Source organism: Jannaschia seosinensis, assembly GCF_001408515.1.
GTDB lineage: Bacteria > Pseudomonadota > Alphaproteobacteria > Rhodobacterales > Rhodobacteraceae > Jannaschia > Jannaschia seosinensis.
In genome coordinates this window covers 1-52186 of the sequence record NZ_CYPR01000203.1, presented here as the reverse complement: position 1 = coordinate 52186, position 52186 = coordinate 1, and the positions used below count along the sequence as shown (strand labels likewise).

Annotated in this window: 54 protein-coding genes; 29 read left to right on the top strand and 25 right to left on the bottom strand. The window is 69.1% G+C overall.

Going from position 1 to position 52186, the window contains the following annotated elements; genetic code table 11:
- The 3 genes from JSE7799_RS15455 to JSE7799_RS15445 all read right to left on the bottom strand — a co-directional run.
- Nucleotides 1-551 (bottom strand): FAD-dependent oxidoreductase (locus tag JSE7799_RS15455; protein WP_186201976.1); only part of this gene is annotated, 551 nt, incomplete at its 3' end.
- A gap of 71 nt (nt 552-622) precedes the next feature.
- A complete protein-coding gene (locus tag JSE7799_RS15450; RefSeq protein WP_055664411.1) occupies nt 623-1543 on the bottom strand; it encodes a ribokinase in 921 nt (306 codons plus the stop codon).
- Between the two features lies 1 nt (nt 1544).
- On the bottom strand, nt 1545-1997 hold the full coding sequence (locus JSE7799_RS15445; RefSeq protein ID WP_055664410.1) for an RbsD/FucU family protein: 453 nt from the start codon (nt 1995-1997) through the stop codon (nt 1545-1547).
- Between the two features lie 143 nt (nt 1998-2140).
- On the opposite strand from JSE7799_RS15445, the gene JSE7799_RS15440 reads away from it, so the two are divergent.
- Nucleotides 2141-2518: a c-type cytochrome gene (locus JSE7799_RS15440; RefSeq protein ID WP_055664409.1), complete on the top strand. Its 378-nt coding sequence runs from the start codon at nt 2141-2143 to the stop codon at nt 2516-2518.
- On the opposite strand, the gene JSE7799_RS15435 is transcribed toward JSE7799_RS15440, so the two are convergent.
- Entirely contained in the window at nt 2515-3165 is a 651-nt protein-coding gene (locus JSE7799_RS15435) for an SGNH/GDSL hydrolase family protein (protein WP_055664408.1), read from the bottom strand. The genes JSE7799_RS15440 and JSE7799_RS15435 overlap by 4 nt on opposite strands.
- Nucleotides 3166-3293: 128 nt before the next feature.
- Between JSE7799_RS15435 and glyA the strand changes: the two genes are divergently transcribed.
- The gene (glyA, locus tag JSE7799_RS15430; protein ID WP_055664407.1) at nt 3294-4601 is read left to right on the top strand and encodes a serine hydroxymethyltransferase; all 1308 of its coding nucleotides are present in this window, start codon (nt 3294-3296) and stop codon (nt 4599-4601) included.
- A complete protein-coding gene (locus tag JSE7799_RS15425; RefSeq protein WP_055664406.1) occupies nt 4598-5620 on the top strand; it encodes an aldo/keto reductase in 1023 nt (340 codons plus the stop codon). The genes glyA and JSE7799_RS15425 overlap by 4 nt, the downstream gene beginning before the upstream one ends.
- Before the next feature lie 82 nt (nt 5621-5702).
- On the opposite strand, the gene JSE7799_RS15420 is transcribed toward JSE7799_RS15425, so the two are convergent.
- Nucleotides 5703-6239 (bottom strand): CBS domain-containing protein, encoded by a 537-nt coding sequence (locus tag JSE7799_RS15420; protein ID WP_055664405.1) that lies wholly within the window; start codon nt 6237-6239, stop codon nt 5703-5705.
- A gap of 245 nt (nt 6240-6484) precedes the next feature.
- Between JSE7799_RS15420 and JSE7799_RS15415 the strand changes: the two genes are divergently transcribed.
- Nucleotides 6485-6952: an NUDIX hydrolase gene (locus JSE7799_RS15415; RefSeq protein ID WP_055664404.1), complete on the top strand. Its 468-nt coding sequence runs from the start codon at nt 6485-6487 to the stop codon at nt 6950-6952.
- Nucleotides 6953-6955: 3 nt separating this feature from the next.
- Here JSE7799_RS15415 and JSE7799_RS21160 read toward each other — a convergent pair whose 3' ends face one another.
- The 3 genes from JSE7799_RS21160 to JSE7799_RS15405 form a co-directional block, all read right to left on the bottom strand.
- On the bottom strand, nt 6956-7099 hold the full coding sequence (locus JSE7799_RS21160) for a hypothetical protein (protein WP_186201975.1): 144 nt from the start codon (nt 7097-7099) through the stop codon (nt 6956-6958).
- A 101-nt stretch (nt 7100-7200) separates the two neighbouring features.
- Complete coding sequence (locus tag JSE7799_RS15410; protein ID WP_055664403.1) at nt 7201-7974, bottom strand: protein-disulfide reductase DsbD domain-containing protein; 774 nt, start codon at nt 7972-7974, stop codon at nt 7201-7203.
- A 37-nt stretch (nt 7975-8011) separates the two neighbouring features.
- A complete protein-coding gene (locus JSE7799_RS15405; RefSeq protein ID WP_055664402.1) occupies nt 8012-8965 on the bottom strand; it encodes an L-threonylcarbamoyladenylate synthase in 954 nt (317 codons plus the stop codon).
- 72 nt (nt 8966-9037) lie between these two features.
- Here JSE7799_RS15405 and JSE7799_RS15400 point away from each other — a divergent pair, with 72 nt between their 5' ends.
- From JSE7799_RS15400 to JSE7799_RS15385, 5 genes are all read left to right on the top strand, one after another.
- Complete coding sequence (locus JSE7799_RS15400; protein WP_055664401.1) at nt 9038-10708, top strand: acyl-CoA dehydrogenase family protein; 1671 nt, start codon at nt 9038-9040, stop codon at nt 10706-10708.
- 79 nt (nt 10709-10787) lie between these two features.
- A complete protein-coding gene (locus tag JSE7799_RS15395; protein ID WP_055664400.1) occupies nt 10788-11849 on the top strand; it encodes an MBL fold metallo-hydrolase in 1062 nt (353 codons plus the stop codon).
- Between the two features lie 55 nt (nt 11850-11904).
- Nucleotides 11905-12417 carry a hypothetical protein gene (locus JSE7799_RS15390; protein WP_055664399.1) on the top strand — a complete coding sequence of 171 codons (513 nt, stop codon included), beginning with the start codon at nt 11905-11907 and terminating at the stop codon, nt 12415-12417.
- A gap of 74 nt (nt 12418-12491) precedes the next feature.
- Nucleotides 12492-12635, top strand: a complete 144-nt coding sequence (locus JSE7799_RS20060; RefSeq protein ID WP_083480626.1) for an aa3-type cytochrome c oxidase subunit IV — start codon at nt 12492-12494, stop codon at nt 12633-12635.
- A gap of 4 nt (nt 12636-12639) precedes the next feature.
- Nucleotides 12640-13236 carry a hypothetical protein gene (locus JSE7799_RS15385; protein WP_055664398.1) on the top strand — a complete coding sequence of 199 codons (597 nt, stop codon included), beginning with the start codon at nt 12640-12642 and terminating at the stop codon, nt 13234-13236.
- Nucleotides 13237-13528: 292 nt separating this feature from the next.
- On the opposite strand, the gene rpsU is transcribed toward JSE7799_RS15385, so the two are convergent.
- Entirely contained in the window at nt 13529-13735 is a 207-nt protein-coding gene (gene rpsU / locus JSE7799_RS15380; RefSeq protein WP_055082236.1) for a 30S ribosomal protein S21, read from the bottom strand.
- A 108-nt stretch (nt 13736-13843) separates the two neighbouring features.
- Here rpsU and JSE7799_RS15375 point away from each other — a divergent pair, with 108 nt between their 5' ends.
- The 4 genes from JSE7799_RS15375 (at nt 13844) to JSE7799_RS15360 (ending at nt 17321) form a co-directional block, all read left to right on the top strand.
- Complete coding sequence (locus JSE7799_RS15375) at nt 13844-14539, top strand: COQ9 family protein (protein ID WP_055664397.1); 696 nt, start codon at nt 13844-13846, stop codon at nt 14537-14539.
- 62 nt (nt 14540-14601) lie between these two features.
- On the top strand, nt 14602-15588 hold the full coding sequence (locus tag JSE7799_RS15370) for an NAD(P)H-quinone oxidoreductase (RefSeq protein ID WP_055664396.1): 987 nt from the start codon (nt 14602-14604) through the stop codon (nt 15586-15588).
- Nucleotides 15589-15654: 66 nt separating this feature from the next.
- Nucleotides 15655-16791, top strand: coding sequence for an alpha-hydroxy acid oxidase (locus JSE7799_RS15365; RefSeq protein ID WP_055664395.1), 1137 nt, complete (start codon nt 15655-15657; stop codon nt 16789-16791).
- A complete protein-coding gene (locus JSE7799_RS15360; protein ID WP_055664394.1) occupies nt 16788-17321 on the top strand; it encodes a GNAT family N-acetyltransferase in 534 nt (177 codons plus the stop codon). The genes JSE7799_RS15365 and JSE7799_RS15360 overlap by 4 nt, the downstream gene beginning before the upstream one ends.
- 21 nt (nt 17322-17342) lie before the next feature.
- On the opposite strand, the gene glpK is transcribed toward JSE7799_RS15360, so the two are convergent.
- The gene (gene glpK, locus JSE7799_RS15355) at nt 17343-18815 is read right to left on the bottom strand and encodes a glycerol kinase GlpK (RefSeq protein ID WP_055664393.1); all 1473 of its coding nucleotides are present in this window, start codon (nt 18813-18815) and stop codon (nt 17343-17345) included.
- A gap of 107 nt (nt 18816-18922) precedes the next feature.
- Entirely contained in the window at nt 18923-19618 is a 696-nt protein-coding gene (locus JSE7799_RS15350; RefSeq protein ID WP_083480625.1) for an arylesterase, read from the bottom strand.
- On the opposite strand from JSE7799_RS15350, the gene JSE7799_RS15345 reads away from it, so the two are divergent.
- From JSE7799_RS15345 to JSE7799_RS15305, 9 genes are all read left to right on the top strand, one after another.
- Nucleotides 19617-20312 (top strand): ABC transporter ATP-binding protein, encoded by a 696-nt coding sequence (locus JSE7799_RS15345; protein WP_055664392.1) that lies wholly within the window; start codon nt 19617-19619, stop codon nt 20310-20312. The two genes, JSE7799_RS15350 and JSE7799_RS15345, sit on opposite strands and share 2 nt — an antisense overlap.
- Nucleotides 20309-22876 carry an ABC transporter permease gene (locus tag JSE7799_RS15340; protein ID WP_144431749.1) on the top strand — a complete coding sequence of 856 codons (2568 nt, stop codon included), beginning with the start codon at nt 20309-20311 and terminating at the stop codon, nt 22874-22876. The genes JSE7799_RS15345 and JSE7799_RS15340 overlap by 4 nt, the downstream gene beginning before the upstream one ends.
- A 247-nt stretch (nt 22877-23123) precedes the next feature.
- The gene (locus tag JSE7799_RS15335) at nt 23124-24065 is read left to right on the top strand and encodes an ABC transporter permease (RefSeq protein WP_055664391.1); all 942 of its coding nucleotides are present in this window, start codon (nt 23124-23126) and stop codon (nt 24063-24065) included.
- On the top strand, nt 24065-24898 hold the full coding sequence (locus JSE7799_RS15330) for an ABC transporter permease (protein ID WP_055664390.1): 834 nt from the start codon (nt 24065-24067) through the stop codon (nt 24896-24898). Before JSE7799_RS15335 ends, JSE7799_RS15330 begins: the two co-directional genes overlap by 1 nt.
- A 67-nt stretch (nt 24899-24965) precedes the next feature.
- A complete protein-coding gene (locus tag JSE7799_RS15325; protein WP_055664389.1) occupies nt 24966-26537 on the top strand; it encodes an ABC transporter ATP-binding protein in 1572 nt (523 codons plus the stop codon).
- Nucleotides 26515-27951, top strand: coding sequence for an aldehyde dehydrogenase family protein (locus JSE7799_RS15320; RefSeq protein WP_055664388.1), 1437 nt, complete (start codon nt 26515-26517; stop codon nt 27949-27951). The genes JSE7799_RS15325 and JSE7799_RS15320 overlap by 23 nt, the downstream gene beginning before the upstream one ends.
- A gap of 145 nt (nt 27952-28096) precedes the next feature.
- A complete protein-coding gene (locus JSE7799_RS15315) occupies nt 28097-28837 on the top strand; it encodes an SDR family oxidoreductase (protein WP_055664387.1) in 741 nt (246 codons plus the stop codon).
- A gap of 125 nt (nt 28838-28962) precedes the next feature.
- Complete coding sequence (locus tag JSE7799_RS15310) at nt 28963-29271, top strand: hypothetical protein (RefSeq protein ID WP_055664386.1); 309 nt, start codon at nt 28963-28965, stop codon at nt 29269-29271.
- A complete protein-coding gene (locus JSE7799_RS15305; RefSeq protein ID WP_055664385.1) occupies nt 29268-30245 on the top strand; it encodes a P1 family peptidase in 978 nt (325 codons plus the stop codon). The genes JSE7799_RS15310 and JSE7799_RS15305 overlap by 4 nt, the downstream gene beginning before the upstream one ends.
- On the opposite strand, the gene JSE7799_RS15300 is transcribed toward JSE7799_RS15305, so the two are convergent.
- Nucleotides 30242-30688 carry a nucleoside deaminase gene (locus tag JSE7799_RS15300; protein WP_055664384.1) on the bottom strand — a complete coding sequence of 149 codons (447 nt, stop codon included), beginning with the start codon at nt 30686-30688 and terminating at the stop codon, nt 30242-30244. The genes JSE7799_RS15305 and JSE7799_RS15300 overlap by 4 nt on opposite strands.
- A gap of 55 nt (nt 30689-30743) precedes the next feature.
- Between JSE7799_RS15300 and JSE7799_RS15295 the strand changes: the two genes are divergently transcribed.
- On the top strand, nt 30744-32288 hold the full coding sequence (locus tag JSE7799_RS15295; RefSeq protein WP_083480624.1) for a pseudouridine synthase: 1545 nt from the start codon (nt 30744-30746) through the stop codon (nt 32286-32288).
- 25 nt (nt 32289-32313) lie between these two features.
- Here JSE7799_RS15295 and JSE7799_RS15290 read toward each other — a convergent pair whose 3' ends face one another.
- Nucleotides 32314-32922: an inner membrane-spanning protein YciB gene (locus JSE7799_RS15290; RefSeq protein WP_055664383.1), complete on the bottom strand. Its 609-nt coding sequence runs from the start codon at nt 32920-32922 to the stop codon at nt 32314-32316.
- Between the two features lie 36 nt (nt 32923-32958).
- Complete coding sequence (locus JSE7799_RS15285; protein ID WP_055664382.1) at nt 32959-33852, bottom strand: EamA family transporter; 894 nt, start codon at nt 33850-33852, stop codon at nt 32959-32961.
- 111 nt (nt 33853-33963) lie between these two features.
- Between JSE7799_RS15285 and JSE7799_RS15280 the strand changes: the two genes are divergently transcribed.
- Entirely contained in the window at nt 33964-34461 is a 498-nt protein-coding gene (locus JSE7799_RS15280) for an MgtC/SapB family protein (protein ID WP_055664381.1), read from the top strand.
- Here the strand turns inward: JSE7799_RS15280 and JSE7799_RS15275 are convergent.
- Both JSE7799_RS15275 and ftsY read right to left on the bottom strand, forming a co-directional pair.
- Nucleotides 34446-34913, bottom strand: a complete 468-nt coding sequence (locus JSE7799_RS15275) for a hypothetical protein (protein WP_055664380.1) — start codon at nt 34911-34913, stop codon at nt 34446-34448. The genes JSE7799_RS15280 and JSE7799_RS15275 overlap by 16 nt on opposite strands.
- 40 nt (nt 34914-34953) lie before the next feature.
- A complete protein-coding gene (gene ftsY, locus JSE7799_RS15270) occupies nt 34954-36126 on the bottom strand; it encodes a signal recognition particle-docking protein FtsY (protein WP_055664379.1) in 1173 nt (390 codons plus the stop codon).
- 98 nt (nt 36127-36224) lie between these two features.
- Between ftsY and JSE7799_RS15265 the strand changes: the two genes are divergently transcribed.
- Entirely contained in the window at nt 36225-36749 is a 525-nt protein-coding gene (locus JSE7799_RS15265; protein WP_055664378.1) for a hypothetical protein, read from the top strand.
- Nucleotides 36750-36761: 12 nt separating this feature from the next.
- Here the strand turns inward: JSE7799_RS15265 and JSE7799_RS15260 are convergent, their stop codons facing one another.
- Complete coding sequence (locus tag JSE7799_RS15260; RefSeq protein ID WP_055664412.1) at nt 36762-38510, bottom strand: NAD(P)H-dependent oxidoreductase subunit E; 1749 nt, start codon at nt 38508-38510, stop codon at nt 36762-36764.
- A gap of 269 nt (nt 38511-38779) precedes the next feature.
- Here JSE7799_RS15260 and JSE7799_RS15255 point away from each other — a divergent pair, with 269 nt between their 5' ends.
- Nucleotides 38780-39181 carry a hypothetical protein gene (locus tag JSE7799_RS15255; protein ID WP_144431748.1) on the top strand — a complete coding sequence of 134 codons (402 nt, stop codon included), beginning with the start codon at nt 38780-38782 and terminating at the stop codon, nt 39179-39181.
- A 354-nt stretch (nt 39182-39535) separates the two neighbouring features.
- Nucleotides 39536-39877: a hypothetical protein gene (locus JSE7799_RS15250; RefSeq protein ID WP_055664376.1), complete on the top strand. Its 342-nt coding sequence runs from the start codon at nt 39536-39538 to the stop codon at nt 39875-39877.
- Nucleotides 39878-40045: 168 nt separating this feature from the next.
- On the opposite strand, the gene JSE7799_RS15245 is transcribed toward JSE7799_RS15250, so the two are convergent.
- Nucleotides 40046-40369 (bottom strand): 2Fe-2S iron-sulfur cluster-binding protein, encoded by a 324-nt coding sequence (locus JSE7799_RS15245; RefSeq protein ID WP_055664375.1) that lies wholly within the window; start codon nt 40367-40369, stop codon nt 40046-40048.
- Between the two features lie 130 nt (nt 40370-40499).
- Here JSE7799_RS15245 and JSE7799_RS15240 point away from each other — a divergent pair, with 130 nt between their 5' ends.
- On the top strand, nt 40500-41261 hold the full coding sequence (locus JSE7799_RS15240) for an acetyltransferase domain-containing protein (protein ID WP_055664374.1): 762 nt from the start codon (nt 40500-40502) through the stop codon (nt 41259-41261).
- 49 nt (nt 41262-41310) lie between these two features.
- Here the strand turns inward: JSE7799_RS15240 and JSE7799_RS15235 are convergent, their stop codons facing one another.
- From JSE7799_RS15235 to JSE7799_RS15205, 7 genes are all read right to left on the bottom strand, one after another.
- On the bottom strand, nt 41311-42699 hold the full coding sequence (locus tag JSE7799_RS15235; protein ID WP_083480627.1) for a Do family serine endopeptidase: 1389 nt from the start codon (nt 42697-42699) through the stop codon (nt 41311-41313).
- Nucleotides 42700-42966: 267 nt separating this feature from the next.
- A complete protein-coding gene (locus JSE7799_RS15230; RefSeq protein WP_055664372.1) occupies nt 42967-44217 on the bottom strand; it encodes a GAF domain-containing protein in 1251 nt (416 codons plus the stop codon).
- Between the two features lie 153 nt (nt 44218-44370).
- A complete protein-coding gene (gene hflC / locus JSE7799_RS15225; protein WP_083480623.1) occupies nt 44371-45450 on the bottom strand; it encodes a protease modulator HflC in 1080 nt (359 codons plus the stop codon).
- Nucleotides 45450-46625 (bottom strand): FtsH protease activity modulator HflK, encoded by a 1176-nt coding sequence (gene hflK / locus JSE7799_RS15220; protein ID WP_055664371.1) that lies wholly within the window; start codon nt 46623-46625, stop codon nt 45450-45452. Before hflK ends, hflC begins: the two co-directional genes overlap by 1 nt.
- 100 nt (nt 46626-46725) lie before the next feature.
- Nucleotides 46726-48084, bottom strand: coding sequence for a glutathione-disulfide reductase (gorA, locus tag JSE7799_RS15215; protein WP_055664370.1), 1359 nt, complete (start codon nt 48082-48084; stop codon nt 46726-46728).
- A 96-nt stretch (nt 48085-48180) separates the two neighbouring features.
- Nucleotides 48181-48969 (bottom strand): ribose-5-phosphate isomerase RpiA, encoded by a 789-nt coding sequence (rpiA, locus tag JSE7799_RS15210; RefSeq protein ID WP_055664369.1) that lies wholly within the window; start codon nt 48967-48969, stop codon nt 48181-48183.
- Nucleotides 48970-48997: 28 nt separating this feature from the next.
- Complete coding sequence (locus JSE7799_RS15205; protein WP_055664368.1) at nt 48998-49699, bottom strand: thiamine diphosphokinase; 702 nt, start codon at nt 49697-49699, stop codon at nt 48998-49000.
- 154 nt (nt 49700-49853) lie between these two features.
- On the opposite strand from JSE7799_RS15205, the gene JSE7799_RS15200 reads away from it, so the two are divergent.
- The gene (locus JSE7799_RS15200) at nt 49854-51650 is read left to right on the top strand and encodes a hypothetical protein (RefSeq protein WP_055664367.1); all 1797 of its coding nucleotides are present in this window, start codon (nt 49854-49856) and stop codon (nt 51648-51650) included.
- Nucleotides 51651-52186 lie beyond the last annotated feature (536 nt).

The window sequence follows — 52186 nt, the reverse complement described above, 5'->3', positions numbered from 1 at the left end:
ATCACCGTCACGCGCGGCTCCCGGCCCCGCGCGCGCAGGGCATGCGCCGCCGCAAGCGACAGCTCCACCCCCGCGATGCCGCCACCGATCACCGCGACCGCGCCGCTCGCGCCCTGCGACAAGAACGCGTCCCACCGCGCGGCGAAGGCGCCCAGCGGCTTGGCCGGCACGCCATGCTCCGCAAAGCCCGGCATGGACGGCATCTGCGACGTCACGCCCACATCCAGCGCCGCCACGTCGTACGGCACCTCACGCGCCCCGACCCGCAGCACCCGCGCCGCCGCGTCGATCCCCGTGACCGCCCCGTCGATCAGCCGCGCCCCCGCGAACCGCGCCAGCCGCACGAGGTCGATATCGAGATCGTCCCGCGTGTAATGCCCCGCCACATGCCCCGGCAGCATCCCGGAATACGCCGCCGTCGGCCCGGGATTTATCAGCGTCAGCCGTACCCCCGGCAGCGGATCCATACCCCAGCGCCGCAGAACCAATGCATGGGTATGCCCCCCGCCCACCAGCACGGCGTCGCGGGTGATCGGAATGTCGTGTCGCAAGACTTACCTCTTCGCGCTGTCTCTCCGGCCCGTCATAGGCCGCAGAGCCGCCAAAGTATAAGGCCGCCCGTTCACGCCCCCGCGAGGAGCGCGTCCACCTCGGCGCGCGTGGGCATCGACGCCGCCGCCCCCGGCCGCGTCACCGAGATCGCCGCCAGCGCACAGGCGAAACGCGCCGCCTCCACCGGGTCGCGCCCCTCGGCCAGGGCGCAGGCAAAGCCGCCGTTGAACGCGTCGCCCGCGCCCGTCGTCTCGACCACCGGACCCGCGTCGAACGCCGCCACATGCTCCGACCGATCGGCGGAGTGGTAGAGCACCCCCTGTGCGCCGAGGGTCAGAATCGCCGCCTTGGCCACACCGCGCGCCAGAAGCGCATTGCCCGCCGCCCACGCACCGTCGAGGTCGGTCACCGCGATTCCGGTCAGCGCCTCGGCCTCCGTCTCGTTGGGGGTGACGTAGTCGCACAGGGCCAACATCTCGTCCGACAGGTCCGCCGCGGGCGCGGGGTTGAGGATGGTCGCCGCGCCGCCCTCCCGCGCGATTTCCAGCGCGCGCATCGCCGGCGCCATCGGCTGCTCCAGTTGGGTCACGAAGACGGCCGCGCCGCCGATCACGTCGGCCCGAGCCTCCACATCCGCGACGCTGATCCCTCCGGCCGCGCCGGGCGAGACGATGATCGCGTTGTCGCCGCTGGCCGCGTCGAGGAAGATGAAGGCCGCGCCCGTCGCCTCCTCCACGCGGGCGACGGCTGGCGTCACACCGGCGTCGCGCCAGACCGCCATCGCCATGTCGCCGAACGTGTCGCGCCCGATCCGGCCGACGAAATGGACCTCGGCCCCGGCGCGCCCGGCCGCGACCGCCTGATTGCTGCCCTTGCCGCCGGGGCCGAGCGCGAAGCTGTCGCCCAGGATCGTCTCGCCCATCCGCGGCATCCGCCCCGCCCGAAAGGCGGTGTCGGCGACGAACACGCCCAAAATCGCCACATGCCCCATGTCAGTCCTCCTCGGGCGGGATCACGCCCTTGCGTAGCATCACGTTGCCATAAAGCCGCCGCTCGCCCGTCTGCACGATGGCGAAGGCCGCGCGGGCGAGGTCGTAGAAGGCGAAGCGGTCGACCTGCGGGATCACCCGTGCCTCGCCCGCATCCGCCATGACCCGCTGCGTCTCGGCGATCGGGTCGGGCAGCGCGTCGGGCGCGCCCACGACCTGCATCCGGGCGGCGAAATTGTCCACAAAGGTATCGAGCGGCATCAGCGACAGCACCGCCTCCGCCGCATCGGCCAGCCTCGGCGCGTCGATCCGAAGCGGCGCGCCCAAAACCGTGTCGCGCGCCATCGACAGGGCCGGAAAGTTCGCGTCCACGAGCACGAGCGTGTCCCCGTGCCCCATCGCCCGCAGCGCGTGCAGCATATCCGCGTCCAGCCGCGGATCGATCCCCTTGAGCATGGCGTCTCCTCCCATCCCGGACGCTAGGGCGCGCGGCGCGGCGCGGCAAGCCGGTGCCGATTGTCCCCGGAGTGCAGGAGAGGCATGGCGCATCGGGGGGCAACGGGTCTAGGCTGCGGCCGAGCAGAAAGACCGGAGACATCATGCGCCGCCTCGTCCCCCTCCTCCCCCTCGCCCTCGCCGCCTGTCAGGCCGCCGAGACCGAGCCGCGCGTCGATGTCGAGCGGGGCGCCGCGCTCTTCGCCGCCGATTGCGCGGCCTGCCACGGCGCGGACGGCACCGGCGGCGTCGGCCCCGACCTGACCGCCATCACGGCGCGCGCGGGCGGCGAATTTCCCACGATGCGCGTCATGGCGCAGATCGACGGCCTCGGACGTCACGGCGACCCGGATGCGGTGATGCCGGAATTCGGGGCGGCGGATATGGGGCCGACCGTGATCGTGGAGCAGGACGGCCTCGGCACCCCGGTGCCCGCCGACCTGCTGGCCCTGTCGGAGTTCCTCCGCGCGATCCAGGGCTAGGGCACGGGCAGGACGCCGCGCACCGCCTCGGCCAGAGCCATGCCAAGCGCGACCTGCGCGGCGGCGTCCATGTGCACGCCGTCCGCCGGATCCACCGCCGCCACCCGGCCCGCATCGAAGAAGGGCAGGCCCAGCCGCTCCGCCTCCTCGCGCAAGGCGGGCGCGATGGCGCGGGAACGGGCGGGGCCGCCTTGAAACATCTCGGCCAGCACGCCGGCCTCCTTCACCGGGACCGGGGCGATCAGCATCACGCCCGGCGCGCCGCCGTCCGGCCCGGCATTCGACGCCATCACCATCTGCGCGAGCTTTCCCACCGAGGCCGCGATGTCCCACCCGCGCAGACCGAACCGCGCCTTGCAATCGTTCGTGCCCAGCATGATCATCACGAGGTCCACGGGCCGCTGGCTCTCCAGCGCCACGGGCAGCGCGCGCACCCCGTTCTTGTGCGCGCCGTCGATTGGATCGTCATGGACGGTCGTGCGTCCCGGATGCCCCTCGACGATCACCTGATAACCCAGCGCCCGGCCCATCACCTCGGGCCAGCGCGCCTCCGGCGGGTGGCGGTCCACCGCGCCCAGTCGCGACAGCGGCATGGTCCCGTGGCTGTTGCTGTCACCGAAGACGAGGATGACGGGGGAAGTCGGCATGGCGAGGCTCCTGGCGGCTGCTGCGCGGACGGTAGCGGCGCCGCCCGGTCCTGTCACGCGGCCCGCATGCGTTGACCCGCACCGCCGCAACCGGCCAGATGGCGGGCGAGACACCGAAGGACGCGCCCATGACCGACCTCGCCCCCCGCCCATGGCTGCCCGCGGCCGCCAGCGCACGGATCGACGCGATCCCCCTGCCCGCCGATCCCGCCGCCCGGATCGAGGCGCTGGCCGCGGCCGCGCGCGCGACCCACGACGAACGTGCTTTCAACCTCAACCCGGCGGCGAACGTGATGAACCCGCGGGCGGAGGCGCTTCTCTCCTCCGGTATCGGCAGCCGCCCGTCCCTCGGCTATCCGGGCGAGAAATACGAGATGGGCCTCACCGAGATCGAGGAGATCGAGACGATCACCGCCCGCCTCGCCGCCGACCTGTTCGAGGCGCCCCATGTCGAGGCGCGGGTGCCGTCGGGGGCGATGGCCAACCTGATGGCCTTCATGGCGCTGGCCCGGCCGGGCGATGCGATCATCGTGCCGCCCGCCGCCATCGGCGGTCATGTCACGCACCACGCGGCGGGCTGCGCGGGTCTGTTCGGTCTGCGCATCCACGAGGCGCCCGTGGATGCCGAGGGCTACACCGTCGATGCCGCGGCCCTGCGCGATCTGGCGCGCGAGGTGCGGCCGCGGATAATCACGCTGGGCCAGTCGCTCAACCTCTTCCCGCACCCCATCGCCGAGGTGCGCGAGATCGCCGACGCGGTCGGCGCGCATCTGATGTTCGACGCGGCGCATCTATGCGGCATGATCGCCGGGCGCACCTGGCCGAACCCGCTCGCCGAGGGCGCGCATCTGATCACCATGAGCACGTACAAATCGCTCGGCGGCCCGGCAAGCGGTCTGATCGTCGCCAACGACGCGGAGGTGGCGCAGCGGCTGGAAGCCGTGGCCTTTCCCGGCCTGACCGCGAATTTCGACGTGGCCAAGACGGCGGCCCTGAGCGTCACGTTGCAGGATTGGCGCGTCCATGGCCGCGCCTATGCCACCGCGATGGTGGACCTCGCCCGCGCCATGGCCGAGGCCGCCGCTGCCGAGGGCCTACCCGTCTTCGCCGCAGAACGCGGCGCGACCACGAGCCATCAATTCGCGCTCGACGCGCGCCCCTTTGGCGGCGGCCAGCGCATGGCGAGGCGGCTGGAGGCGGCGGGGCTTCTGGCCTCCGGCATCGGCCTGCCCCTGCCCCCGGTGGCGGGCGACATGAACGGCCTGCGCCTCGGCACGCCCGAATTGGCCCGACGCGGGGTCACCCCCGACGATGCGCCCGCGCTGATGGCCCTTCTGGCGCGCGCGCTACGTGAGGACCCGCAGGAGATCGCGGCGGAGACGGCCGCCCTGCGCGCCCGCTTCGACGACATTCGCTATGTGGAGGAGACGACATGAAGACCCGGCACTGGGACCGCACCGGCAATGGCGGCCTTACCCTGACCGAGATCGGGATGGGCACCGCGCCCCTCGGCAATCTCTACCGCGCGATTTCCGACGACGAGGCGCATGCCGCGCTCGAGGCCGCTTGGGACGGCGGGGTACGCTACTATGATACCGCGCCGCTCTATGGTTTCGGCCTGTCGGAGACGCGGATGAATCGCTTCCTGCGGGGCAAGCCGCGCGACGAATACGTCCTGTCCTCCAAGGTCGGGCGCATCCTCGCCCCCGCCACCGAAGAAACGCGCGACGGCATCGGCAAATGGTTCGACGTCCCCGCCCGGCGCGAAATCTACGATTACAGCTATGATGGCGTCATGCGCTCCGTCGAGCACAGCCTCGAGCGGCTGGGCGTGTCACGCCTCGACATGCTGTTCGCCCACGACATCGACGTCCCAAATCAGGGCTCGCGGCAGGCGGTGGATGCCAAGGTCGATCAACTGATGGCCGGCGGCTATCACGCGCTCGACCGGCTGCGCCACGAGGGCGTCATCAAGGGGTTCGGCGCGGGCGTGAATGAGTGGGAGGTCTGCGAGACGCTGCTCAACCGCGGCGATTTCGACCTGTTCCTCCTTGCCGGCCGCTATACGCTGCTGGAGCAGGAGGCGCTGAATACCTTCCTGCCGCTCTGCGAGGCGCGCGGCGTCGGCATCGTCATCGGCGGTCCCTACAACAGCGGCATCCTTGCCACCGGCCCGGTCGAGGGCGCTTGGTACAATTACGAGCCGGCCGACAAGGAGGTGCGCGACCGCGTCGCCCGGATCGAGGCCGTCTGCGTCCGCCACGACACGCGCCTCGTGGATGCGGCGTTCCAGTTCCCGCTGCTGCATCCCTGCACCCTGTCGGTGATCCCCGGCGGTCAGGGCGTGAGCGAGGTGGAAGAGAACCTGCGCGCCGCCGATGCGAATGTGCCGGAGGATCTCTGGTCGGAACTCAAGGCGGAGGGGTTGATGCGGCAGGATGCGCCGACTGGCTGATCCCCAGTTTAAATGTGAACGAAATCAGTGAGATGCGGCAATTACCCATGGGTAATCGCCGCAGGACGCCTCCGGGACCAGGTCAAACAACCGACAGGACCACCACCATCGCCAGCGCATAGATCAGGATCGCCCCGCCGATCAGGATATAGTGGAAATTGCCCGCGACCTGCGCCTTCACGATCGAACGCATCTGCCCCATCAGTTCGGGCCAGGTGTAGCTGACGAAGTCGCCTTGGGTGAAAACGGCCTTGATCCGCCCCTCGCCATCGACGACCGGCAGGCGGCGGAACCGTTCGTTCGACATGATCCGCAGCCAGTCGAGCATGTCGTCGTCCTCGCGCGCAAGGCGGGGGTCGGCGGTCATGATCTCCGACAGCTTGGTGGTCTTGGGATCGCGCCCCTTGCCGACGATCTTCTTCATGATGTCGCGTTCGGTGACGACGCCGATCACCATGTCGTCCTTGTCCACCACGATGACGGAGCCGTAGTTGAGATCCGCCATCTCGACCACCGCCTCCGCCACGATCACGTAGGGTCCCCGGGTCAGGGGCTTGGGTTTGCTGCGGTATTCCGGGCGGTCCATCAGGCGCGTTCCGGTACGATCAGTGCTGGCCATCGGCGTGTCTCCTTCGCTGTGCGCAGCAGGACGTAGAACCAAGCGGAGCTGTGCAAATGCGCAAAGCTGCGGAAGGGGGCGGGGCAAAACCGCACAGGCCACTGAACTGCATCGTACGATTTCGGCCCGCCACCGCCCGTATACCGTTGGAATTGCCAGATCCCCGCGGCCATGTTATTTTACCAAGTTAATGAAATAAAAAGAAAGACGGCGCAGTGAAGACGCCGACAAATCAGGTACGAGACATGAAACTGAAGGTGAGAGAGCAGATCGCCGCCCTGCCGCTCCGCTGGGGCGATGACGACAAGGTCGAGGTCCTGATGGTGACGTCGCGCGATACGGGCCGCTGGGTCGTGCCGAAGGGCTGGACTATGAAGGGCATCAAGCCTTGGGCCGCGGCCGCGATCGAGGCGATGGAGGAGGCCGGCGTCAAGGGCCACATCGCGCGCCAATCCTTCGGCAGCTACAGCTACGACAAGCGGCTCGACGACGGAACGCGTCAGCCCTGCATCGTGCATGTCTATCCTATGGTCGTGGAGCGCGAGAAGGACGACTGGAAGGAGCGCAAGGAGCGCCGCCGGAAGTGGTTCCCGCTGCGCAAGGCCGCGAACCTCGTGGCCGAGCCGGAATTGTCGGAGCTTCTGATGTCGTTGAGCGTCAAGCCCAAGAAGGCCCCCGTCGCGGGCGCGATGCTGCGCGCGGCGGCCTCCTGAAGATCAGCGCGGGCGGCGCGGCTCATCGCGACGGACCGGCACCGGAATCGCATCGTGCTGCGGCGCCAGCGCGCCCAGCAGATCGGACAGTTTTTCCGTCACGGCATCCGCGATTTTTTCGAGAATGTTACGCTTTCCGCCAGACATCGCATATCTCCTTCTTACACGTATAGAAGTGGCCTGCCCCCCGGCCGGCTTCAAGAGTCAAACCGCCGCAGCGGCGAAAAACCCTTGGCCGAACATGATCTTCAACCCGCGCAGCCGCGCAATTCGACCGCGCCGTCGGTGCCGATCACGGTGATGCGGATGCGCGATCGATCGACCGAAAGCGGGGCCTCGCCGATCAGTTCCGACCGCGCCACAAGGGTGGTGCCGTCGCGGGCGGTCGCCGCATCCGTGACCCAGATCTTCGGGTCGGGTAGCTCAAAGACCACCGCCTCCGCCCCGCCCTGACGCGGCACGTCCATCCGCGCCGTCAGCGCCAGCCCGTCCTCCGTCGGTGCCAGCGAGCAATGCGCCGCGGCCGCGATGACGCGCGGACGGTCCGTCAGCGCCGCCGCGAGGCGCGCATCCTGCGTTCCCCGCACGGGCAGATCGGCCGCCACATGAAGACGCGCGGGCAGGCAGATATCGGCGCAGACCCCGATATCGAGCCGCCCCTCCAGCCGCGCCTTCCCGTTTCCGGTAGCCACGAGCAGGGGCAGGATGAAATCCTCCCGGTAGCCGATCGACAGGGCCCCGGCGGTGCGGAACAGGGTCGGCGTGGGCCAGGCCGGCGTGACGGAGCGCACCCCGCGCGAGCCGCGCCAATCCATCTGCGGCGAGATGCCCGCCGCACCCGCGCTGCGCCAATAGGTCCGCCAACCGGGCGCCAGCCGGACGCGCAGGCCCGCCACGTGGATGCCGTCCTCTCTCCGCCAGCCGGGAAGGACCTCGACCCGGATCGCGTCGCGCATGTCCTGCCGCTCGCACACAGCCGGCAGGGGCAGGAGAATCAGAAGGACGAGGAGCAGACGGAACATCGGCTAGAAGGTAGCGCGCCCGGGCGGGAACGGAAAATCACGCTTCCGGCAGCGCGCGCGGCGCCGCGGCGCGGCGCAGGCGGTCGTTGATCGCACGGCCCAGCCCCGCCTCGGGCACCGGCGCCACGTCGATCCGCGCGGCCCCGCGCGCGGCGGCCAGCGCGTCCGCCCGGTGCAGCGCATCGAACAGCGCCGCCGCCGCCTCCACCACGTCGCCCGAAGTCGAAAGCGTCAGATCCCCCGCCACCGGGCCAAATCCGATCAGCACGGCGTCGCGCGCCCGCACGGTGACGCCCAGCCGCACGGGCACGCCCGGCGCGTAATGCGACGAAAGCTGTCCCGGGGCGGAGACGCGGCCGGGCGTCACGTCGCGTTCGAGCGGCCCGGTCACGGCCTCGATCTCCTCGGCGGCAAGCCCCCCTTCGCGCAGGAGCGTCAGGGGCCGCGTGCGCAGGATCGTCGATTCGAGCCCGACCGCACAGGCCCCGCCATCGAGAACCGCATCCACCGCGTCGCCCAGCCCCGCACGGACGTGGTCGGCCCGCGTCGGCGAGACGCGCCCCGACGGATTCGCCGAGGGCGCCGCGACGGGCACGCCGGCCGCCGCCAGGAGCGCCTGCGCCAACGGCGCGGCGGGCACGCGCAGGCCCACCGTATCGAGCCCCGCCGTCACCAGCGGCGACAGCCCGTGCCCCGCCCGCAGCGGCAGGACGAGCGTCAGCGGACCGGGCCAGAAACGCTCGGCCAGGCGGCGCGCCACATCGTCGAACACGGCCAGCCGTTCCGCCGCCGCGAGGTCGGCGACATGCACGATCAGCGGGTTGAAGGACGGCCGCCCCTTGGCCGCGAAGATCCGCGCCACGGCCCGCCCGTCTGTGGCATTTGCGCCGAGGCCGTAGACCGTTTCGGTCGGAAAGGCGACGAGCCCGCCGCGGCGCAGGAGCGCCGCCGCCTCCGCGACTTCGTGACGCCGTGTTTCGGTTGCGACCATGCCGCCCCCTGACCTAACCTTTCGTTCACGTCAGCCTTTATCCCGTCCTCGCCCCGAATGGGAGGTTCCCCGATGCCCTATCGCGCACCCGTATCCGAACTGCGCTTCGTTCTTGACAAGGTCGCGGGCTTCGACCGCGTCGCCGCGACCGAGGCCTTTGCCGAGGCCACGCCCGAAACCGTGGATGCCATCCTGACCGAAGCGGGGCGCATGTGCGATGACGTGCTCGCGCCGCTCAACCGCAAGGGGGACCAGCATCCCGCGCATCTGGAGAACGGCGTGGTGCGCACCTCGCCCGGCTTCGCCGACGGCTTTCGCGCCATTGCCGAGGGCGGCTGGATCGGGATGTCGGCCGACCCCGCGCACGGGGGCATGGGCCTGCCGATCGCGCTGACCATGGCGGTCAACGAGATGATCGGTTCGGCCTGCCTCGCGCTGCAGCTCAACCCGCTGATGACGCAGGGCCAGATCGAGGCGCTGGAGGCGCATGCCTCCGACGAGATCAAGGAAACTTACATCCCCAAGCTCGTCTCCGGCGAATGGTGCGGGACGATGAACCTGACGGAGCCGCAGGCCGGATCGGATGTCGGAGCGCTGCGCACGAAGGCGGAGCCGAACGGCGACGGAACCTATGCGGTGACGGGGCAGAAGATCTACATCTCCTGGGGCGACAACGACTTCGCCGAGAACATCTGTCACCTCGTCCTCGCGCGCCTGCCCGATGCGGCCGAGGGGACGAGGGGGATCAGCCTGTTCATGGTCCCCAAGCGCCTGCCGGATGCGGACGGGAATGCGGGACAGGCCAACAGCCTGCGTGTCGTATCGCTCGAGCACAAGCTGGGCCTGCACGGCTCGCCCACCGCGGTGATGGAATATGACGGCGCGACCGGCTGGCTGGTCGGTGAGCCGCACAAGGGCATGGCGGCGATGTTCACGATGATGAACAATGCCCGCCTCGGCGTGGGCGTCCAAGGCCTCAGCGTCGCGGAAGCCGCGCTTCAGCATGCGATCGGCTATGCCCTCGACCGCAAGCAGGGCAAGACGCGCGTGCCGGACGGCTCGATCCTGGAGCATGCCGATGTGCGGCGCATGATCCTCGGCATGAAAGCCGAGACCTTCGCGGTGCGGGCGCTGGCGATGGAATGCGCCGTGGCGCTCGACATGGCGAAGGCGACAGGCGACGTGGCGTGGCGTGCAAGGGGTGCGTTCCTGACGCCCATCGCCAAGGCTTTCGGCACGGATACCGGCATCAAGGTCGCGGGCGACGGCATACAGGTCCATGGCGGCATGGGTTTCGTGGAGGAGACGGGCGCGGCGCAATTCCTGCGCGACGTGCGCGTCACCGCGATCTACGAGGGCACGAACGGGATCCAGGCGATGGACCTCGTGGGGCGCAAGCTGATGGATGGCGGCGCGGCGGCCTTCGCCCTGCTCGACGAGATGGGCGCGACCGAGGATGCGGCGTTGCGCGCGGCGGTGGACGAATTGCGCGACCTGACGGAGTGGATGGTGGCGCAGGATATGCAGGACCGCTTCGCGGGGGCGGTATCCTACCTTGCCGCCTTCGCCCGCGTTCTGGGGACGCACCACCACCTCAAGGCCGCGGCGGCGGATCCGGCGCGGGCGCATCTGGCGCGTTTCGCACGGGGCCGGTTCCTGCCGGAGGCGCGTGCCGAGATGGCCAAGGCGCGCTCCGGCGCAGACGAACTCTTTGCCCTGAGCGCCGACGAAATCGCGGCCTGACGCGGCGATCGGGCGGGTCGGCCCCCGGACCGCCCCACCCGCGCAACATCCCGAACCCAAGGAAGGACGCGGGCACCCCATGAAGGACATCGAGATCCCCGACAGCTATGCCGGGCTGACATTCCCCTGGGAGGTTCCGCCCGAGGAAGGCACCGTGACCGAGGTGGCCGAGGGCGTGCTCTGGGCGCGGCTCCCGCTGCCGATGGCGCTCGACCACGTCAACGTGTTCTTCCTGCGCGAAGAGAACGGCTGGACGATGGTCGATACCGGCTTCGACACCAAGCGGACGCGCGCCATCGTCGAGACGCTGATCGCGGGGCCGCTGGGCGGCGGGCCGATCACGCGAGTTCTGGTGACGCATCACCATCCCGACCATGTGGGCCTTGCCGGCTGGCTGCAATCGCGGGGGGCGGAGCTTCTGACGACGCGAACGTCGTGGCTCATGGCGCGGATGCTGACGCTCGACGTGCAGGAGCGGTACACCCCCGAGACCATCGCCTTCTGCCATCGCTGGGGGATGGATCCGGATGTGCTGGACAAGCGGCGGGCGGAGCGGCCGTTCAACTTCTCCGACATCGTGAGCCCGATGCCGACCGGCTTCACCCGCATTGCCGAGGGCGAGGTAATCACGCTCGGCGGGCGGCGCTGGCGCGTGGCGCGCGGGGACGGCCACGCGCCGGAGCATGCGGTTCTCTACGAGGAGGGCGGCGCCCTTGTGCTCGGCGGCGATCAGCTTCTGCCCGGGATCTCGCCCAATCTGGGGCTTTATCCGACGGAGCTGAACGGCGATCCGGTGGGCGACTGGCTGGCGGCCTGCGACCGACTCGCCCCGCTGGCGCGGCCGGATCACCTGGTGCTGCCGGGTCACAAGACGCCGTATCGCGGGCTGCCCCGGCGGATGGAAACCCTGCGGACCAACCACGAAGCCGCACTCGACCGCCTTCAGGCGCATCTGGCCGAGCAGCCGCGCACGGGCGGCGAATGTTTCGCGCCGCTGTTCAAGCGCGACGTGTCCGGCGACCTCTACGGCCTCGCCTTCTTCGAGGCGATCGCGCATCTTCAGCATCTGTGGCTGACCGGACGCGCCACGCGCGAGGTGCGGGAGGACGGCGTCTGGGTGTTTCGGGCGGCACATCCCTGAGCGCTTGCCTGCGGGGCGGCTTGACGCGCCGCCCGCCCACGCCACCATTGCGCCCATGACCGGACAATCCGAGACCCATACGACCGCCGACGCCATGGAGGCCAACGCCCTGCCCCCCGAATTGCGGGCGCGGGAAATGCGCGCCGACGGCAAGGATCATACGCCCCCCATGCCCGAGAAACTGGCCCGCGCGGCCAAGCAGATGTCGGCGGCGGAATGGGCGCATCGGCGGCTGGTCCTCTATCTCAAGGCCTTTGAGGAGACGCTCGACCCCGAGCAGGAGGCCGCGATGGGCTTCACCGACGCCGCGGGCGGGCTGATGCGGATCGAGGGGCTGGGTTTTCATGCCCCCGACATCGTCACCTTCTCGGGCGTGGACGGGGCGGGAATGCGGGTGCAGTCGATCCAGCATGTCAGCCAGCTCAACGTCCTGCTTCGTGCCGTGCCGCGCCCGACGGATCGGCCCGAAGCGCAGCGCATCGGCTTCCGCCTCGCCCGCGCGCTCGAAGAAGAAGAGGCCGCCGAGTCCGCCGCCGACCTGGATGCCACGTCCGACACCCCGGTGTGACACGGCCTCGTGACACGGCCGGGATGCTGCGCTAGGGCACGACGGACGCGATCATACCGAGGGAGCCGGTGGCGATGGACGAGAAGGAAAAGCACGAGATGGGCACCATGGACATCACCGAGCAGGAAAAGACCTTTGCCGGGTTCATGACCTTCACGAAGTGGGTCACCATCGTCATCATCGCCATCCTGATCTTCCTCGCGCTGTTCCGGACCTGATTTCATGCTTCGCGCGGCGCTGCTTGCGCTTGTGCTGCCGATCCTTGCGGGGTGCGGGGCTGATGCCGTCTGGACCCCGATGGAGGAGGTGCAGGCCCGCGCCTTCCGCGCAGAGGGGCCGCCCAGCCTGACGCTGATGACCGCGATCAACAACCGCGACGGCAGCGGCGGCCATTCCGCGCTGATGGTGTCGGGAGACCAGCGGGTGATCTTCGATCCCGCCGGCACGTGGTGGCATCCGAACGCGCCGGAGCGGGGAGACGTCATCTATGGCGTGACGCCGGTGATGCTGGACTTCTACGTCGATTACCACGCGCGGCCGACCTACCGCATGGTCCTGCAGGAAATTCCGGTGACGCCGGAGATCGCAGCGCGCGCGCTGCGGCTGGTGGAGGCGCATGGACCGGCGAACAAGGCGACCTGCGGGAGGGCCGTCAGCGGCATCTTGCGTGACTTGGGCTTCGACGCCGTCGACCGCTCCTGGTACCCGCAGCGGATCATGCGCGACGTCGCCGACCTGCCCGGCGTGACAGAGCGGGTCGTGCGCGATGACACCGAAGACGCGAGCACCGCCGGCACGCCGACACCCCGCCCGAATTGAAGCGCCATGGGCACCGGTGGATCAGCCGGATCGTGCTCGCTTGGCGGAGATGTCGGCAATCAGGGCTCCGTGCATCGCGAATTCGAATCGGATTTTCGCCGAAGCGCCGAAGCCTGATTCTCGTGCGCCAAAAGCCCCGACGCGTCATTGCGGCACAGTTCAGAAGCGGCTGACGCTATCGCAGCAGGTCGATGGGATATGCGCCAAATCCATTCGGATGGAGCGCCCCCAAAGAAAAACCCCCGCCACCTTTCGGCACCGGGGGTCGGTCTCGTGGCAAAGCCGGGACGGCTTACATCATCCCCTCGCGCTGTGCCTTCTTGCGTGCGAGTTTCCGGGCGCGGCGAACGGCCTCGGCCTTCTGGCGCGCCTTCTTCTCGGAGGGCTTCTCGAAATGCTGCTTGAGCTTCATCTCGCGGAACACCCCCTCGCGCTGCAACTTCTTCTTCAGGGCCCGAAGGGCCTGATCGACGTTGTTGTCGCGTACGCTAACCTGCATGTGGTTTTCACCACCTTTCTAGGTTCGAGTTGGTCCGGTCATCCGGTGCAGGAGTTGGCCACTTAGCGGGATGGACCTAGCTTGTCCAGTAACGAGACGGAGACCGATATGCCCGATACCCCCGACCTGAAGAACCGGCTGATCGATGCGGCCCTGCCGCATGTGGCCTTTGACGGCTGGTCCGAGGCCACGTTCCGCCGGGCCGTCGCGGATGCCGGGGTGCCCCCCGCCCGCGCCCGCACGATCTTTCCGCGGGGGGCGATCGACCTCGCGCTCGCCTTCCACCGCCAGGGCGACGACCAGATGGTCGAGAAGCTGCGCGGCGAGGACCTGACGGACATGCGCTACAGCGACCGCGTGGCGCATGCCGTGCGCACCCGGATCGAGATCGCGGGCGCCCATCGCGAAGCCGTGCGCCGGGGGGTCACGCTGTTTTCCCTGCCGATCCATGCCGCGGACGGGGCGCGCGCGGTCTGGGGCACGGCCGACGCCGTCTGGGACGCTCTGGGCGATACGTCCGATGACGTGAACTGGTACACCAAGCGGGCGACCTTGTCGGGGGTCTATTCGTCGGTCGTGCTCTACTGGCTGGGCGACCAATCGGACGGCGACCGCGAAACCTGGGCCTTCCTCGATCGGCGGATCGCGGATGTCATGCGGATCGAGAAGGCCAAGGCGCAAGCGCGCAAATCGCCCCTGATCTCGCGGCTGATGGCGGGACCGAATGCGGTGCTGGGCCGGGTCCGGGCGCCTGCGCGTTCGCCGCGGGGGGACCTGCCGGGCTTGTGGCGGGATCCGTCGTGACGGCCTTGGCCCCGTCCCGCCCGCCCTGCTAGCGTCGCCCGACGCGAAACAGGAGATTATTGATGCCCGACCCCGAAACGATGCGCGCCGTCGAAATCGCCAAGCCGGGCGGTCCGGAGGCCCTGAGCGTGACAGAGCGGCCGGTCCCCGCGCCCGGACCCGGCGAGATCCTGATCGCCGTCGACCATGCGGGCGTGAACCGGCCCGATGTGTTGCAGCGCATGGGTGCATACGATCCGCCGAAGGGAGCGTCCGACCTGCCCGGGCTCGAATGTGCGGGAACCGTCGCGGCCGTCGGGCCGGGCGTGGTCCGGTGGCAGGCGGGCGATCGGGTCTGCGCGCTCCTGCCCGGCGGCGGTTATGCCGAATACGCGGTAACGCCCGCCGATCACGCGCTGCGCATCCCCGAGAGCCTGTCGATGGCGGAGGCCGCCGCCCTGCCCGAGACATTCTTCACCGTCTGGACCAACGTGTTCGACCGGGGGCGATTGCGCGCGGGGGAGCGGTTCCTCGTGCATGGCGGAACCTCGGGGATCGGAACGACCGCGATCCAGCTTGCCCGCGCGCGGGGGGCTCGTGTGTTCGCGACCGCCGGCTCCGCCGACAAGGTCGCGGCCTGCGAAGGTCTCGGCGCCGAGGGGATCAACTATCGCGAGGCGGATTTCGTCGAGGTGCTGCGCGCGGCGGGCGGCGCCGACCTGATCCTCGACATGGTGGGCGGCGATTACGTCGCGCGCAATCTGGACGCGCTGGCCGATGACGGGCGGCTGGTGCAGATCGCGTTTCTCGGCGGCGCAAAGGTTCAGGCGAATCTTGCGCAGGTGATGACCCGCCGCCTGACGATCACCGGCTCCACGTTGCGGCCGCGCTCCGTGCTCGACAAGGCGCGCATCGCCGAGGCGCTGCGCGACGAGGTCTGGCCGCTGCTCGATTCGGGACGCATCGCGCCGGTGATGGACGAGGTGTTCGCGCTGGAGGAGGCCGGTCGTGCCCATGCCAGGATGGAGGCCGGGGCGCATATCGGAAAGATCGTGCTGAAGGTGCGCTGACGCCGCAGGAGGCATTGCGGCGACGCGAGGGGCTGGCTCCCCGCCCGTCAAACGTTAACGTAGGGCATGAATCTCGACACCACACACCCCGCCCTGTCCGACCTGCGCAGCCGCGCGCGGCGACGGATGCCTCACTTCGCCTTTGAATATCTCGATTCCGGCACCGGTCGGGAAACCGGGCTCGCCGCCAATCGCGCCGCACTCGACGCGGTGCGGTTCCGGCCCGCGATTCTCGGCGGCGAGATCGATCCCGATCTGAGTTGCACCACCCTGGGTCACAGCCACCCGGTGCCCTTCGGCATCGCGCCTGTCGGACTGGCCGGCATGCTCTGGCCGGATGCGGAGCGGCACCTGGCCCGCGCGGCCAGCCGCCACCGCATTCCCTACGGCCAGTCCACCGTGGCCGCCGCCACGCCCGAGGATACCGGCCCCATCGTCGGCGATCTGGGCTGGTTTCAGCATTACCCCGTCAAGGATCCGGAGGTCCGGCGCGACATGCTGGCCCGGATCAAGGCGTCGGGCTGGCGGGTGCTGGTGGTCACGGTCGACGTGCCGGGCGAAAGCCGGCGGGAACGGCAGCGGCGCGCGCATGTGTCGATGCCGCCGCGGATGACGCCCAAGGTCATGACCTCCATCGCCACCTCCCCGGCGTGGGCGATGGGCATGGCGCGGAAGGGGACGCCCCGCATGGCGTTTCCCGGCGGCTATGTCACCGCAAAGGGCAAGGACCATTTCGAGCATGCGGGGCGCCTGATCCGGGTCTATCCCGATTGGTCCTATATCGAGGCTCTGCGCGCCGAGTGGGAGGGGCCGCTCGTGGTCAAGGGCGTGCAGGATCCCGAGGATGCCGACCGCCTGATCGAGATGGGGGCGGACGCGATCTGGGTGTCCAACCATTCCGCGCGCCAGTTCGAGGGCGGTCCCGCGGCGCTCGACGCCCTGCCCCGCGTGGTGGAGCGGGTTGCGGGGCGCGTGCCGGTCTATTTCTGCTCCGGGGTGGAGGACGGTCTCGACGTCATGCGCGCGCTCGCGCTCGGGGCGGAGTTCGTGTTCCTCGGCAAGGCCTGGTACTACGCGCTCGCCGCCTTCGGGCCACGCGGCGTGGACCACCTGGTCCACATCCTGCGCGAGGACATGATCGCCAACATGACCCAGATCGGCGCACCCACGCTGGCGGACCTGCGGGGGCGGCTGCTGCGATGACCGTTTCGGTCCGCCCCTCGCGCGAGGCGGACACACCCGCCATCACGCGCATCTATGCCGGCGAAGTGACGTCCGGCTTCGCCACGTTCGAGGAGATCGCCCCCGACGCGCAGGAAATGGCGGATCGTCGCGCGGCCCTGCTGCACGCGGGGATGCCTTACCTCGTCGCGGTGCGGGACAGCGTGGTGATCGGCTACGCCTATGCCGGCCCCTGGCGCGCCCGGCCGGCCTACCGCCACAGCGTCGAGACCTCGGTCTATGTCGCGCCCGAATGTCGCGGCCTGGGGGCCGGCAGAGCGTTGATGTCCGACCTGATCGCACGATGCGAGGCGGGCGGATGGCGCCAGATGGTGGCGGTCATCGGCGATAGCGGGAACGCCGCCTCCATCGCCCTCCACGGCAGGCTGGGATTCCGGGATGTCGGAACGCTCCGCGCGATCGGGTTCAAGCACGGCCGCTGGGTCGATACCGTGATCATGCAACGACCGCTCGGGCGCGGCGACGGTGACCCGCCCGAGCGGCCCTTCTGACCCCGAAAGGCCGCGACGGACCTAGTGCATGAGCACCCGCTTCACGGCATCGGTCCAGCCGGCGTAGCGCGCGTCCCGCTCCTTCGGCTCCATCACCGGCTCGAACCGGCGGTCGAGCGCCCAGGACCGGGCAAACTCCTCCGGTCCGCCGTAGATCCCCGCCCGCATTCCCGCGAGCCATGCCGCGCCGAGGGCCGTGGTCTCGGAGATCTCGGGCCGGTCGACCGGGGCGCCGAGGATATCGGCCAAAAACTGCATCGCCCATTCGCTGGGCACCATGCCGCCATCGACGCGCAGCACCGTCTCGCCCAGCCCGCCCATATCGGCGCGCATCGCCTCCAGAAGGTCGCGGCTCTGGTAGCCGACGCTTTCCAATGCGGCGCGGGCGAATTCCGCCGCGCCGGTTCCGCGCGTCAGGCCGAAGATCGCGCCGCGCGCCTCCGGGTCCCAATGCGGCGCGCCGAGGCCGGTAAAGGCGGGGACGAGGTAGAGACGCTGCTTGGGGTCGGCCCGCTCCGCCAGCGCCTGCGTGTCGGAGGCCGCCGCGATGATCCCCAGCTCGTCGCGCAGCCACTGGACCACGGCGCCCGCGATGAAGATCGACCCCTCCAGCGCGTAGGTCGGCTGTCCGTCGAGTTGATAGGCCACGGTGGTCAGAAGCCGGTTCTGCGAGGCGACCGGCTTGGTTCCGGTGTTGAGCAGCGCGAAACAGCCTGTCCCGTAGGTGGATTTCATCATCCCCTTCTCGAAGCAGGCCTGACCCAGCGTCGCCGCCTGCTGATCGCCGGCCACGCCGAGGACGGGGATCTTCGGGCCGAGGAAATCGGTGGTGCCGAAATCGGCGGCGCAATCGCGCACCTCCGGCAGCATCGACAGCGGCACGCCCAGCATCTCGCAGACCTCGGCGCTCCAGTCGCCGCGATGGATGTCGTAGAGCATCGTGCGCGAGGCGTTGGTGGCATCCGTCACATGCGCCGCGCCGCCGGTCAGTTTCCAGATCAGGAAGCTGTCGACGGTGCCGAAGGCCAGTTCGCCCGCCTCGGCCGCCGCTCGGGCGCCTTCGACGTTATCGAGGATCCAGCGCACCTTTGTCCCCGAGAAATAGGGGTCGAGGATCAGCCCCGTTCGTTCCGTCACCATGGCCTCGTGCGCGGCGTGTTCGCGACAGAAGCCGGCGGTGCGGCGGTCCTGCCAGACGATCGCGCGATGAATCGGCTCGCCGGTCTTGCGGTTCCAGACCAGCGTCGTCTCGCGCTGGTTGGTGATGCCGATGGCGGCGACGTCGCTCGCGTCGATGCCGGCCTGGGCCACCGCGTCGCGGCAGGTGCGCACGACGCTCTGCCAGATATCCTCGGGATCGTGTTCGACCCAGCCGCTGTCGGGGTAATGCTGGGGGAATTCCTCCTGCGCGCTGGCGACGGGGCGCAGGCTCTCGTTGAAGAGGATCGCCCGACTGGACGTCGTGCCTTGGTCGATGGCGAGAATATGTGGCATGGCGGCCTCCCTTTTCGCAGGAAACTGGCCGAATGGCGGCGGGGCGGCAAGGGCTGGCGTCCACGGGGCCGCCGCGCCCTGCCCCGCGGGCCTGCGCCGGGACGGTCCTAGGGGTCGGCGCGGTCGACGAGTTCCACCACGCGCGGGCCGATCGCCGCGACGATCACGCCCACGCCGTCGCGGTTGGGATGGATGCCGTCGGGCTGCATGTAACGCGCCCGCGCCTCGTCGAGGGCGGCCTCCTCGGTCAGCGACCCAAGGAAGCTGTCGACATGCAGCGCGTCCCATTCGGCGGCCAGATCGGGGTACATCGCGTCGAATTCGGCTTGGTAATCGGCGCCGTAATTACCCGGCGCCTCCAGCCCGATCAACAGGACCGGCAGCCCCCGCTCCCCCGTGACCTGCGACAGGATCGCCTCCAGGTTGTCGCGCGACACTGCCGGCGGCAGGCCGCGAAGCAGGTCGTTGCCCCCGAGCGCGACGATCATCGCGTCCGTCTCCGCGTCGAGCGACCAGCCCAGCCGCGCCAGCCCGCCCGCCGTCGTGTCGCCCGAGACGCCGGCATTGACGATCTCCGCATCGACCCCTTCGGCATCGAGCCAGGCCTGAAGCTGGGGCACGAAGCCCTCACTCTCCGGCAGCCCGTAGCCCGCCGTCAGCGAATCGCCCAGCGCGACCACGCGCACCGTTTCGGCCGCCACCGGCGTAGCGAGCAGCAGGGCTGCGGCAAAGTGAACCGCCTTGTTCGCCCCCCGCATCGTCCCATATCCGGAGGCAGCCGCCCAACCGAGGAATTGCCCCATGGTCCTGTCCCTGCGCGACGTCTCCCTTTCGCTCGCCGGAAATGCGGGGCGGGTCGACATCCTGCACGGGATCACGCTGGAGGTGGTGGCGAAGGATACGCTGGGGCTGGTGGGGCCGTCGGGGTCGGGCAAATCGTCTCTCCTCATGCTCATGGGCGGGCTGGAGCGTGCCACCGGTGGCGAGGTCCGGGCTCTGGGCCGGGATCTGACCGCGATGGACGAGGACGCGCTGGCCCGGTTCCGCCGGGAACATATGGGCGTGGTGTTCCAGTCCTTCCACCTGATCCCGACGATGACGGCGCTGGAAAACGTCGCGACGCCGCTGGAGCTGGCGGGGGTGGCCGATGCCTTCGACCGTGCCGCCGCAGAACTCGACGCCATGGGTCTGGGTCACCGCACCGGGCATTACCCCGCGCAGATGTCGGGGGGCGAGCAGCAGCGCGTGGCGCTGGCCCGTGCCGCCGCGCCGCGCCCCGACATCCTGCTGGCGGACGAGCCGACGGGAAATCTCGACCAGACCACGGGCGAGGCGATCATGGACCTTCTGTTCGGCCTTCGCGACCGTCACGGATCGACGCTGGTCCTCGTCACCCATTCGCGCGAACTGGCCGAGCGGTGCGACCGGGTGGTGCGGCTGGTCGATGGCCGCCTCGACGACGACCGCCGCAAGGTGCGCACCGAGGCCGCGGAATGACGGCTGCGAGCGGCCCCGACGCCCACGCGACGCGGCGGGACGGACCTGCCATCTGGCTGCGCCAAGCGGCGACCATCGCGCGCCGGGAATTGCGCGGCGGGCTGACCGGCTTTCGCATCTTCCTCGCCTGTCTGGCTCTGGGCGTGGCCGCCATCGCCGCCGTCGGATCGGTCCGGGTGTCGATCACCGAAGGCCTCGCGCGCGAGGGGCGCATCATCCTCGGCGGCGATGCGGAGGTGGAATTCGCCTATCGCCGCGCCAGCCCGGAGGAGCGGGCCTATCTCGAACGTCTCGGCGAGGTCGGGGAGGTCGTCGATTTCCGCTCCATGGCCGCCACCGGGCTCGGGGCGCAGGCGGATCGCGCGCTCACGCAGGTCAAGGCCGTCGACGCGGCCTATCCGCTGACCGGCGAGGTCGTGCTGGACCCGCCGATGCCGATCGCCGAGGCGCTGGCCGATGACGGGATCATCGTGCATCCGGTGCTGGCCGACCGGCTGGGTCTGTCGGTGGGCGATCCGCTTTGGCTCGGGTCGAAATCGTTCACGCTGCGCGCGCTCATCACGCGGGAGCCGGATGCCGGGGGGGCGGGATTCGGCCTCGGGCCGCGCACCATCGTCGCCTCCGCCGCACTGGAGGGAACGGGACTGCTGAGCGAGGGCAGCCTCTTCGACACCGATTACCGCGTCGTCATCCCCGAGGCGACAGATGCCGACCTCGAACGCCTTGAGGCCGAGACCGAGGCCCGTTTCGCCGATCAGGGCATGCGCTGGCGCGATCGGCGCAACGCCTCGCCACAGGTCCAGCGATTCGTGGACCGGATGGGCAGCTTCCTCGTCCTCGTGGGCCTCGCCGGGCTCGCGGTGGGCGGCGTAGGCGTGTCGGCGGCGGTGCGCAGCTATCTCGACCGCAAGACCGGCGTGATCGCCACGCTCAAGACGCTGGGGGCCGAGGGTCGCGTGATCTTCGCCGCCTACATGATGCAGATCGCGGTCCTCGCCGCCCTCGGCATCTTCCTTGGCCTGATCCTCGGCACGCTGATCCCGCTCGCCGCCGGGCCATTCATCGAGGCGCGGCTTCCGGTGCCCGTGGCGCTCGGCGTCCATCCCGGACCGTTGGCAGAGGCTGCACTATACGGGGCGCTGACGGCGCTGATCTTCACGCTCTGGCCGCTCGCGCGGACCGAACAGGTCCGGGCCGCCTCGTTGTTCCGTGACGCGACCGGCCCCGCGCGGGGCTGGCCACGGCGGCGCTATCTGGTGGCGCTCGGCCTGTCGCTGGCCGTTCTGGTGGGGCTGTCTGCGTGGCTGTCGGGCATTCCGACGCTGGCACTGTGGTCGGCGGGCGGCATCCTCGTGGCGCTGGCCGTGCTGGTGGCCGCTTCCTTCGCGGTGCGCCGCCTTGCCCGCGTATTGGCTCGCCATACGCGCGGGCGCCCGGCCCTGCGCCTTGCACTGGGCAGCGTGGGCGGCCCGGGCGGCGAGGCGACGGCGGTCGTCCTGTCGCTGGGCCTCGGGCTGACCGTCCTCGCCGCCGTGGGCCAGATCGACGCGAACATGCGCGCGGCCATCGCCCGCGACCTGCCCGAGATCGCGCCGTCCTACTTCTTCATCGACATCCAGCCGAACCAGATCGGCCCCTTCCTTGACCGGGTCGAAAACGACCCCGCCATCAGCCGCGTCGACACGGCCCCGATGCTGGGCGCCTTGGTCCGCTCGATCAACGACCGCCCCGCCTCCGAATTCGACCATTGGGTCACGCGCGGCGACCGGCGGATCAGCTTCGCCGACGCACCGGGCGAAGGCACCCGTGTCGTCGCGGGCGAGTTCTGGTCCGAGGATTACGAAGGTCCGCCGCAGATCAGCTTCGCCCGCGAGGAGGCGGAGGAGCTGGGCATCGAACTCGGCGACACGGTCACGCTCAACGTGCTGGGCCGTGACATCACCGGGACGGTCACGAACTTCCGCGAGGTGGATTTCTCCTCGGGCGGGATCGGGTTCGTGATGGTCTTCAACACCGCCGCATTGGAGGGCGCGCCGCATACCTGGCTCTCGACCGTCTATGCGGAGGAGGAGGCCGAGGCGCGCATTCTGCGCGAGGTGGCGGGCGACGCGCCCAACATCACCGCGATCGGCGTGCGCGATGCCATCGCGCTGGTGACCGAGGCGCTTTCGGCGCTGGCCGCGGCGACGTCGTGGGGGGCGGGCGCGACGCTTCTGACCGGGTTCGTGGTGCTGATCGGCGCGGCCGCGGCCGGCGAGCGCGGGCGCGTCTTCGAGGCGGCGGTCCTCAAGACGCTGGGCGCGACGCGCGCGACCGTGCTGGCAAGCTTCGCGATCCGCTCCGCGATGTTGGGCGCGGCGGCGGGCGTGGTGGCCATCGCGGGCGGCGCGGCCGCGGGCTGGGGGATCATGACCTTCGTGATGGAGGCGCCCTATTCCTTCGAGTGGGTCTCGGCGACGGCAATCGTGGTGGGCGGCGCGGTGGCGACGCTTCTCGCCGGGCTGGCCTTCGCGTGGCGCCCCTTGGCCGCACGCCCCGCGCAGGTTCTTCGCGCGCAGGAGTGAGCCGGGCGCGGCCGCGGCCCTTCGTCCGCTCTCGCCGCGACTTGCCGCGACTTGCCGGGACGCCGGATATCGGAATGGCGGGCGGCTTGGCATCCTTCCCGCCGCGACGAACACCGCACCTGCCCCTCTCTCGCCGCGAGGGGGTGGATCGCGCCGGTCGCGCGCGGGGACGAAAGATGATCAAACTCCGCGGTCCGGGTGCCCCTTGCCCTTTTCCCCGGCCGGCGCCCCGGCTAGCGTCCGGCGCATGCGACGCGCGCTCCTCACCCGGCTTCTGTCCCTGATCCTGTCTCTCGTGGCGGCCAGCGTGGTGATATTCGTTCTGTTGCAGGCGGTGCCGGGCGACCCGGCGGCCTTCATGCTCGGCACGGGCGCGCAGCCGGACACCGTCGCCGCCTTGCGCGCCGATCTGGGATTGGAGGGGTCGCTGCCGGTTCGCTACCTCGACTGGATCGGCGGCATGCTCCGCGGCGATTTCGGGACATCCTACACCTACCGCGTGCCGGTGGCCGAACTGGTCGCCGACCGGGTTGGCGTTTCGCTGCCGCTGGCGGCCTATGCGCTAATCCTCACGGTCGTGATTGCCGTTCCGGCGGGGCTGATCGCCGCGTCCCGGCGCGGGGCGGCGGCCGATTGGGGCGTGATGGGCGCCACGCAGCTCGGCATCGCGGTGCCGAACTTCTGGTTCGCGATGCTTCTGGTGCTGCTCTTTGCGGTCAAGCTGCGGTGGGTTTCGGCCGGCGGATTTCCCGGCTGGTCCGACCCCCGGGCCGCGCTCGGTGCGCTGACGCTGCCCGCGATCGCGCTGGCGCTTCCGCAGGCGTCGATCCTCGCCCGCGTGCTGCGCGGCGCGCTGATCGACACGATGGGGCAGGATTACATCCGCACGGCCCGCGCCAAGGGCCTCTCGCAGCGGGCCACGATCGTCCGTCACGCCCTGCGCAACGCCGCAATTCCGGTCCTGACGATCATGGGGCTGCAATTTTCCTTCCTGCTGGCCGGTGCGATCATCATCGAGAACGTGTTCTTTCTGCCGGGCCTCGGCAGGCTCATCTTTCAGGCTATCACGCAGCGCGACCTGATCGTGGTGCAGTCGGTGACCATGCTGCTCGTCTTCGCCGTCATCGCCGTGACCTTCGCGGTGGATCTGGCCTATGCGCTGGCCGATCCCCGGCTGCGGCGGCGATGATGTCCGGTCGGATCAGGCTGAGCCCCGCGGGATGGATCGGGGCGGCGCTGACGGCGCTGTTCGTGGGCGCCGCGCTCCTGAGCCTCGTGTGGCTGCCGCACGATGTGGGCGTGCTCGACATTTCGGCGCGCAATCTGCCCCCCTCGCCCGCGCATCCGCTGGGCACGGATCATTACGGGCGCGACATGCTGTCGATGCTGATGGCCGGCGCGCGGACCTCGATCGCGGTGGCGCTTCTGGCCGTGGGCATCGGCCTCGGGCTCGGCGTGCCGCTCGGGCTTCTGGCGGCAGCGCGGCGCGGCAGCTGGCTCGACGAGGTGGTGATGCGGGGCAACGACCTGATCTTCGCCTTTCCGTCGCTCGTCATCGCGATCCTGATCACGGCGGTCTTCGGCCCCTCGGCGGTCAACGCGATCCTCGCCATCGGCATCTTCAACATCCCCGTCTTCGCCCGCGTCGCGCGCGGCGGGGCCCTGCCGATCTGGACGCTGGACTACATCATGGCGGCGCGGGTGGCGGGCAAGGGCCGCGCGCTCATCTCGTTCCAGCACCTGTTGCCCAACATCACGTCGCTTCTGATCGTGCAGGCGACGATCCAGTTCTCGCTGGGCATCCTCGCGGAGGCGGCGCTGAGCTATGTCGGCCTCGGGGCGCAGCCGCCGACGGCCTCCTGGGGCCGGATGCTCGCCGATGCGCAGACGATGATCTACACCGAGCCGCAACTCGCCATCATGCCAGGGCTCGCCATCGTGGCGATGGTGCTTGGGCTGAACCTGCTGGGCGATGCGCTGCGCGATGCGCTCGACCCCCGGCTGCGTCGCATGGGGGTCTGATGGAAATGTCGGGGGACGGCCGGCCTGCCCGGTATCGCGGGGCGTGCGCCTTCCGGCGAGGATCGGCATGACCGCGCCTCTCCTTTCCGTCGAGGGCCTGTCGCTCACCATCCAGGGGACGCCGATCCTGCGCGATGTTGCGCTGACCCTCGCGCCCGGCGAAACGCTGGGCCTCGTGGGCGAGTCCGGGTCCGGCAAGTCCATGACGGCGCTGGCCGCGACGGGCCTGCTGCCGCGGGGGGCGCGGATGCGCGGGGCGATCCGCCTCGACGGGACGGACCTGACCGCCCTGCCCGAGCGCGACTGGCTGCGCATCCGGGGCGCGGACGTGGCGATGATCTTTCAGGAACCGACCCTCGCGCTGAACCCCGTGCACACGATCGGCGCGCAGGTGGCCGAGACGCTGCGCATCCGCGGCACGCCGCGCGCGCAGGCCCGGCGGATCGCGCGCGAACGGCTCGACCGGGTGGGTCTCGCGGGCGTTCCCGCCGATCGTTACCCGCACGAATTGTCGGGCGGTCAGCGGCAGCGGGTCTGCATCGCCATGGCCATCGCCTGCCGGCCGCGCCTGCTGATCGCGGACGAGCCGACGACCGCGCTGGATGTCACGACGCAGGCGCGCATCCTCGACCTGCTGCGCGACCTGTCGCGTGACGAGGGGATGGCGCTGCTGCTGATCACGCACGATCTCGGGGTGGTGGCGGACATGGCGGACCGGGTGGCGGTAATGAAGGACGGCCGCATCGTCGAGGATGGTCCCACCGCCGCTGTCCTCGGCGCCCCGCGCGAGGAGTATACCCGCGACCTTCTGGCCGCCTCCCGTCCGGCGCCCCGCCCCGCGCGGACCATCGCGCCGGAGCCGGTTCTGGAGGCGCGGAGCGTCACCCGCCGCTATGGCGGGTTCACCGCCGTCTCGGATGTGTCGCTGACGCTCCATCGGGGCGAGAGTCTGGGGCTCGTGGGGGAATCGGGCTGCGGGAAGTCCACGCTGACGCGGGCGCTTCTGGGGCTGGAGCCGGTGCAGGACGGGTCGGTGCACCTGATGGGCCGTCCCGGCGGCACCGCGATGACCCGCGCCGACCGCGCCCGCATCTCCGTCGTCTTCCAGGATCCCTATGGCAGTTTCGATCCCCGCTGGCCGATCCGGCGCATCGTCTCCGAGCCGTTCCACCTGACCGGGCGCCCGCCCGATGCCGAGGCGCGCATCACCACCGCGCTGGAGCAGGTGGGCCTGTCGGCCGCCGACCTCACCAAATATCCGCACGAATTCTCCGGCGGCCAGCGGCAGCGTATCGCGATCGCCCGCGCCCTTGTCACCAACCCCGACGTGGTGGTGCTGGACGAGGCCGTCTCCGCGCTCGACGTGCGTGTCCGGGCGCGGGTTCTGGCGCTGCTGGCCGACCTGCAGGACCGGCTCGGCCTGGCCTATCTCTTCATTTCGCACGATCTTGGCGTGGTGCGGGCGCTGTGCGACCGGGTGCTGGTGATGCGCGGCGGCCGGATCGTGGAGGCCGGGCGCACCGCCGATCTCTTCGACGCGCCCGAAACCGACTACACCCGCGAATTGATCGCGGCGACCCCCGCCATTCCGCATGAACGCCCAAGGAGAATGCCACATGACCGACCCGCTCTGGTTTGACAGCGAAGAGATGCTGATCGGTGGCCGCTGGCTGCGCGCGGCCGACAGCCTGCCGGTCGAGAACCCGTCGAACGGCGAGACCTTCGCCGCCATTCCCCGGGGCGGCGCACGCGAGATCGACGCCGCCGTGGCCGCCGCGCACGAGGCGCGTGCGGGCGAATGGGGCCGGATGGACGCCGCCACGCGCGGGCGCCTCCTGTCGTCGCTGGGCCGGCTGGTGGCCGAGCGGGCCGAGGATCTGGCCCGGCTGGAGGCGATGGACGTGGGCAAGCCGCTGGCGCAGGCGCGCGCCGATGCGCTGGCGCTCGCGCGGTATCTGGAATTCTACGGCGGGGCGGCCGACAAGGTGCACGGGACGACGATCCCGTTCCTCGACGGCTACACGGTGTATACCCTGCGGCAGCCGCACGGGGTCACGGGCCATATCGTGCCATGGAACTACCCGATGCAGATCATCGGACGGTCCGTGGGCGCGGCGCTCGCCATGGGCAATGCCTGCGTCCTCAAACCCGCCGAGGAAGCCTGCCTGACCGCGCTGGCCTTCGCGCGCCTTGCCTGCGACGCGGGTCTGCCCGCCGGCGCGCTGAACGTCGTGCCGGGGCTCGGGGCGGAGGCCGGGGCGGCACTCTCGGCGCATCCGGGCATCCACCATGTCAGCTTCACCGGCTCGGTGGCGACCGGCGCGGCGGTGCAGGCGGCCGCGGCGGCGAATGTGGTGCCGGTGACGCTGGAACTCGGCGGCAAGTCGCCGCAGATCGTGTTCGACGATGCCGACCTCGACGCGGCCCTGCCCTTCCTCGTGCGCGCGGGCATCCAGAACGCGGGCCAGACCTGCTCCGCCGCGTCGCGCATCCTCGTCCACGAGGCGGTGGCCGACAAGGTCGTCGCGCGCATGTCCGAAAGCTACCGCGCGCTGCGTGTGGGTCCGGCGCTGGAGGACCGCGATATGGGGCCGGTGATCTCCGCACGCCAGAAGGGGATCGTGGAGGGATTTCTCGCGCAGGCGGGCGATCTTACCGTCGCGGCGCGTGCCGAGGTGCCGGACGGGCCGGGCCACTGGGTCGCGCCGACCCTTCTGACCGGCGCGGCGCCCGATCATCCGCTTGCGCAGGCGGAGATCTTCGGCCCCGTTCAGGTCGTGATCCCCTTCGCCTCCGAGGCCGAGGCCCTCGCCATCGCGAACGGCACCGATTACGGCCTCGTCGCCGGGGTCTGGACCCGCGACGGCGCCTGCCAGATGCGGATGGCGCGCGATCTGCATTGCGGGCAGGTGTTCCTGAACAATTACGGCGCGGGCGGCGGGGTCGAACTGCCCTTCGGCGGCGTGGGCAAATCGGGGCACGGGCGCGAAAAAGGGTTCGAGGCGCTCTACGGCTTCAGCCAGCTCAAGACGGTGGCGGCGTTGCATGGCTGACGCGGAAGACGGCGCAGGCGGCCCCTTTCTCCCGCATCGGGCGGCATCTTTGCGGTGGCCGTCGACGTGGCACAAACCTGCGGCAAAGGCGTGACGCGGCCGGACGGGCGGTGCAGTATCCCGCCGAATCCGCAGGGGAGGTAACATGCGACTTCAGGACCGGACCGCCATCGTGACCGGCGGCGCCTCGGGCTTCGGTCAAGGCATCGTCGAGTGCTTCGCCGCCGAGGGCGCACGCGTCATCGTGGCCGATGTGAATGCCGACGGGGCGGCCCGCGTGGCCGAGACGGTGGGCGGCCTGCATCATGCCGTCGACGTCACCCGCGACGAGGATTGGGCGGCCCTCGTGGCGCGCGCGATGGACGAATGGGGCCGCATCGACATTCTTGTCAACAATGCGGGCGTCACGCACAAGCCGCAGTCGATGGAGGAGGTGACCGAGGCGGAATTCGACCGCGTCCTGTCGGTCAACGCCAAGTCGGTTTTCCTGTCGGCCCGCCATGTCGTGCCGGTGATGAAATCCGCCAGGGCGGGCGCGATTTTGAACGTGGCCTCGACGGCGGGAGTGTCGCCGCGGCCGCGCCTCAACTGGTACAACGCCTCGAAGGGGTGGATGATCACCGCGACGAAAGCCATGGCGGTGGAGCTTGCGCCCGAGGGCATCCGCGTCAATGCGATCAACCCGGTGGCGGGCGAGACGCCGCTGCTGTCGTCGTTCATGGGCGAGGACACCCCCGAGATGCGGGCGAAGTTCCTGTCCACGATCCCGCTCGGCCGTTTCTCGACGCCGCGCGACATGGGCGAGGCTGCGGCGTTCCTGTGCTCGGACGCGGCGAGCATGATCACCGGCGTCGCTCTCGAGGTGGATGGCGGGCGCTGTATCTGAAGGGAGACGCGGATGTTGACCGACATCGATCCGGCACGCGCGACGCATCGCGGCCTGCCTGTGCCCACCAAGGGTGCGGCACGGGTCGTCATCGATGTGCGCGCATCGGCGGGAACAGCGCCGCGATGAAGTTCCGCGCCACGATCGGCATTCTCGCCGGCGAGTTCGCATCGCAGCAGCTCGCCTTCGCGCATCTGCTGGACGTGTGCCCCGAGGCCGACCTCGATCAGGTGGAGGTGGTGGCCCGGCCCTTCAAGACGCGCCTCGCGCATTGGTTCGGCACCGATCTGCCGGACCTGCCGGAGGGGAGCGGGGACGTCCTCGTCCTGACCTTCCCCGGCTCGGGCGTGCCGCAGGAGCCGACCGCCCGCCTGCGCCCCGTGGGCCGGTTCACCGGCACCCTGACCCGCGCCGTCCTGCCGGAGGACGGATGAGACCCGGACCCCGCAATCTGATCACCGACGTGGCGGGTCTGCGCGTCGGCAATGCCCATGACGCGGCGCTGCGCTCCGGTGCCACGGTCTTGACGGGTGACGCGCCGTTCGTGGCGGGCGTGCATGTGATGGGCGGCGCGCCCGGCACGCGGGAGACGGACCTGCTCGCCCCGGACAAGCTGGTGCAGGAGGTGGACGCGCTCGTCCTGTCGGGTGGATCGGCCCTGGGGCTCGATGCGGCGTCGGGGGTGGCCGACGGGCTGCGCGCGGCGGGGCGCGGCTTCGCCGTCGGCGGACAACGCGTGCCGATCGTGCCGGGCGCGATCCTGTTCGATCTGCTCAATGGCGGCGACAAGGCGTGGGAGGTCAACCCCTATGGCGCGCTCGGCCGCGCGGCGTTGAACGCGGCCGCGACGACATTCGGGACCGGCAGCGCCGGGGCCGGGTTCGGGGCAACGACGATGGACCTCGCCGGCGGGCTGGGTTCCGCCTCGGTGGTGCTGAAAAACGGGGTGACAATCGGCGCATTGGTTGCCGTGAATGCGCTCGGCCGGGTCTGCGACGATGCAGGGCGGTTCCATGCGGCGCCGTTCGAGTTCGGCGACGAGTTCGGGGGCCGCGGACAGGCCTCGTTCGACCCCGCATGGGAGCCCTACGGCGACCGGCCGCCCGGCACGGCGACGACCATCGCCATCGTTGCGACCGATGCGCACCTCACTCAGGCCGAGGCGACGCGCCTCGCGACCGCGGCTCATGACGGCATGGCCCGCGCCATTATGCCCAGCCACACGCCGATGGACGGAGACCTGATCTTTGCCGCCGCCACCGGGGCGCGGCCGCTGGCCGATCCGGTCTGGGACGGTCTGCGGCTGGGCCATGCGGCGGCGTGCTGTCTGGCGCGGGCGGTCGCGCGGGGGGTCTTCGCGGCAACGGCGCAGGGGTCGCATCCGACATGGGGCTCGCGCTTCGGCTAGCCCCTGCGGGCCGCGAAGAAGTTGCGCAGGAGCGCCGCCGACGCCTCCGCCTCCAGCCCGTCATGCCATTCGGGCACGTGATGGGCCTGCGGATGCGTGAAGACGCGCGCGCCATGCAACACACCGCCCGATTTCGGATCCGACGCCCCGAAATGCAGCCGATCGAGCCGGGCATGCGCGATGCCCGCCGCGCACATCGCGCAGGGCTCCAGCGTCACCCACAATGCACAGCCGGTCAGGCGCCCCGAGCCGAGCACGGCGCAGGCCGCGCGGATCGCCAGCATCTCGGCATGGGCGGTCGGATCGCATAGCTCCCGCATCCGGTTTCCGGCGCGCGCGAGGATCGTATCGCCACGGGTGACGACCGCACCCACCGGCACCTCGCCACGGGCGGCGGCGGCGCGGGCCTCTTCGAGGGCCTGCGGCATGAAGGAGCGGAACATGGGGCGCAGAGATGCCCTGTGGACAGCGCCGAGGCAAGGCGGGTAGAGCGCGCATATGGCGAATGAAAGCAGAGACGGCGAGCGGATCGCCAAGGTGATCGCACGGGCGGGACTGGCGTCGCGCCGGGACGCCGAAGGCATGGTCGCGGACCTGCGCGTGACGGTGAACGGCCGGACCGTGTCGAACGTGGCGCACAATGTCGTGCCGGGGGACCGCGTGGCGGTCGACGGGCAGCCCCTGCCCGAACCCGAGGCGGCGCGCGTATGGCTTTACCACAAGCCAGCGGGGCTGGTGACGACGGCGCGCGACGAGAAGGGGCGCGAGACGGTGTTCGATGCCCTGCCCGAGGAAATGGGCCGCGTCCTGTCGGTGGGGCGCCTCGACCTGACGTCGGAAGGTCTGCTTCTGCTGACCAATGACGGCGCGCTGAAGCGGCAGCTGGAACTGCCGGCGACGGGCTGGCTGCGCCGTTATCGGGTCCGGGTGAACGGGACGCCGGACGAGGCCGCGCTGGAGCGCCTGCGCACGGGGATCGAGGTCGAGGGCGAGACGTTCGCGCCGATGCAGGTCACGCTCGACCGGCAGAAAGGCGCCAATGCCTGGCTGACCATCGGGCTGCGCGAGGGCAAGAACCGCGAGATCCGTCGCGCGATGGATGCCGTGGGGCTTTATGTGAACCGGCTGATCCGGGTGAGCTACGGGCCGTTCCAGCTCGGCTCGCTGGAGCCGGGCGAGGTCGAGGAGGTCAAGCCGCGCGTGCTGCGCGATCAGCTTGGCGGGACCTATGAGGGTGAACTGGCCGAGGGCCGGAAGGAGACCGCGATGGCGGATGAAAAGGGCGGCCCGAAAGGGGGCGCCAAGGGCGGACGGCCATCGGGCCCGGGCGGGCGCAAGCCCCGGCCTTCGGGCGACAGGCTGGTCGAGCACGGACGCGGCAAACCGCGCGAGGGCGGCCCGAAAGGGAACGCGCAGGGCAAGCCGCGCGGTCCCGGCAATGCCCGCGCCGAGGATGCGGCGCGGCCCGACCGACCCCGCACCGGCAAGCCGCCGGTGACGCGCAACGATGGCGACGGCTCCCGCCCCGCACGGCCCGCGCGGCCGGATGGCAAGCCCGCCCATGCCAAGGGCGGCCCGCGACGGTCAGATGATGCCGGGCGGCCCGCACGGCCGGGCGGGAAGCCGTTTGCCGCGCGCGACGGCGACCGCAAACCGCGCGATGGCGATGCCAAGCCGCGTTTCGCCAAGGATGGTGACCGGAAGCCACGGGATGGTGACGGCAAGCCGCGCTTCGCGAAGGACGGCGACCGCAAGCCGCGGGACGGTGATTCCAAACCGCACTTTGCAAAGGACGGAGGCCGGAAACCGCGCCGGGAGGATGACCGCGGCCCCCGCAGGGACGACAAGGCGGGCGGACCCAAGCGCGACGCGGCCCCGGATCGCCCGAAGGAGACGAAGGCCGAGCGGACGGCGCGGATGCGCGCCGACACCTCCGTCAGCATCCGCAAGGGCGGGCAGAAGGGGCGCGGCATCTCGAAGCCCGCCAAGCCGGCCTCGACCAAGCGGATGCGCAAGCCCGGCGACGACGACCCGAAAGGGTGAGCCGCCCGCCGGGAGGCGGCCCGGCTCAGTCCGGGCCTTCGGTCGGCGGCGGGGTGTGGGCCTGCATCAGCCCCGATTGGGCGATGAAGAACGCGAACATCGCCACCGGCAGGCCGAACGTCTTGAAGTTGACCCAGGCGTCGGTGGACATCGTGCGCCAGATCGCCTCGTTTGCCACGGCCAGCGCGACGAAGAACCACGCCATCCTCCGCGTCAGCTTCATCCATCCCGCAGGCGTCAGCGGCATCGCCTCCGACAGGACCATGGCGAGATAGCTGCGCCCGCGATAGAGGCCGAAGAACAGCACGCTGGCGAACAGCAGATAGATGAGCGTGGGCTTCATCTTGAAGAACCGCTCGTCGTTGAGCCAGACGGACAGCCCGCCGAATACCGTCACGAGGACCGCCGTGACGATCTGCATGTGACTGAGCCGCCCCGTCAGCCGCCAGAGCGCGGCCGTGGAGATCAGGATCAGCGGAACGAACAGCGCGGTGACGACGATGAAGCCGTCATAAGCCGTGCCGGCGATCGTGAACGTCTGGTCCTTGAGCAACACGTAGCCGGCGAAGAATGCCGCGACGGGGCCAAGTTCCAGAGCGGTCTTGTGCCAGCCGGGGCCGGGTCGTTCGGTCATTGGGCTCTCCCTTTCGTTGAGATCCACATAAGGATCCTAGCCGCCGAACTCCACCACCACGGCACCGAGCGCGATGAGCGCCATCAGCCCCAGCCGGCGGGGGCCCACGCTCTCCTTGAGGACGATCCAGCCGATCAGCGCGGCGAAAACTGTCGACGTCTCGCGCAGGATCGCCGCCTCTCCCACGCTGTCGAGCCGCGTGGCCAGCATCACCGAGCCGAAGCTGCCCCACCCGATCACCGCGCCGAGGCCGCCCAGCCGGATCAGCGCGGGCTCCGGCCACCGCCATCCCCGCCGCACCAGCGCGATCAGCGGAAAGTCGAGCGAGCTGAGGAAGAAGAACCACGCGATGAAGGTGAAGGGGTTGGGCTCTACCCGGATGCCGTAGGCGTCCCACGTCGTATAGAGCGCGACCGACAGGCCCGTCGCCACCGCAAAGCCCAGAGCCGGGATCAGCGTCTCGCGCGCGACGACGATCTTGCGCATGTTGTAGACCGACAGGCCGAACATGCCCCCCACGAGAAGCGCCACGCCCAGCCATTGCCCCGCCGAGAACACCTCCCCGAAGATCGCCCCCGCCCCCAGCACGGTGAAGACCGGTGCCGTCCCGCGCACCACCGGATAGACGACCGTATAGGCCCCGCGGTCATACGTCGCCGCCATCAGCGACTTGTAGGTCAGGTGGATGAGGACCACGCCGACATAGATCCACCAATGCGAAGGCTCCGGCCACGGCACGAGGAACAGCGCGATCGGCGCCGACAGGACGACCAGCCCCGCATCGATCGCCACGCGCGACGTCCAGGGGTCGTAGCGGCCCTTCTGCAATGCCCCGAACAACGCGTGCAGGAACGCCGCCGTCAGCGCGAGGACCATCGCCGCGATACGCCCCGTCTCGGTGCCCTCAATGGCGGTGATCCAGTCGGTCATCGAGGCTCCGTCAGCTGCGCGTCCATGTCACATTGCGCGGGGGCTGGCGCAAGCCGCGACGGATCATCTCGGGCCGCTTGAACGTCTCGCCACGCACGTTACAGAGACTGCATGATCGACGCCCTCATCGCAGACCTGACTGGCAGCTTCACGGTCGTACCCTTTTCCGTCGCGGCCGCGCGGCTGATCCTGGCGGCGGTTCTGTGCGGCGCGATCGGGCTGGAGCGGGAAACGCGCCACAAGCCTGCGGGCTTGCGCACGCACATGCTGGTGGGCATCGCCGCCTGTCTCTTCACCATTGTGGGGCAGGAACTGGCGAGCCTCGAATACGGATCCGATGCGACAATCCGGGTCGATCCGCTGCGCCTGATCGAGGCGGTGACCAGCGGGGTCGCGTTCCTGGCGGCGGGGATCATCTTCGCCAGCGGCGGCAAGGTGCGCAACATCACCACCGGTGCGTCAATGTGGCTGGCCGGGGCGGTTGGATTGGCCAGCGGCGCAGGTCAGGGGGTTCTGGCTCTGACGGCGACGCTGCTGATCATCGCCATCGTCGCCGTGATCGGGGCAGTGGAGCGACGCATCGGGTCCAAGTCTCAGGATCTGGACTGACCCGGCCGCAGGAGCGGATCGACGGCGCTTGGCGCCACATCCACCAGCGTCGACAACAGGACGGGCGCGCGCGTCTCACCCACGTAGATCAGCGCATCCCGACACGGCACGCGGGCGCGGAACCGGTGCAGGAGCGCCCGCATCAACCGCTCCTCCAACCCGTCCCAGCGGTATTCGGGCCGCACGCAGAGCAATTCGATCAGTCCGACGGCAAGGCGCGGATCGTCCGTCGCGGTCAGTTCACGCCGTGCGGCGGCACTCCTCCTCAGCTCCAGAACCACGCCCTGCCCCACCAGCAGATCCCGATCCCGCGCCCAGAAGGCCGCGACCCCGCGAAATCCGCCGGGTGCGCGTTCCGCCGGCGGCTGACCGGCAGCGGCGAGCAAGGCGTCGCGCTCGGCATCGGCCGGAGGATTTTCGGTCAGGGCGACCGGGTCGGCCCGCCGCGTCACGGGACCCGTCGGGCTTCCGACGCGGTCGATCCGGTGCGGATCACGCCTCCAGCCCCACGAGCGCGACTGCGAATTCCTCGGGGTCGAAGGCGTCAAGATCGTCGATCTGCTCGCCCACGCCGATTGCATGGATCGGCAGGCCGAACCGGTCGGCAAGCGCGACCAGCACGCCGCCCCTCGCCGTCCCGTCGAGCTTGGTCATCACGAGGCCGGACACGTCGGCCAACTTGCGGAACACCTCCACCTGGCTCAGCGCATTCTGCCCCGTCGTCGCGTCGAGCACGAGAAGGGTATTGTGCGGCGCCGACGGATCCTTCTTGCGGATGACGCGGACGATCTTCGACAGCTCCTCCATCAGATCGGCGCGGTTCTGCAGCCGGCCCGCGGTATCAATCAGCAGCAGGTCCGCCCCCTCCGCCTCGGCGCGCGTCATCGCGTCGAAGGCGAGGCTCGCCGGATCGGAACCCTGCGGGGCCACCATGACCGGAACGCCCGCCCGGTCGCCCCAGACCTGAAGCTGTTCGACCGCCGCCGCCCGGAACGTATCGCCCGCCGCGATCACGACCGATTTTCCGGCGGCGCGGAACTGGCTGGCAAGCTTGCCGATGGTCGTGGTCTTGCCGGAGCCGTTGACGCCCACCACCAGCACCACCTGCGGCCGGTTCGACGTCAGCGGCATGGGCCGGGCGACAGGTTCCATGATGCGGGCGATCTCGGTGGCGAGCGCCTGTTTGATCTCCTGCGAGGAGACGCGCCGGCCCATCCGTCCCTCGGCGAGATTTGCGGTGACGCGCAAGGCGGTGTCGACGCCCATATCGGCGGCGATCAGCAGTTCCTCCAGCTGTTCCAGCATCTCGTCGTCGAGCACCCGGCGCGGCGCCCCGCCCGGCCCCACACGGCCCAGCAGCCGGCCGAGAAGACCTGCCTTGGGCGCGGCTGCGGGCTCGGCCTCCGGCGGCTGCGGCACGAGACCCTCATCGAGCGGTGGCACCTTCGGCGCGGGCGCGGGCGGGACCGGTTGCGGCTCGGGCTCGGTGCTCGGCGGCGCGGGCTGCGGGTCCGGGACGGGCGACGGAGGCGGGATAACGGCCTCGGGCGTCACGTCGGGCGCGACGTCCGCCTCGCTCCCCTCCTCGACGATGGCGTCGAGCCCCTCGTCCAGCTTCGACGAAGATTTCGTCAGACGGTCCTTGAGCTTTTTGAAGAACGACATGGGCCACCCCTTTCCGGCCCCCACCTAGCGTCTGCCGCGGCGCGGTGAAAGGGCACGGCGTCTTGACATCCGGACCCAGCGGCCGACCTTGCGGCGTGATGCGCGTCCTGATCCTCCTCGTTCTGCTCGCCCTGCCCGTCCGCGCCGATCCACCGCCCGCCATCGCCTGCTCCGACGGGCAGTTCGGCCCGCGGCACTGCATCCGCGCCGACCGCTTCGCAGCCGATACCTGCGCGCAGATCGCCGCCGAGGCCGCACAGCACAGCCTGCCGCCCGGCTACCTCGCCCGCCTGCTGTGGCAGGAGAGCCGGTTCGACCCGATGGCGCGGTCGCGGCGAATATCGCCCTTGGCGACACCAACGCCCCGTTTTGCCCCTTGGGGTGTGCAGGTCGGCTACGGCAGAACGCAGGCCGCCGCGCAGGCAGCGTGGAACCGTCTCGCCCCCGCATGCCGTGCGGCAGCCGGACCCGGGGGCGTGGAATACGTCCCCCTGACACAACGGGGCCCGGGCCGCCCGACGATCATCGCCACCCGGATCGCAGCCCCGGACCGCGTCGGGGCGATGTCCATCTGCCGCGCGGTGTCGGACGCGGGCTGCATCTGTCGCGCATTCCGGAACTGACCGCGCAGGAGACTATTCTTCGCGCCGCTCCAGCGATTGACGCGTCCCGTATCCTGCGGTCGGTGGAGCCGTGCCGCCCACCTCATCCGCGAAGTGCTTGAGCACCAGCCGGATCGGGTTCGGCGCCGCCTGGCCCAGGCCACAGATCGATGCATCCGCCATCGCCTGGCAGACATCCTCCAGAAGGGCGCCGTCCCATGTGTCGGCCTGCATCAGCTTCACCGCCTTTTCACAGCCGACGCGGCACGGCGTGCATTGCCCGCAGCTTTCGCTCTCGAAAAAGCGCAGCATGTTCAACGCCGCAGCCTTGGCGCTGTCGCGGTCGGAGAGGACAACGACAGCGGCCGATCCGATGAAGGAGCCGTGCGGCTGAAGCGTGTCGAAGTCGAGCGGGACGTCGTCATGCGAGGCCGGAAGCAGGCCGGAAGATGGCCCGCCCGGTTGATAGGCCTTGAAGACGTGCCCTTCGGCCATGCCGCCCGCCGCGGTGATGATGTCGGTGATCGTGGAGCCAGCCGGAAGGAGATAGACGCCCGGATTTCGCACCCGCCCAGAGACGGAATAGGAGCGCAGGCCGATGCGTCCGTTATGCTCATGCACCGACAGGACTTCCGGCCCCTCGCGGCAAATGCGCGCGATCCAGTGGCAGGTCTCGATGTTGTGGACGAGCGTGGGACGCCCGAACAGCCCGACCTGCGCGACATAGGGGGGCCGGTGGCGCGGCAGGCCGCGCTTACCCTCAATCGATTCGATCATCGCGGATTCCTCGCCGCAGATATAGGCGCCGGCGCCACGGCGCAGCTCCACGTATCCGGGGGCGATCAGGCCCGACCCCTCCAGCGCGTCGATTTCGCGGCGCAGGATCTCCAGCACCGCCGGATATTCATCGCGCATGTAGATGTAGACGCGCTCCGCCTCGACGGCCCAGGCGGCGATCAACATCCCTTCGAGGAACAGATGCGGCATCCGCTCGAGGTAGAACCGGTCCTTGAACGTTCCCGGCTCGCCCTCGTCGCCGTTGACAGCCATGAGACGCGGACCGGGATTGGAGCGCACGAAGCCCCATTTCTTGCCGCTCGGGAACCCCGCACCGCCGAGACCGCGCAGGCCGCTTGCGGCTACCTTGTCCTGCACCGCCTGCCAATCGCCGTTCCGGCGCAGACCGGCCAGAGCCGAGTAGCCACCCGCGGCTTTGTACGCCTCAAACGTCTCGTAATCAGGAATATGCGCATGCGTGTCGCCGGAGGCCGCCACCTGCGCCACCGTCTCCGCCGTCGCGTGATCGACATGGCGGTGCCCGACCTCGGCCACCGGTGCCATGTCGCACCGCCCCATGCAGGGCGCGCGCAGGATGCGGACGCGCGACGGATCGTGCCCGTCCTCGAGCGCGGCCATCAGCGCGTCGGAGCCGGCCAATTCGCAGGAGAGCGAGTCGCAGACGCGGATGGTCAGGTCCGGCGGGGCGGGGTCGTCCTCCCGCAGCGGATCGAAATGCGCGTAGAACGTCGCGACCTCCCAGACCGCCGCCATGGGCAGGCGCAGCTCCTCCGCCAGCGCACGCAGATGGGCCGCCGATTGGTGCCCGTATTCGTCCTGAATCAGGTGCAGAAACTCGATCAGCAGGTCGCGCCGACGCGGCCGATCCCCAAGCAGCGCCCGAATTTCGGCCAGCGCGGCATCGTCGAACTGCCTCCCCTTCGGGGTCGCACGGCCCTTGCCGCGGCCCGATTTCCAGACACCCTTCGCTTCGTGATCCAGCATCGTCCGGCTCCCCTTTGTGCCTGTCGTCGCATGCGCCCGCTTCGCAGGAACGACCGATTGCGACCACGAAGACCGGTTTGCGCGACGTATCGTTGCCGGCGCAAGCGGCAGGCGGGCCACGATCCGGCGATTTTGCCGTCGTTTCGCCGCCTCCCGACGCGAAGCGGTTCCGATCGGCGCCCCGATTGCGCGCATCGTCTTCGTCTCAGGCCCGCGGGGGCTGGACCTCGGCGCCGCGCCCGGAGATGCTGCGCCCGAAGGAGACCGACATGCGCCTGATCCCCCTCGTGCTGGCCCTGATGGCCGCAGCCCCCGCATTTGCCCAACGTGCCGTCACGCCCGACGAGTTCGATACGATGGTGACGGGCCGGACGCTCCATTTCAACCGCGCCGGCGAGCCGTTCGGGGCGGAGCAATATTTCGAGGACAAGCGCGTGATCTGGTCGTTCGAAAACGGCCAGTGCCAGCGTGGCATCTGGTTCACGAACGCGGAAGACGAGATCTGCTTCGTCTATGAGGGAGACCCGGCATCGCAATGCTGGAACTTCCTCGAAATGCCGGGCGGAGATCTGCATGCGCGGCTGCCGGGGAGCGATCCGGCCGGCGACCTCGTGATGCGCGACGTGTCGCGCGAGGCGCTGAATTGCCCGCTGCCCGATCTGGGTGTGTGAGATCGGCCGAGGGGCGACGGCTCGTCCATCGGGCCTGAAGCAGTCTTGCCCATGCCGCGAAGCCTCCACGCGGCTGGCCAAACTGTTTGAACTTTCCTTTTGACGGCCAATCGCAGGTTCCGAGAGCCTGTCTTTCGATCAGATCATGGGGGTCGGGCCGAACGGGCGGAAGCGGTGCGGAACGGTCAGTTGTGCTGCGCGGGTGCGCACGCAGGGCGAACCATTGTCACGCCACTGTGCGTTGCAAGTGAGGCGTCATGCGCGCAGGCTTTTCCTATTGGCACGGCAGACAGCGACTATCCGAAGACAACCGGCCCCGGTCCGGGGTCGATAAACCCGAAAGGAGCTCGACCCATGAAACGCATTGTCACCTCCGCCCTGTTCTCCGTCGCCATCTTTGCGAGCCTGCCCGCCACTGCGGAAATACCCGCAGGCTCCGCCGGCGCCATTGCGCATTTCAACCTCGATCGAACGAATTCGGAGGTCCTGAAGCCGCCTACGGGGCGCGCCGCCGGCACGGTCGTCTCGACCCGCACGAACGGTGTGCGTGCGGCGGTCTATGATCATTTCAACGCGGATGCCGACAGCATGAACGACCTGCGCGGCTTGAGGGAGGTTACAGCCTTCGGCTCCACCCCCGCGATCGCCACTTATATCGTCCGTCGCCTTCGCACTGAGAGTGCCGGAGACGAGTGATCTCCCGGCAATGAATGCGGGTCACTTGGCGACATTCCCCGACGACACCGCACTCCCGGTCGAACCGATCGGGGGTGCGCCTGATTTCGAACAGGGCCGCGGCGGCAGGCCGGTGCGGTTTCGGCGATCCGACCGCGAAAGACGCACCCCGCAGGCGCGCCGCCCTCCTTAAATCTGCTTTTCGGGCATCTGCACGACCAGCCCGTCGAGATCGTCCGTGACCTTGAGCTGGCAGGTCAGGCGCGACCGCTCCGGATCGGGCTCATAGGCGAAGTCGAGCATATCCTCTTCCATCGGGTCCTTGCCGGGCAGCTTTTCGACCCAATCCTGCGCCACGTAGACATGGCAGGTGGAACAGGCACAGGCGCCGCCGCAATCGGCCTCGATGCCCGGGATGCCGTTGTCGCGCGCGCCTTCCATGACCGTCAGGCCGTTGGCGACGTCGACAACGTGTTCCTTTCCGCCGTGCTCGATATAGGTGATCTTGGCCATTCCGGCATCCTCCGTTCGCTTTGGCGCTGCGTAGCCGCGCGGACCTGCGCGCGCAACATCGCTGGCGCGGGTGGAGCCGGCGCGCCGCGCGGTCTAGGGTCGCGCACGACGCGAAACGGAGAGGCCTTGCGTGACCGAGACCACCTCACATCTGGGCCTGCGCGGGGCGACGCCGGGGCCGCGGCTGATTGCCGTGGACTGGCTGCGAACGGCTGCCTTTCTGGCCATGGCGATCTTTCACTTCGGTCGCGATTTCGAGGTGCTGGGCCTCGTGCCGCCGGGGACGACCTTCGGCGGCTTATGGGACCTTTCGGCGCGCGCCATCGCGTCGAGCTTCCTGTTTCTCGCGGGGCTATCGCTGTGGCTGGCGCATGGGCGCAGGTTCCGGGCGCGCGGCTATCTGAAACGGCTGGGCATCCTGATCCTCGCAGCCTCGGGGGTCAGCGTCGCAACCCGCCTCGCCGTGCCGGAGGCTTGGGTGCGGTTCGGAATCCTGCATTCCATCGCGCTTGCGGGACTGTTCGGCTTGCTGTTCCTGCGCATGCCGTTCTGGGTGACTGGCGCGGCGGCGATCGCGATCCTCTGGCTGGGCCCCACCCTGCGCGACCCGGCCTTCAACGAGTGGTGGTGGCTGTGGTCGGGGCTCGGCACCTCGGTGCCGGTGATGATCGATTACGAGCCGATGGTCCCGTTTCTCGCGCCGCTGCTTCTCGGCCTCGCCTTCGGACAGGCGGGCGGGGCATCGTGGCTCGGCTGGGGGCCGGCGCGGCCGGGGTGGCTGGCCGAAGCGCTGGCTTGGCCCGGCCGGCACGCGCTGAGCCTGTACCTGATCCATCAGCCGGTGCTGATCGCCACGATCTGGGCCGGGACGTGGATCTGGGGCCGGATATGAAAACGGGCGCCCGAAGGCGCCCGTTCACAAGACGAAGCCGCAGCTTCGATCACTCCTCGTCGAGCGGCAGCGCCACGAACCGGGCCTCGGTGCCGCGACGGATCAGCAGCAGGAAGCTCTGCTGTCCCGCCTCGCGGGCCTCCTCGATACGCTCTTCGAGTTCCGAGATGGAGTTGACGCGGACCTGCCCCGCCTCCTCGATCACGTCGCCCGCGCGCAGACCCTTGTCGTATGCGGCCGAGTCCGGATCGATATCCGAAACCACAAGCCCCTCGGCATCGTCGCTCAGGCCAAGCTGCTCGCGCAACTCATCGGTCAGGGTCGAGACGGTGACACCGAGGAAGGTGCTCTGCTCTGGCTCCGCCGGGCCATCGGCCGATGCGGGGAACGTGCGCTCCGCCTCTTCGCGGCGACCGAGGGTGACCATGACCTCCTCTTCGGCACCGTCGCGGAAGACGGTGACCGTGACGGCCTCGTCCACGGCGGTGTTGCCGACCGTGCGGACAAGCTCCCGCGTGTCATCGATCTCGATGCCGTCGAAGGACAGGATCACGTCGCGCGCCTCGATGCCGGCCTCGCTGGCGGGACCTTCGGGCACGTCGGTGACGAGCGCGCCGCGCGCCTTATCAAGACCAAGCGCCTCGGCCAGCTCCTCGTCCACGTCCTGAATGCGCACCCCGAGCCAGCCGCGACGGGTCTCGCCATATTCCTGAAGCTGGGCCACGACGTTCGTGACCACGTCCGACGACATCGCGAAGCCGATGCCGATGGAGCCGCCCGTGGGCGACAGGATCGCGGTGTTCACGCCGACGACTTCGCCGTCCATGTTGAACAGCGGGCCGCCCGAATTGCCCCGGTTGATGGCCGCATCCGTCTGAATGTAGTCGTCATAGGCGCCCGCGAGTTCGCGCCCCGTGGACGACACGATGCCCGCGGAGACGGAGAAGCCCTGACCCAGCGGGTTGCCCATGGCCATGACCCAGTCACCGGTCCGGATCGCGCCCGAATCGCCGAAATCCACGAAAGGCAGCGGATCATCGGATTCCACCTTCAGAAGCGCGATATCGGTATTCGGATCCGTCCCGATCACTTCCGCCGGAAGCTCCTCGCCCGAGAAGAACTCGATCAGGATCTCGTCGGCATTCTCGATCACGTGGTTGTTGGTGACGACATAGCCGTCCTGCGAGATCACGAACCCCGATCCCAAGGCCGAGCCGCGGCGGGATGGCGGTGCCGGCATGCCTTCGGGGCCACGGTTGCGATTGCGGAACTCCTCGAAGAAATCCTCGAGCGGGTTGCCGCTGTTGGGGCCACGCTGGGCGGCGGTGACGGTCGTGTTGGTCGTGATGTTGACGACCGAGTCGTCGACCTGATCGACGAGGTCGGCGAAGGTGTCCGGCCGGTTCTGTGCCTCGGCCATCGGCGCGGCGAGCGTCATCGCCAGCGCGAGCACCGGCGCGGCCAGCGCACGGAGCGGTGCGGACGCGAGATGCGTGTTGCGTTCGGTGAGCAAGATGTCCCTCCTGGATATGCCTCTTCGCGCCCTCTCCCCGGGGCGAACGATGCGTTGCACTAATGCATCGCCTACGACACATTCAACGCGCAGGAGCTTCACATGGCCGTGACTTCCTGCGCAGCGCGCGCCGCGTCGCGATTCGCATGAAGTTTAGGACACCGGGGCGCAGGAACAAAACACCCCGACCCCTCAGGTGAGCGGCAGCGTGATCCGCGCGACGAGGCCCCTCTCGGCCCATTCGCGTTCGATGCGCCCGCGCTCCCCGGCGACGAGGCGGTCGATCATGCCCGACCCGAACCCCCCGGGAACGGTGCGCGGGCCCTGGCCTGGACCGGTCGCCGCACCGGCGTCTTCCGACCATTGCAGCGTGAGGATCCTGTCCGCTGCACTTCCCTCCAGCGTCCAGTTCAGCACGATCCGTCCCGCCTCATGGGCCAGCGCCCCGTGCTTAAGCGCGTTCGTCGCCAGTTCGTGCAACAGAAGCGCCACCGACGTCTGCTGCGCGCCCGTCAACGTGACCGAGCCGGCCTGATCGCCGCCGGTCCGGTCCGTCACCTCGATCCGGTCGCCGTAGGGGGAAAGCACCCGCCGCGCGAGCGCGGCCAAGGGCGCCGACAGCATCGCCAGCGCGGGATCATCCTCGCCCCCCGCGACCGGCAGCCCCGCATCCGTCGCCGCCGAAAGTGCGGCGAGACGGCCGAGGATCAGATTGACCACATCGTCGCCACTGCGGGCCGCTTCCCGTCGGCTCATGGTCACGAGGCTTCCCATGACGGTGAAGATGTTGCGGACGCGGTGATGCAGCTCTCCGATCATCAGCCGCTCGCGCGCATGCGCCTCGACCAGGTCCTCGGCCGCCTCGATCCGCGTCAACGCGACCGACAGCAGGACGCCGATCCCCTCGAGAAACGCGATATCGGCCTCGATGAAGGCCCCATCCTCACGCGAGTCGGCCTCGAGGACGCCGCGGGGACGTCCATCGTCGCATACAGGCACGTTGATGGCACGCCTCACGCCATGCTTGCGCAGGAGTTCGGGTGTGCGGAACCGGCTTTCCTGCGACACGTGATTGGACAGGACGGGACGCGCGGTCCGAAAGGCATAGCCGGCGGGACTGCCGCTGTCGCAGCTCAGCGTCGCCTGCCCGATCACGCCGTCGTCCCAGCCGACCCCCGCGACCACCAGAAGGTCATCCTCCTGCGGACGATAGAGAACGAACTTGCACAGATCGATGCCCAACCCTTCGGCGGCGATGCGCGTCGCCTCGTGCTGAAGGATCGCGGCCGAGCCGCCGCGCAAGGCGATGAGACCGAAATCCGAGGTCAGCTGCTGCTGGCGCAGGCGATAGGCCAGTTCGTCGCGCGGGGAGCCGACATCGTCGACCGAAGTAAGGGGCGCATCGGCCTCGACGACTTTAACGTGGTCCTTGCCGTCGGCCATTCAAATCCCTCGGGTCGCCGGCGCCCGCCCCGCACAGGTGCCGCCCCGCAGCAACGGGGTGACGGCCACTCTATGTCAGGGAGTTACCGCTGTGAAGACGATAGGGCCGCGCCTTTCGGCACGGCCCTTCATTCGCTGCGCATTTGAGCGGAATCAGTCGCTGGTCGTGGTGATGACGACGGTGCCATCCTCATCTTCGACCACGTTCCGCTCCGTCGGCTCGTCCAGCGCGGCGCCCTCATTCCCCGCGGCAGCCGCGTCATCGGCCGCGGCTTCCGGCGACTGCTCCACGATGTCACCTGCAATCCCGTCGCCCTCCGGGTTCGCGACCGTCGGCAAAGCCTCGGCACGCCCTCTTAAATCGCCGGGCAGCCGGTCGGTCTGGAGATACTCGAAGAACTCGCTGTCGGGCGACAGGACGAGGGTCGAGTTGTTGGCTTGCAGCGCGCGCGTGTAGGCTGCGAGCGAGCGGTAGAATTCGAAGAATTCCGGGTCTCGCGTATACGCGGTGGCGAAGATCGAGTTGCGGCGGGCATCCGCTTCACCGCGTGTGATCTCGGCCTCGCGCGCCGCCTCCGAAGTCAGCTCGATCACCGTGCGGTCGGCTTGGGCACGGATACGCTGCGCCGCCTCCTGGCCGCGTGCGATCTCGTCCGCCGCCTCCCGCTCACGCTCGGCGCGCATCCGCGCGAAGGTCGCCGCAAGGTTCTGCGACGGCAGGTCGGTGCGCATCAGGCGAACGTCAAGAATGAAGATCCCGAGATCGAGCGCCTCCTCGCGTGCGCCCGCGGCGATCCGCGCCATCAAGGCGGCCCGGTCCTCGGAGAGGATCTCGTCGGACGAGACGGAACCCAGCACCTCACGCAACTCGGCGCGGAGAATCTGGTCGACCAACTGATCGGCCCGGGCCTCGCCCCCCGCCCCGACGGCCTGGCGGAAATCCTGCACGTTGCGGATGCGGTAGCGCGCGAAGGCGTCCACCACGAGACGACGATCGTCGGACGGCGTGACCTCGATCGGATCGATGTCCCGCGACAGGATGCGGTCGTCGTAATAGACCACCTCCTGCACAAGGGGCAGCTTGAAGCCGAGGCCCGGATCCTCCTTGATCGTCACCACGCGGCCGAATTGCAGCACCAGCGCCTTCTGCCGTTCGTCCACGACGAAGAGAGACGAGAACAGCAGGATCAGCACGACGGCGAGAATCGGCAGCAGATAGATCGCGCGTTTCATCAATTGGTTCCCCCGCTGCGCGTTCCACGCAACTCATTGAGTGGCAGGTAAGGCACGATCCCCTGACCGCCGCCATTGGCGCCCCCGATGTCGCTGTCGATGAGGATCTTGTCCACGTCGCCCAGAACCTGCTCCATCGTTTCAAGATACAGACGCTTGCGCGTCACGTCAGGTGCATTGCTGTATTCGGTGAGCACCGCGCTGAAGCGCGACGCCTCACCCTCGGCCTCGTTGACGACGCGGGCGCGATAGCCCTCCGCCTCCTCGAGAAGTTGCGCCGCCTCACCGCGCGCGCCGGCCAGCACCTCGTTGGCGTAGCGGTCGGCTTCCGATTGCAGACGGTCACGCTGCTGCTCTGCGGCCTGCACCTCGCGGAAGGCGTCGATCACTTCCTCCGGCGGGTCAGCACGGTCAAAGTTGACGCGCAGGATGTTGACGCCCGCATCGTAGGTGTCGAGCGTGGACTGCACCAACTCCTGAAGTCGGGCGGCGATGATGCCCCGGTCGCGGTTGAGGATGGGCGCCAGCGGCGACTGGGCCACGATTTCGCGCATGGCGGATTCGCTCACCGCGCGCACCGTCGCCACGGGCTCGGCCAGATTGAACAGATACTCGGCCGGATCGGAGACATTCCAGACGACCTGGAAATCGATATCGATGACGTTCTCGTCGCCGGTCAGCATCAGGCCCGCCTCGTCGCGAGTGCGGCCGACGCCGATCTCGACCGTCCGTTCCGTCGTGACGGCGACGACCTCGCGCGTGACCAGCGGCCAAGGCGCGAAGTTGAGGCCCGGCTCACCGATGCCGGAGAAATCGCCGAGAAACAGCTCGACCGAACGCTCCTCCGGACGGACGGTATAGACGGAAGCGAAAAGCCACAAAGCCGCAAGGATCAGCAGGCCGATACCCACCGTGGCGCGGTTGAGCTCGAAGCCCCCGCCACCGCCACCGGACGGACCGCCCGTGCCGCGATTGCCGCGGCCGCCCATCAGGACGCGAAGCTGGTCCTGGCCCTTCTTCATCAACTCGTCGATCTCGGGCACGCCGCCGCGGTTGGGGCCGCCCCGGTTCGGCGGGCGGGAGCCGTTGCCGCCCGGACGTCCCGTTCCGCTACCGTCGCCCCTGCCTCCGCCAGAATTGCCGCCGCCGCCCCAGGGGCCACTCGGTCCTGCCATATGGATCGTCCTCTCGTCTGCGTCTGTTGGCTGTGCCGGCCCCGCCGGTTTGGACCCTACATCGGGGTTGGGGCGGCAATGTTCAAGAAAAGCGCGGGGTTCAGTCGATAAGCCGCACCGGGTCCCGCATCGTCACGATTTCCTCGGCGATGGTGGGATGGACGGCGCAGGTGCGATCGAAATCGGCCTTGGTCGCGCCCATCTTCATCACGATGCCCAGATACTGGATCATCTCGCCGGCATGGGGGCCGACGATGTGGATGCCCAGCACCTTGTCGGTTTCCTTCGAGACCAGCAGCTTGAAGAGCACCCGCTCCTCTCCGCCGACGAAGGCCTGCTGCATCGGGCGGAAGGCGGTGGCGTAGACCAGCGTCGGCTCCTGCTCGGCGGCTTCCTCCTCGGTCAGGCCGACGGATCCCATTTCGGGCTGGGTGAAGGTGGCCGTCGGGATCAGGTCGTAATCCATCGCGGTCTTCTCGCCCTCGAACACCGTCTTGTGAAAGGCGACCGCCTCGCGGATGGCCACGGGCGTCAGTTCCACCCGCCCGATGCAATCGCCCAGCGCATAGATCGATGGCACGTCGGTCTGAAGATACTCGTCCACACAGACGACCCCGTGCCGCTCAAGCTTCACGCCCGCCTCTTCCAGCCCCAGCCCGTCGGTCGACGGCCGCCGGCCGGTGGCCCAGAGCATGCAGTCGAACGTGTCCTCGCACCCGTTCGAGCCCTTGACCCAGACGCGGTCGCCACGCTTCTCGATCTGCGTCGGCGCGCAGCCCGTATGGATCGTGATACCGCGCCGTTCCATGCAATCGCCGACATGGCCGCGCGCCTCCTCGTCGAAGCCGCGCAGGATCTGGGCGCCGCGGATGAACATCGAGACATCCGACCCCAAGCCGTTAAAGATGCCTGCGAACTCGCAGCCGATATAGCCGCCGCCGACGATCAGCATCTTCTTCGGAAGCGCGTCGAGGTGGAACACGTCGTCGGACACGATGCCCAGATCGGCGTTTTCGATCGGCGGCACCTTCGGCTGCCCGCCCACGGCGACGAGGATGTGCTTGGCCGTCTTCGTCGTGCCGTCGGCCAGTTCCACCGTATGCGGATCCTTCAGGACCGCGCGCTGCCGGATCACTTCACAGCCGGCCTTCTCCAGGTTCGTCTGGTAGATGCCTTCCAGGCGGTCGAGTTCGGAATGCATCCGATCCCGAAAGCCGCACCAGTCGAATGCGCCCGTCTCCATGCTCCAGCCGTAATGGTGCGCGTTGACGACCTGCTCGGAATATTCGGATGCGAACACCATCAGCTTCTTGGGCACGCAGCCGCGGATGACGCAGGTGCCGCCCATCCGGCTTTCCTCGGCGACGGCCACGCGAAAGCCCGATTGCGCGGTCAGCCGCGCCGCCCGGACCCCGCCGGAGCCACCGCCGATGACGAAGAGGTCATAGTCGAAATCCATGGGAAACACTTCCTGCCTTGCATCTCATTCTGCGCCGCCGCGGCCCGGCTCCGCCCTCTGGCGAAGGCATCCCGGCCAATGACGCCGCGCCGCGTCTCAACCGGCGTCGTTGGTAAAGATGTTCCCGCCGTTGCGCATCTCCATGCGCTCATGCGTCACGGTTCCCGATGCACCGTCATGCACCTCGACCCCGCCGTCGGCCTCGCCGGTGATGAGCACGTCGCAGATATCGAGGAACAGCCCGTTCTCCACCACGCCGGGAATCTGGTTGAGCATCAACGAAAGCTGACGCGCATTGCCGATGCGCCGAAGATGCAGGTCGAGGATCAGGTTGCCTTCGTCGGTGCGGTAGGGCGCATCGCGGTTGAGCCGCAGCGTCACCTGACGGCCGGCGACGTCCATGCCGATCAGGCTCTCCTCGATCAGCGCCTTCGTGGTCTGCCAGCCAAAGGGAATCACCTCCACCGGAAGCGGAAAGGCCCCGAGCGTGTCCACCGCCTTGGAGGAATCGGTGATGACCACCATCATGTCCGACGCGGTGGCGACGATCTTCTCCTGCAGAAGCGCGCCACCCCCGCCCTTGATGAGGCCGAGGCCGGGATCGAACTCATCTGCTCCGTCGATCGTCAGGTCGAGCCATTTCGCATCCTCGAGCGTGATGACCTGGATGCCGCATTCGCGGGCCAGCGATGCCGTGCGCGACGAGGTCGGAACGCCCGTCACCCGTAAGCCGTCGCGGCGCACCCGCTCCCCCAGGCCGCGCACCATCCATGCCGCCGTCGATCCGGTGCCGAGCCCGATCCGCATGCCGTCCTGCACGTAATCGAGCGCCCGGAGAGCCGAGACGTATTTCGCCATGTCGATCGGGTCAGGCTTGGCGGACATCTCGGAGCTCCCTGCTTGCGTCGCGGCCTTATAACGGCACGGGGCCCCCGGGGCGAGAGACGGCGTCCAGCGATTCGACGAGGATCCGCAGACAATCCGCCGGAAGGATCAACGCCGTCGGCCCGTCGAGCGTCAGCCGCACCGGCCCGGTCGCCACGTTTGACGTCCCCACGCGCCCGGTCGGCGAAAGCTCCAGCCCGTCGATCGGCCAGAAGAGCCCGGCGCTCGTGCCCCGGACCGGCGCGAGCGGCCAGAGCGAGACCCGCGTGCCGGCCGCGAGATCGAGCGCGATTGCGCGCGGACAAAGCGTCACACAATCCGTCTCCGACAGCAGGACACACCGCTCCCCGATCCGGGCAAGCGCACTCAGACAAGCCAGAAAATGGTCGCTCCGCGCGCCGATGAACCCCACGGCCAGCGTCAGCGGCGCGGGAAACGTCCGCAGCGCCTTCGCGAAATCCGTACTGTCCTGCTCCGGGATCGGGTGCAGGCGATCCGCGAAGGCGATGCGGGCCGCTTGGGAGATCGAATCCAGATCGCCGACCACCGCCTCGGGCACATGGCCGGCGGCGAGACAGGTATCGGCGCCGCTATCGACCGCGATCAGCCGTGGCGCCAGCGTTAACGCCTCGGAAAGGACTCGGCTGCTAACAGGTGCCCCACCCACGATGGTCTGCGCACCCGCGCTTGCCGTCTTACCGGACCCGGAGGCGTTGCGCGAAAATGGCATGGACGGGTCTTTCGCGTTTCGAATGTGGCAGGATTTGACCCCGGAAACCGTCAAATGGTCCAGACCGGGGCACGATTTGACTGGAATCGTTTGTTTACCTGCAAGGCGAGATGCAACAGGATCCCCCTGAGGGGAGAAAGCGAAGGTTACGCAGATGGCTCCCGATAACAAGATCCTGACCGTCGCCTACGGGACATTCTCCTGCACGCTCGAGGGATTCGATGATCCGTTCTCGGCCATGAAGGACATCGCGGAGTATTTCCGCGACCTCGCCGCCGAGGACCGGTTTTTTGGAGCCGAGCCACCGACGCCCGACGTCGAGACGCTGCGCAATATCGCCGCCTCGCGCGCGCAGCACGCGATCGAGGTGCATCCCGACGATGACGGAGTCCGGCTGCGCCGACCCGCGCAGAAAGCCGCCGCGCCAGTTGCCGATGAAGATGAGATCGAGCGGTTCATCAAGGATGCGCGGGTTTCCGAGGCCGAAGATGCTGCCTTTCCGGCCGCAGCCGATGAGGCCACCGACCCGCTCCTTGATCCTGCTGCCGGAACGCAACGGGCCGCTGCGGGAGAGCCAAGATCAACTGCCGACAAGCTGGCGCAGATCCGCGATGTCGTGGAGCAAGACGATGAGCCCACGGCTGAACGTACCGTGTTCAAGAGGGCGCGAATTTTCGACAAAAGACCGCCTGAGCCTGAGGTTCCGGCCGTCAGCGCACGTGTCCCCGAAGGCGATGCTGCAAAACATTCACGATCCGACGTGCCGGCCGCGCCCGCGAAAGGCCGTGTGATCCGCGTCCGCAAGGTTCGCCGCACCGAAGAACCCGCAACGCCCGCGCCAGCAGTTGATGAACCGGCCGTCGAAGACAGGGAACCGGCGGCACATGACCGCGAAGCGCTTACGGCAGAGACCGAATTGCCTGCGCAGGATGGTGGCGACGGAAACTTCGGCTTGACCGAGGCCACCATCGCGGACGCACTGCGAGGCAACGATGCTGCCGAAGAGACTTCCGATGACGACGGGTCGATGGAACATACCGACCGGGACGGCTACTTTGCGAATCTCGCCGCCGATACGGGTGAGGAGGACGATCTGGCCGAGATCCTCGGCGGCGACGACGAATCCGACGACTTGATGGCCGAACTTGCCGCGATACGGTATGATGGCGAGACTGCGGCCGCTCCTTTCGAGGCCGCCTCCGATGCCAAGGGCGATGAAGTTTCGGATGGCGAAATGAGTTCAGATGAAGACGAAACCCCGGAACAGCGGCGATCTGCTGCCGCTCCGTCGGATCCGGACATGGAGCGTCTGTTTGCCGCAACCGACAGCCGTCTCTCGGATGAGGACGCGTCGCGGCGTCATGCCAACATCTCGCACCTCAAGGCCGCGGTCGCCGCACGCCGTGCCGACGGTCCGGCCGCGACACCCGAGACCGACGAGACGGACGCCTACCGCGCCGATCTGGCCAGCACGATTCGCCCGCGCCGTCCCGTGACCGGAGATGAACGCACCTCCCGCCCCGAACGGCCGACGCCGCTGATGCTCGTATCCGAACAACGCGTTGCGAAGGATGCAGCAGAAGCTGCCGATGTCCATGGAGCGTCAGACCAGCATGGGGATAGGGATGGCGCGTTTGACAATGACGGCTCTGCCACTGACGGCAATGACGGCTTCGAACTGTTCGCCTCCGAAGTCGGAGCGGTCGATCTGTCCGATATCCTTGAGGCAGCCGCGGTCTTCAGCACCAAAACCTTGGGCCAAGAGACGTTCTCACGGCCCCATCTGCTGCAACTCGCAGCCGAGGCTTGCGAGGATCTCACCCGCGAAGAAGGTCTTCGGGGCTTCGGCCAGCTGCTGCGCGAAGGCACGATCCGAAAGATCAGCCGCGGCACGTTCGCGCTGTCCGGGGGATCGCGCTATACCGAGGAGGCGGAACGCCGCGCCGGCTGATCCAGCCAGAGGTCCGGCCGCACCCAACCGATAAATACCGCTCAATCCGGCGGCGACATTTGTCTGGTTCGCGTTCCCATCGGAGCCGCGACGAAGCTTCAGATCGCGCGCTGTCCAGCCATGGAGGCAAGGCTACAATCCGTTCTCGCGACGTGAATTTTATCAAAGCTCGTCTCTTTGAGCCGGGATCAAACAACGACCGAAAATAAAGTTCCCGTAGGATTTACCGCATCGCCCGTGGCCCAACGGCAAAAATGTCGCTGGCGAGTAACCTAACCCGCATAATTCATGAAGCTGCGGACTTGTGCTCCGTGGGATGGTTTCCCCGGTCTCGGTTTTCTTGCGCGCACCCGGTGTTTGCGTCCGGTTGGCAGGCCGGCCGGTGACTTGGGTCTTGGGTGGTGTGGATTGATGTTTCGGGATTTGTCGGGGCGCTTGCGTCAGGCTGTTTTCGGTGGGGCGAGGGCGTCGAAGAGAAGGAGGAGAAGTCCCTTTCGGGGACACGATGCCGGCAGGGTCACGATGATCCGGGTCTT

Excerpts from the sequence above, each read along its gene's own strand:
- JSE7799_RS15390 (WP_055664399.1), top strand. The coding sequence starts at position 11,905 with ATGACCGGACAATCCGAGACCCATACGACCGCCGACGCCATGGAGGCC.
- glpK (WP_055664393.1), bottom strand. The coding sequence starts at position 18,815 with ATGCCACATATTCTCGCCATCGACCAAGGCACGACGTCCAGTCGGGCG.
- JSE7799_RS15310 (WP_055664386.1), top strand. The coding sequence starts at position 28,963 with ATGAAGTTCCGCGCCACGATCGGCATTCTCGCCGGCGAGTTCGCATCG.
- JSE7799_RS15320 (WP_055664388.1), top strand. The coding sequence starts at position 26,515 with ATGACCGACCCGCTCTGGTTTGACAGCGAAGAGATGCTGATCGGTGGC.
- hflK (WP_055664371.1), bottom strand. The coding sequence starts at position 46,625 with ATGGCAGGACCGAGTGGCCCCTGGGGCGGCGGCGGCAATTCTGGCGGA.
- JSE7799_RS15265 (WP_055664378.1), top strand. The coding sequence starts at position 36,225 with ATGCGCGTCCTGATCCTCCTCGTTCTGCTCGCCCTGCCCGTCCGCGCC.
- rpsU (WP_055082236.1), bottom strand. The coding sequence starts at position 13,735 with ATGCAGGTTAGCGTACGCGACAACAACGTCGATCAGGCCCTTCGGGCC.
- JSE7799_RS15230 (WP_055664372.1), bottom strand. The coding sequence starts at position 44,217 with ATGGCCGACGGCAAGGACCACGTTAAAGTCGTCGAGGCCGATGCGCCC.
- JSE7799_RS15365 (WP_055664395.1), top strand. The coding sequence starts at position 15,655 with ATGAATCTCGACACCACACACCCCGCCCTGTCCGACCTGCGCAGCCGC.
- JSE7799_RS15285 (WP_055664382.1), bottom strand. The coding sequence starts at position 33,852 with ATGACCGACTGGATCACCGCCATTGAGGGCACCGAGACGGGGCGTATC.
- JSE7799_RS15260 (WP_055664412.1), bottom strand. The coding sequence starts at position 38,510 with ATGCTGGATCACGAAGCGAAGGGTGTCTGGAAATCGGGCCGCGGCAAG.
- rpiA (WP_055664369.1), bottom strand. The coding sequence starts at position 48,969 with ATGTCCGCCAAGCCTGACCCGATCGACATGGCGAAATACGTCTCGGCT.
- hflC (WP_083480623.1), bottom strand. The coding sequence starts at position 45,450 with ATGAAACGCGCGATCTATCTGCTGCCGATTCTCGCCGTCGTGCTGATC.
- JSE7799_RS15255 (WP_144431748.1), top strand. The coding sequence starts at position 38,780 with ATGCGCCTGATCCCCCTCGTGCTGGCCCTGATGGCCGCAGCCCCCGCA.
- JSE7799_RS15435 (WP_055664408.1), bottom strand. The coding sequence starts at position 3,165 with ATGCCGACTTCCCCCGTCATCCTCGTCTTCGGTGACAGCAACAGCCAC.
- JSE7799_RS15385 (WP_055664398.1), top strand. The coding sequence starts at position 12,640 with ATGCTTCGCGCGGCGCTGCTTGCGCTTGTGCTGCCGATCCTTGCGGGG.
- JSE7799_RS15300 (WP_055664384.1), bottom strand. The coding sequence starts at position 30,688 with ATGTTCCGCTCCTTCATGCCGCAGGCCCTCGAAGAGGCCCGCGCCGCC.
- JSE7799_RS15450 (WP_055664411.1), bottom strand. The coding sequence starts at position 1,543 with ATGGGGCATGTGGCGATTTTGGGCGTGTTCGTCGCCGACACCGCCTTT.
- JSE7799_RS15425 (WP_055664406.1), top strand. The coding sequence starts at position 4,598 with ATGAAGACCCGGCACTGGGACCGCACCGGCAATGGCGGCCTTACCCTG.
- JSE7799_RS21160 (WP_186201975.1), bottom strand. The coding sequence starts at position 7,099 with ATGTCTGGCGGAAAGCGTAACATTCTCGAAAAAATCGCGGATGCCGTG.
- JSE7799_RS15400 (WP_055664401.1), top strand. The coding sequence starts at position 9,038 with ATGCCCTATCGCGCACCCGTATCCGAACTGCGCTTCGTTCTTGACAAG.
- JSE7799_RS15290 (WP_055664383.1), bottom strand. The coding sequence starts at position 32,922 with ATGACCGAACGACCCGGCCCCGGCTGGCACAAGACCGCTCTGGAACTT.
- JSE7799_RS15200 (WP_055664367.1), top strand. The coding sequence starts at position 49,854 with ATGGCTCCCGATAACAAGATCCTGACCGTCGCCTACGGGACATTCTCC.
- JSE7799_RS15330 (WP_055664390.1), top strand. The coding sequence starts at position 24,065 with ATGTCCGGTCGGATCAGGCTGAGCCCCGCGGGATGGATCGGGGCGGCG.
- JSE7799_RS20060 (WP_083480626.1), top strand. The coding sequence starts at position 12,492 with ATGGACGAGAAGGAAAAGCACGAGATGGGCACCATGGACATCACCGAG.
- JSE7799_RS15445 (WP_055664410.1), bottom strand. The coding sequence starts at position 1,997 with ATGCTCAAGGGGATCGATCCGCGGCTGGACGCGGATATGCTGCACGCG.
- JSE7799_RS15440 (WP_055664409.1), top strand. The coding sequence starts at position 2,141 with ATGCGCCGCCTCGTCCCCCTCCTCCCCCTCGCCCTCGCCGCCTGTCAG.
- JSE7799_RS15305 (WP_055664385.1), top strand. The coding sequence starts at position 29,268 with ATGAGACCCGGACCCCGCAATCTGATCACCGACGTGGCGGGTCTGCGC.
- JSE7799_RS15295 (WP_083480624.1), top strand. The coding sequence starts at position 30,744 with ATGGCGAATGAAAGCAGAGACGGCGAGCGGATCGCCAAGGTGATCGCA.
- JSE7799_RS15345 (WP_055664392.1), top strand. The coding sequence starts at position 19,617 with ATGGTCCTGTCCCTGCGCGACGTCTCCCTTTCGCTCGCCGGAAATGCG.
- JSE7799_RS15280 (WP_055664381.1), top strand. The coding sequence starts at position 33,964 with ATGATCGACGCCCTCATCGCAGACCTGACTGGCAGCTTCACGGTCGTA.
- JSE7799_RS15340 (WP_144431749.1), top strand. The coding sequence starts at position 20,309 with ATGACGGCTGCGAGCGGCCCCGACGCCCACGCGACGCGGCGGGACGGA.
- JSE7799_RS15325 (WP_055664389.1), top strand. The coding sequence starts at position 24,966 with ATGACCGCGCCTCTCCTTTCCGTCGAGGGCCTGTCGCTCACCATCCAG.
- JSE7799_RS15315 (WP_055664387.1), top strand. The coding sequence starts at position 28,097 with ATGCGACTTCAGGACCGGACCGCCATCGTGACCGGCGGCGCCTCGGGC.
- JSE7799_RS15405 (WP_055664402.1), bottom strand. The coding sequence starts at position 8,965 with ATGGTCGCAACCGAAACACGGCGTCACGAAGTCGCGGAGGCGGCGGCG.
- JSE7799_RS15410 (WP_055664403.1), bottom strand. The coding sequence starts at position 7,974 with ATGTTCCGTCTGCTCCTCGTCCTTCTGATTCTCCTGCCCCTGCCGGCT.
- JSE7799_RS15415 (WP_055664404.1), top strand. The coding sequence starts at position 6,485 with ATGAAACTGAAGGTGAGAGAGCAGATCGCCGCCCTGCCGCTCCGCTGG.
- JSE7799_RS15420 (WP_055664405.1), bottom strand. The coding sequence starts at position 6,239 with ATGGCCAGCACTGATCGTACCGGAACGCGCCTGATGGACCGCCCGGAA.
- JSE7799_RS15250 (WP_055664376.1), top strand. The coding sequence starts at position 39,536 with ATGAAACGCATTGTCACCTCCGCCCTGTTCTCCGTCGCCATCTTTGCG.
- ftsY (WP_055664379.1), bottom strand. The coding sequence starts at position 36,126 with ATGTCGTTCTTCAAAAAGCTCAAGGACCGTCTGACGAAATCTTCGTCG.
- glyA (WP_055664407.1), top strand. The coding sequence starts at position 3,294 with ATGACCGACCTCGCCCCCCGCCCATGGCTGCCCGCGGCCGCCAGCGCA.
- JSE7799_RS15350 (WP_083480625.1), bottom strand. The coding sequence starts at position 19,618 with ATGGGGCAATTCCTCGGTTGGGCGGCTGCCTCCGGATATGGGACGATG.
- JSE7799_RS15360 (WP_055664394.1), top strand. The coding sequence starts at position 16,788 with ATGACCGTTTCGGTCCGCCCCTCGCGCGAGGCGGACACACCCGCCATC.
- JSE7799_RS15205 (WP_055664368.1), bottom strand. The coding sequence starts at position 49,699 with ATGCCATTTTCGCGCAACGCCTCCGGGTCCGGTAAGACGGCAAGCGCG.
- JSE7799_RS15395 (WP_055664400.1), top strand. The coding sequence starts at position 10,788 with ATGAAGGACATCGAGATCCCCGACAGCTATGCCGGGCTGACATTCCCC.
- JSE7799_RS15375 (WP_055664397.1), top strand. The coding sequence starts at position 13,844 with ATGCCCGATACCCCCGACCTGAAGAACCGGCTGATCGATGCGGCCCTG.
- gorA (WP_055664370.1), bottom strand. The coding sequence starts at position 48,084 with ATGGATTTCGACTATGACCTCTTCGTCATCGGCGGTGGCTCCGGCGGG.
- JSE7799_RS15335 (WP_055664391.1), top strand. The coding sequence starts at position 23,124 with ATGCGACGCGCGCTCCTCACCCGGCTTCTGTCCCTGATCCTGTCTCTC.
- JSE7799_RS15235 (WP_083480627.1), bottom strand. The coding sequence starts at position 42,699 with ATGACGCTCGCCGCGCCGATGGCCGAGGCACAGAACCGGCCGGACACC.
- JSE7799_RS15370 (WP_055664396.1), top strand. The coding sequence starts at position 14,602 with ATGCCCGACCCCGAAACGATGCGCGCCGTCGAAATCGCCAAGCCGGGC.
- JSE7799_RS15245 (WP_055664375.1), bottom strand. The coding sequence starts at position 40,369 with ATGGCCAAGATCACCTATATCGAGCACGGCGGAAAGGAACACGTTGTC.